46 protein-coding genes and 1 riboswitch (1 of these 47 only partly in view) are annotated in these 57,671 nt (G+C 34.6%); of the genes, 29 read left to right on the forward strand and 17 right to left on the reverse strand.

Annotated features, from left to right (window positions below):
- Positions 1–46 precede the first annotated feature (46 nt).
- The 3 genes from thrA to BUA03_RS00280 all read right to left on the reverse strand — a co-directional run bounded on the left by thrA (position 47) and on the right by BUA03_RS00280 (position 5,878).
- A complete protein-coding gene (thrA, locus tag BUA03_RS00265) occupies positions 47–2,461 on the reverse strand; it encodes a bifunctional aspartate kinase/homoserine dehydrogenase I (RefSeq protein WP_066082970.1) in 2,415 nt (804 codons plus the stop codon).
- Between the two features lie 19 nt (positions 2,462–2,480).
- Positions 2,481–3,443 carry an alpha/beta fold hydrolase gene (locus tag BUA03_RS00270; protein ID WP_245792537.1) on the reverse strand — a complete coding sequence of 321 codons (963 nt, stop codon included), beginning with the start codon at positions 3,441–3,443 and terminating at the stop codon, positions 2,481–2,483.
- 78 nt (positions 3,444–3,521) lie between these two features.
- A riboswitch (SAM riboswitch) is annotated at positions 3,522–3,629 on the reverse strand.
- Positions 3,630–4,585: 956 nt separating this feature from the next.
- Complete coding sequence (locus BUA03_RS00280) at positions 4,586–5,878, reverse strand: O-acetylhomoserine aminocarboxypropyltransferase/cysteine synthase family protein (RefSeq protein ID WP_066082974.1); 1,293 nt, start codon at positions 5,876–5,878, stop codon at positions 4,586–4,588.
- Positions 5,879–6,415: 537 nt separating this feature from the next.
- On the opposite strand from BUA03_RS00280, the gene metK reads away from it, so the two are divergent.
- A complete protein-coding gene (metK, locus tag BUA03_RS00285; protein WP_066082977.1) occupies positions 6,416–7,666 on the forward strand; it encodes a methionine adenosyltransferase in 1,251 nt (416 codons plus the stop codon).
- 62 nt (positions 7,667–7,728) lie between these two features.
- Here metK and BUA03_RS00290 read toward each other — a convergent pair whose 3' ends face one another.
- On the reverse strand, positions 7,729–10,479 hold the full coding sequence (locus BUA03_RS00290; protein WP_066082978.1) for a carboxypeptidase-like regulatory domain-containing protein: 2,751 nt from the start codon (positions 10,477–10,479) through the stop codon (positions 7,729–7,731).
- A gap of 33 nt (positions 10,480–10,512) precedes the next feature.
- The gene (locus BUA03_RS00295; RefSeq protein ID WP_066082979.1) at positions 10,513–11,424 is read right to left on the reverse strand and encodes a GLPGLI family protein; all 912 of its coding nucleotides are present in this window, start codon (positions 11,422–11,424) and stop codon (positions 10,513–10,515) included.
- Positions 11,425–11,538: 114 nt separating this feature from the next.
- Here BUA03_RS00295 and BUA03_RS00300 point away from each other — a divergent pair, with 114 nt between their 5' ends.
- Entirely contained in the window at positions 11,539–12,330 is a 792-nt protein-coding gene (locus BUA03_RS00300; RefSeq protein ID WP_066082981.1) for a hypothetical protein, read from the forward strand.
- A complete protein-coding gene (locus BUA03_RS00305) occupies positions 12,330–12,944 on the forward strand; it encodes a deoxynucleoside kinase (protein WP_066082982.1) in 615 nt (204 codons plus the stop codon). The genes BUA03_RS00300 and BUA03_RS00305 overlap by 1 nt, the downstream gene beginning before the upstream one ends.
- 140 nt (positions 12,945–13,084) lie before the next feature.
- Here the strand turns inward: BUA03_RS00305 and BUA03_RS00310 are convergent, their stop codons facing one another.
- From BUA03_RS00310 to BUA03_RS00330, 5 genes are all read right to left on the reverse strand, one after another.
- Positions 13,085–15,445 (reverse strand): sodium-translocating pyrophosphatase, encoded by a 2,361-nt coding sequence (locus BUA03_RS00310; protein WP_066082984.1) that lies wholly within the window; start codon positions 15,443–15,445, stop codon positions 13,085–13,087.
- 111 nt (positions 15,446–15,556) lie between these two features.
- Positions 15,557–16,087: an inorganic diphosphatase gene (locus tag BUA03_RS00315; RefSeq protein ID WP_066082986.1), complete on the reverse strand. Its 531-nt coding sequence runs from the start codon at positions 16,085–16,087 to the stop codon at positions 15,557–15,559.
- A 107-nt stretch (positions 16,088–16,194) separates the two neighbouring features.
- Complete coding sequence (locus tag BUA03_RS00320; RefSeq protein WP_066083186.1) at positions 16,195–16,797, reverse strand: DNA-3-methyladenine glycosylase family protein; 603 nt, start codon at positions 16,795–16,797, stop codon at positions 16,195–16,197.
- A 110-nt stretch (positions 16,798–16,907) separates the two neighbouring features.
- Positions 16,908–19,394, reverse strand: a complete 2,487-nt coding sequence (locus tag BUA03_RS00325) for a DUF5686 and carboxypeptidase-like regulatory domain-containing protein (RefSeq protein ID WP_066082988.1) — start codon at positions 19,392–19,394, stop codon at positions 16,908–16,910.
- A 132-nt stretch (positions 19,395–19,526) separates the two neighbouring features.
- Positions 19,527–20,507, reverse strand: a complete 981-nt coding sequence (locus tag BUA03_RS00330) for a pyruvate dehydrogenase complex E1 component subunit beta (protein WP_066082989.1) — start codon at positions 20,505–20,507, stop codon at positions 19,527–19,529.
- Positions 20,508–20,890: 383 nt separating this feature from the next.
- On the opposite strand from BUA03_RS00330, the gene BUA03_RS00335 reads away from it, so the two are divergent.
- The 8 genes from BUA03_RS00335 (at position 20,891) to BUA03_RS00370 (ending at position 29,097) form a co-directional block, all read left to right on the forward strand.
- Positions 20,891–21,163 (forward strand): hypothetical protein, encoded by a 273-nt coding sequence (locus BUA03_RS00335; RefSeq protein ID WP_066082990.1) that lies wholly within the window; start codon positions 20,891–20,893, stop codon positions 21,161–21,163.
- A 60-nt stretch (positions 21,164–21,223) separates the two neighbouring features.
- Complete coding sequence (locus BUA03_RS00340) at positions 21,224–21,913, forward strand: GLPGLI family protein (protein ID WP_066082992.1); 690 nt, start codon at positions 21,224–21,226, stop codon at positions 21,911–21,913.
- Positions 21,914–22,165: 252 nt separating this feature from the next.
- A complete protein-coding gene (locus BUA03_RS00345; RefSeq protein ID WP_066082993.1) occupies positions 22,166–22,855 on the forward strand; it encodes a GLPGLI family protein in 690 nt (229 codons plus the stop codon).
- 92 nt (positions 22,856–22,947) lie between these two features.
- A complete protein-coding gene (locus BUA03_RS00350; RefSeq protein WP_169807456.1) occupies positions 22,948–25,503 on the forward strand; it encodes a carboxypeptidase-like regulatory domain-containing protein in 2,556 nt (851 codons plus the stop codon).
- Positions 25,504–25,612: 109 nt separating this feature from the next.
- A complete protein-coding gene (locus BUA03_RS00355; RefSeq protein ID WP_066082995.1) occupies positions 25,613–26,359 on the forward strand; it encodes an electron transfer flavoprotein subunit beta/FixA family protein in 747 nt (248 codons plus the stop codon).
- Between the two features lie 101 nt (positions 26,360–26,460).
- Positions 26,461–27,426 carry an electron transfer flavoprotein subunit alpha/FixB family protein gene (locus BUA03_RS00360; protein ID WP_066082998.1) on the forward strand — a complete coding sequence of 322 codons (966 nt, stop codon included), beginning with the start codon at positions 26,461–26,463 and terminating at the stop codon, positions 27,424–27,426.
- 147 nt (positions 27,427–27,573) lie between these two features.
- Positions 27,574–28,203: a bifunctional nuclease family protein gene (locus tag BUA03_RS00365; RefSeq protein WP_066083187.1), complete on the forward strand. Its 630-nt coding sequence runs from the start codon at positions 27,574–27,576 to the stop codon at positions 28,201–28,203.
- Between the two features lie 69 nt (positions 28,204–28,272).
- A complete protein-coding gene (locus BUA03_RS00370) occupies positions 28,273–29,097 on the forward strand; it encodes a thymidylate synthase (protein WP_066082999.1) in 825 nt (274 codons plus the stop codon).
- 25 nt (positions 29,098–29,122) lie between these two features.
- Here BUA03_RS00370 and BUA03_RS00375 read toward each other — a convergent pair whose 3' ends face one another.
- Complete coding sequence (locus BUA03_RS00375) at positions 29,123–29,419, reverse strand: isoamylase early set domain-containing protein (RefSeq protein ID WP_066083000.1); 297 nt, start codon at positions 29,417–29,419, stop codon at positions 29,123–29,125.
- Positions 29,420–29,656: 237 nt separating this feature from the next.
- On the opposite strand from BUA03_RS00375, the gene BUA03_RS00380 reads away from it, so the two are divergent.
- From BUA03_RS00380 to porT, 4 genes are all read left to right on the forward strand, one after another.
- Entirely contained in the window at positions 29,657–30,004 is a 348-nt protein-coding gene (locus BUA03_RS00380) for a 2TM domain-containing protein (RefSeq protein WP_066083002.1), read from the forward strand.
- Positions 30,001–30,483: a dihydrofolate reductase gene (locus BUA03_RS00385; protein ID WP_066083003.1), complete on the forward strand. Its 483-nt coding sequence runs from the start codon at positions 30,001–30,003 to the stop codon at positions 30,481–30,483. Before BUA03_RS00380 ends, BUA03_RS00385 begins: the two co-directional genes overlap by 4 nt.
- Before the next feature lie 594 nt (positions 30,484–31,077).
- Entirely contained in the window at positions 31,078–31,809 is a 732-nt protein-coding gene (ubiE, locus tag BUA03_RS00395; protein WP_066083005.1) for a bifunctional demethylmenaquinone methyltransferase/2-methoxy-6-polyprenyl-1,4-benzoquinol methylase UbiE, read from the forward strand.
- A 22-nt stretch (positions 31,810–31,831) separates the two neighbouring features.
- A complete protein-coding gene (porT, locus tag BUA03_RS00400; protein WP_066083007.1) occupies positions 31,832–32,536 on the forward strand; it encodes a type IX secretion/gliding motility protein PorT/SprT in 705 nt (234 codons plus the stop codon).
- Positions 32,537–32,585: 49 nt separating this feature from the next.
- Here the strand turns inward: porT and BUA03_RS00405 are convergent, their stop codons facing one another.
- The gene (locus BUA03_RS00405; protein WP_066083009.1) at positions 32,586–33,311 is read right to left on the reverse strand and encodes a TrmH family RNA methyltransferase; all 726 of its coding nucleotides are present in this window, start codon (positions 33,309–33,311) and stop codon (positions 32,586–32,588) included.
- A 37-nt stretch (positions 33,312–33,348) separates the two neighbouring features.
- Between BUA03_RS00405 and tamL the strand changes: the two genes are divergently transcribed.
- The 3 genes from tamL to accD all read left to right on the forward strand — a co-directional run bounded on the left by tamL (position 33,349) and on the right by accD (position 38,001).
- A complete protein-coding gene (gene tamL, locus BUA03_RS00410) occupies positions 33,349–35,916 on the forward strand; it encodes a translocation and assembly module lipoprotein TamL (protein ID WP_066083010.1) in 2,568 nt (855 codons plus the stop codon).
- Positions 35,917–35,977: 61 nt separating this feature from the next.
- On the forward strand, positions 35,978–37,045 hold the full coding sequence (fbaA, locus tag BUA03_RS00415) for a class II fructose-bisphosphate aldolase (RefSeq protein ID WP_066083011.1): 1,068 nt from the start codon (positions 35,978–35,980) through the stop codon (positions 37,043–37,045).
- A gap of 101 nt (positions 37,046–37,146) precedes the next feature.
- Complete coding sequence (accD, locus tag BUA03_RS00420; protein ID WP_066083012.1) at positions 37,147–38,001, forward strand: acetyl-CoA carboxylase, carboxyltransferase subunit beta; 855 nt, start codon at positions 37,147–37,149, stop codon at positions 37,999–38,001.
- Positions 38,002–38,120: 119 nt separating this feature from the next.
- Here the strand turns inward: accD and BUA03_RS00425 are convergent, their stop codons facing one another.
- Positions 38,121–39,371, reverse strand: a complete 1,251-nt coding sequence (locus tag BUA03_RS00425; RefSeq protein ID WP_066083014.1) for an ABC transporter permease — start codon at positions 39,369–39,371, stop codon at positions 38,121–38,123.
- A 197-nt stretch (positions 39,372–39,568) separates the two neighbouring features.
- Between BUA03_RS00425 and purH the strand changes: the two genes are divergently transcribed.
- From purH to rodA, 6 genes are all read left to right on the forward strand, one after another.
- Positions 39,569–41,095 (forward strand): bifunctional phosphoribosylaminoimidazolecarboxamide formyltransferase/IMP cyclohydrolase, encoded by a 1,527-nt coding sequence (gene purH, locus BUA03_RS00430; RefSeq protein WP_066083015.1) that lies wholly within the window; start codon positions 39,569–39,571, stop codon positions 41,093–41,095.
- Positions 41,096–41,148: 53 nt separating this feature from the next.
- Positions 41,149–42,177: a rod shape-determining protein gene (locus BUA03_RS00435; protein ID WP_066083017.1), complete on the forward strand. Its 1,029-nt coding sequence runs from the start codon at positions 41,149–41,151 to the stop codon at positions 42,175–42,177.
- Positions 42,178–42,278: 101 nt separating this feature from the next.
- A complete protein-coding gene (mreC, locus tag BUA03_RS00440) occupies positions 42,279–43,103 on the forward strand; it encodes a rod shape-determining protein MreC (RefSeq protein ID WP_066083019.1) in 825 nt (274 codons plus the stop codon).
- A complete protein-coding gene (gene mreD / locus BUA03_RS00445) occupies positions 43,096–43,602 on the forward strand; it encodes a rod shape-determining protein MreD (RefSeq protein ID WP_066083022.1) in 507 nt (168 codons plus the stop codon). The genes mreC and mreD overlap by 8 nt, the downstream gene beginning before the upstream one ends.
- Entirely contained in the window at positions 43,599–45,551 is a 1,953-nt protein-coding gene (gene mrdA / locus BUA03_RS00450; protein ID WP_066083023.1) for a penicillin-binding protein 2, read from the forward strand. The genes mreD and mrdA overlap by 4 nt, the downstream gene beginning before the upstream one ends.
- Positions 45,552–45,556: 5 nt before the next feature.
- Complete coding sequence (gene rodA / locus BUA03_RS00455; protein WP_066083024.1) at positions 45,557–46,792, forward strand: rod shape-determining protein RodA; 1,236 nt, start codon at positions 45,557–45,559, stop codon at positions 46,790–46,792.
- Positions 46,793–47,184: 392 nt separating this feature from the next.
- On the opposite strand, the gene BUA03_RS00460 is transcribed toward rodA, so the two are convergent.
- The gene (locus tag BUA03_RS00460; RefSeq protein ID WP_066083025.1) at positions 47,185–49,362 is read right to left on the reverse strand and encodes a carboxy terminal-processing peptidase; all 2,178 of its coding nucleotides are present in this window, start codon (positions 49,360–49,362) and stop codon (positions 47,185–47,187) included.
- A 200-nt stretch (positions 49,363–49,562) separates the two neighbouring features.
- Here BUA03_RS00460 and surE point away from each other — a divergent pair, with 200 nt between their 5' ends.
- The 5 genes from surE (at position 49,563) to BUA03_RS00485 (ending at position 54,488) form a co-directional block, all read left to right on the forward strand.
- The gene (gene surE, locus BUA03_RS00465) at positions 49,563–50,342 is read left to right on the forward strand and encodes a 5'/3'-nucleotidase SurE (RefSeq protein WP_066083027.1); all 780 of its coding nucleotides are present in this window, start codon (positions 49,563–49,565) and stop codon (positions 50,340–50,342) included.
- Entirely contained in the window at positions 50,335–50,607 is a 273-nt protein-coding gene (locus BUA03_RS00470) for a hypothetical protein (protein ID WP_066083028.1), read from the forward strand. Before surE ends, BUA03_RS00470 begins: the two co-directional genes overlap by 8 nt.
- Before the next feature lie 82 nt (positions 50,608–50,689).
- Positions 50,690–51,802, forward strand: coding sequence for a lipid-A-disaccharide synthase (gene lpxB, locus BUA03_RS00475; RefSeq protein WP_066083030.1), 1,113 nt, complete (start codon positions 50,690–50,692; stop codon positions 51,800–51,802).
- A 45-nt stretch (positions 51,803–51,847) separates the two neighbouring features.
- Positions 51,848–52,366: a C40 family peptidase gene (locus BUA03_RS00480; protein ID WP_066083031.1), complete on the forward strand. Its 519-nt coding sequence runs from the start codon at positions 51,848–51,850 to the stop codon at positions 52,364–52,366.
- 76 nt (positions 52,367–52,442) lie between these two features.
- The gene (locus BUA03_RS00485) at positions 52,443–54,488 is read left to right on the forward strand and encodes a ComEC/Rec2 family competence protein (RefSeq protein ID WP_245792538.1); all 2,046 of its coding nucleotides are present in this window, start codon (positions 52,443–52,445) and stop codon (positions 54,486–54,488) included.
- Positions 54,489–54,493: 5 nt separating this feature from the next.
- Here the strand turns inward: BUA03_RS00485 and BUA03_RS00490 are convergent, their stop codons facing one another.
- The 3 genes in view from BUA03_RS00490 to BUA03_RS00500 are tightly spaced (at most 42 nt apart) and all read right to left on the reverse strand, a layout consistent with a single transcriptional unit that may run on beyond the window.
- A complete protein-coding gene (locus BUA03_RS00490; protein WP_066083035.1) occupies positions 54,494–54,952 on the reverse strand; it encodes a thioredoxin family protein in 459 nt (152 codons plus the stop codon).
- A gap of 42 nt (positions 54,953–54,994) precedes the next feature.
- Positions 54,995–56,800, reverse strand: a complete 1,806-nt coding sequence (locus BUA03_RS00495) for a peptide MFS transporter (protein WP_066083037.1) — start codon at positions 56,798–56,800, stop codon at positions 54,995–54,997.
- 4 nt (positions 56,801–56,804) lie between these two features.
- Positions 56,805–57,671: the 3' portion of a peptide MFS transporter gene (locus BUA03_RS00500; RefSeq protein WP_066083039.1), read on the reverse strand. Its footprint extends 678 nt past the window's final position; only the last 867 of its 1,545 coding nucleotides appear in the window; its start codon lies off the right edge, out of view; the stop codon is at positions 56,805–56,807.

Below are 57,671 nucleotides of genomic sequence, written 5' to 3' on the forward strand. Positions count from 1 at the left end.
CTGCAATCATAAATTATTTATTCACCCTTCGGGGGTAAGGGGGCTTTTACCCTTTATCAGACAATCTCAAAATATCTCCAAAAACGCCTCTTGCTGTTACTGCGGATCCTGCGCCTGCGCCTTGAATTACAATTGGTCGGTCTCCGTACGATTCTGTGTAAATTTCGAAGAAAGAATCAGAACCTTTCAATCCGCCTAACGCCGTATCTGATGGCACAGAAACTAATTTCACTTCTAGATTTCCTTTGTCGTTTTGTAAATCACCTGACAATTCACCAATGTATCGCAAGACGTGATTTGGTTTTTGATCTGCTTTTATTTTGGCATAAATGGAATCAAATTCCGTCAATTTATTTAGAAAATCCGAAACTTCTCCTTCACGTAAATGTTCAGGTATCAAATTTTGAATGTCAATTTCTTCAAATTCATTTTGCAAGTCTAATTCCCGGGCTAGAATCAATAATTTCCGACCCACATCATTCCCACACAAATCTTCTCTTGGGTCTGGTTCGGTGTAACCGTTGTCGATTGCTTCTTTCAATATTTCACTAAATGGGGCATCCTTAGCAGAGAAATTATTAAATAAATAACTCAAAGTTCCGGAGAAAACGCCTTTAATTTTTGTAATGTTTTCACCTGAAAGGTGCAACAATTTGATGGTGTCAATCAACGGTAAACCTGCTCCAACATTCGTTTCATAAAGATAACTTTTTTGATTGTCAGTAAGGACTTTTCGCAATTTTTTATAAAAATTATAACTCAACGTATTGGCTACTTTATTGGATGAAATCAAATCAAAACTACTTTCTATCAAAGTACTATAATTTTCAACAAATTCAGTACTTGCCGTATTGTCGATTGCAATCAAATTCTCCAGATGATGCTCATTTGCGTAAGCAATCACATCCTTTATTGTATAGGAAAAACCGTTATTTTGAATTTCATTTTTCCAATTTGGCGTAACACCATTTTTGTTTAAAAGCACGTTACTTGAATTGGCAATAGCAAAAACATTCAACTTAATGCCTTTTCGTTTTTCGATAGCTGCTGCCGATTCTAATATTTGATTGATCAACGTACCTCCTACTAACCCATGACCAAAAATAGCAATATTGATTTTCTTTGAAACTCCAAAAATTTCTCCATGAATCACGTTTAAGGCTTTGTTCAGTTGTGATTTTTTAACAACCAAACTCACGTTTTTACCCGTAACCGTATTATTGAAAAGTATAGGGACTATTTTATTTTTTATCAAGGCAGTGTAGGGTTTGTGAAACGTGCTCAAATCCTGGCCAATAATAGAAATAACCGAAACATCATCCGTCACCGTGATTTTATTCACATCCTTAGAATAGAAATCGTTTTCAAATTCTTTTTCTAATTCAATCATGGCTGTGGTTGCTTTGTCAGCGGCAACTACTAAACCAATTCCGCGCTCTGAAGAACCTTGCGAAATGATACTAACGCTAATATCATTGTCGCCCATCACTCTAAAAATACGGGCATCAACACCGGTTTTACCCAGTAAACCTCTGCCTTCCAAGTTTACTAATGCCACGTTTTCTAAAACCGAAAGTGTTTTAATTCCTTCTTTATTATTGTTGGAAGTGATTAATGTTCCCTTGTTCTCATGGTTGAACGTATTTAAAATGCGAAGCGGGATGTTTTTTTCTAGAAGTGGAATAATCGTTTTTGCATGCAGAATGGTTGCACCAAAAGTGGCAATTTCATTCGCTTCATTAAAAGACAAATGATCGATTTTCTTGGCATCAAGAACTAAATCAGGGTTGGCCGTGTAAATGCCGTCAACATGTGTATAATTTTGCAATTCATCTGCATTTAGATAATTTGCAATTAAGGAAGCGGTATAATTACTTCCATTTCTTCCAAGAGTAGTCGCATCATTATTGGTATTTGACCCAATAAACCCCGTAATGATATTGACCGTCGTACCGTTATTTTGTTTGAAATACCCAATCACATTTTTCTTTGAAAGTTGTTCTAAAGGTTGTGCATTTCCAAATTTTGAATCGGTCTTTATTAATTCTCTACTATCTGCAAAGCGAGCATTTATTCCTTTTTTAACTAAAATAGCTGTTAGCAATTTAGCCGAAAGCAATTCTCCTTTTGATACTACTTGGTCTTTTATTTTGTTACTGTAGTCGCCAGTTAGACTAACGCCTTCAAATAATTTTTCTAAAATATTGAATTCTTCAGACAAATCGACATCCTCATATTCCGCTTGTTGGTATTTTTTGAAGTCTTCAAAAAGCGACTTGTAATTTATATTTTTTGAGGCTGTACTTAAAATCTCTTCGAGTTCATCTGTGGCGTTTCCTCTTGCTGAAACCACAATTGCTATTTCTTCTCCTTGATCTACTTTACCGGTAATAATAGCAACGACTTTATTTAATCCGTCTCCATTCGACAAAGATTTACCCCCAAATTTTAATATTTTCATTTTGTTGTATTTTTTTGGCTTAGAATATATCCTTCAGCAAATTGTCTAATTGTTTGTATTCTATCAAAAAAGCATCGTGTCCATGAATAGAGACAATTTCTTGGTAAGTGACTTTATTTTTGAGTTTTTTTAATTGCTCGTAAGTGGCTTCATTTTCACTTGCTGTAAAAAACAAGTCTGAATTTATTCCTATAATATGAATATCGGCTTCGATTTTTGCCGCTAAAGCGTCAAATGAGTTACTGTTTCTAGTAATATCTATTGTCTTCAACAACTGATTCATCATTTTGTAAGACGAAAGCTGAAAGCGTTTCTGCAATTTTTTCCCATGATGTAGCAACCAGCTTTCTACATTAAAAATAGCCAATTCCTGATGCGTACTTCTCTGGAATTTAGCAGCAAATGATTCGGGAGTTCGGTAACACAGCATCGCGTGAATTCGAGCATCTTCGATAGGTCGTGAAGAGTTGTGTAAAATTTGCTCTTGTAAAAAGCAATTAGCAATCAACCAATCCGTTGCTTTCCAATCTGTTGCAATGGCAATTAAATGTTGAGTGATTTTTGGTTCCAAGGCTGTCATTTCCCAAGCAATTCCGCCACCAACTGAGCCCCCAATAATAGCGTACAGCTGTTTGATTTTAAGAAATTGAATACCTTCAATAAAAATTCTGGCAATATCTCTGGCATTAAAATTTAAGTGTTTTTCAATAACACAACCATCGAAACCATTTCCAGGAATGTTAAATGCAAGGACCGTGTAGTCAGCCGTGTTTATTGTTTTGTTTTCTCCAATTAAATCATTCCACCAACCATTCTCCCCAATTACTTGAGAATTTCCTGTTAAAGCATGATTGACCAAAACTAGCGGAGCGGTATGCAAAGCTCGTCCAAAAACTTGAAAACTTAAGTTTAGGGAAGCATAAAAAGCGCCACTTTCGGTGGTGAAATTTTGTATGGTAATTGATGTTGGTTTATTTTCCAATTTCAAATCTTTTATGATTTTTGATCTGTGTCTGGAAATATTAGAAAGAAAGCTAGGCGATATCTAGACAAATTCTTAGTGTTATCTTCCCACGATGAGCGTGGTAGAATGCAGCACCTTCTTCGATAAATCGAAGGGTTGCTAAGGCTTCATCGGGTCTAATCCCTCTGCCTTTCTTTATAACATTTCAATACGTTTATGAACTTATAAATGCAAATTAAGCACAATTTTTGTTAACAACCAAATTTTTGTTAACAATCGATTTTTTTTTATCTGTTGCAATAAAAACTTTAAAATCAAAAAAATCTGATTGCTATTTTGACGAGGCATCACCAAACAAAACCATTTCCTACCCCGCCAAAACAACAATTTTGAACGTTCTCTTGAATATCTCAAAACCGAAAATAAATTCCGATTTCTTAAATAAAAAGCGCCTCATTCTCTTGTGAATACATTAGAAAAAGCAGTGAGTTGGGCACGGACTTTTGCGCCAGAGGATCGTTCTTTGAAATTTCAAATCTAGGATGAATCAATTCGTTTTTAGAAAGGTTCTCCTTCTTTTTTTTACCCCTTATGTCAATCCTTTTTAATAATTCAAAAGTTTTCGGAAAATACTTAGTTGTACTCATAATTTTAGGTGTTAGGTTATTAAAATCATATATGATCGCTACTTATTTTTAAAATTAAATTCAGAAACAAAAAACCCTTTTAGATCCATATCCAAAAGGGTTTTAAGTTGTGTTATAAACTTATACTTTTGGAATCAACACACATAAAGAAACAGCATAGCTTGGACCATTTTCATCTTATTGACTGTCAATTTATTTGCATGCTGAAATTTCAACTTGTTCATTTATACTTTTATTTCTGTAAAATTTAGTCTCTTAGTATTCAAAAAAAAAGCTTCCCGTTATCTGGGAAGCTTTTGCTATATAATTTGATTTAAAAATTATGCAATAAGCGACCCATAGGAGTTATCCTTTGCGACTTTGAACGTATTACAAATATCAAATCTCATTTTTTTAATTTTAAAAATCAAATATGCAAATTATTTTTTAGATTTCCAAATAAAATGCATTAAAATATTCTGTTTTAGACTGTCTTTATTTCTACTCGGTTTTTTAGTAGATAAAAAGCAACACTTAAGCCAATTGTCCTTTTTTTATACTTTCAAAAACGACTCTTAAATCTGTTTTCAAATCTTCAACATCCTCTAAACCAACAGAGAGTCTGATTAAATCTTTAGAAACTCCTGTTGCAATTTGCTCTTCTGCGGATAATTGCTGATGCGTGGTGCTAGCTGGATGAATAATCAATGATTTAGTATCTCCAATGTTGGCCAAAAGCGAGAACAGCTTGGTTTCATCGGCTACTTTTTTAGCAGCTTCAAATCCTCCATGCAAACCAAAAGTCACTATGCCACTTTGTCCTTTTGGCAAATAACGCTGACCTAAAGCATAATATTTATTGGATATCAATCCTGGATAATTTACCCATGCAACCTCTTCCTGACTTTCTAACCACTGTGCTAAAGCCAAAGCATTTTCACTATGTCTTTGAATTCGGATTGGTAACGTTTCTAATCCTTGAATGATTTGGAATGCATTAAACGGACTCAAAGCAGCGCCATAATCACGCAATCCTTCAATACGAACTTTAGCAATAAATGCGGCATTTCCTAGGGCTTCATGATATACCAATCCATGATATCCGGCAGAGGGTTCTGTGAATTCCGGAAATTTCCCATTGGTCCAATCAAAATTTCCTGCATCAATGACCACTCCTCCAAGCGAAGTTCCGTTTCCAGTAATGTATTTTGTCAGAGAATGAATAACAATATCAGCTCCGTATTGGATGGGATTTAATAAGTATGGAGAAGCAACGGTATTATCTACAATAAATGGCACTTTGGCTGCTTGGGCCTCAACCGAAATAGCTTTCAAATCCAAAACATCCAATTTTGGATTTCCCAAAGATTCCACAAAAATTGCTCTGGTATTTTCTTGAACAGCATTTTTAAAATTAGCTGGATCAGATGGATCAACAAATGTGGTGGTAATGCCTAATCTAGGCAACGTAACTTTTAATAAATTATAGGTGCCGCCATACAAACTATTTGAAGCTACGATGTGATCTCCAGCTTTTAACAGTACTAATAATGTAGTGGAAATGGCTGCAGTTCCAGAGGCCGTTACCACTGCACCAATTCCACCTTCTAGGATGGCTAAGCGCTGTTCCAGAATATCATTTGTAGGATTGTTTAATCTTGTGTAAATAAATCCGGGCTCCGCAAGACCAAAAAGATTAGCGGCATGATCCGAATTATTAAAAACATAAGAGCTTGTTTGATAGATAGGAACAGCTCTGGTTCCTGCGTTTTTTGATACATCGTGACCTGCATGCAATGCGTTTGTTTCAAATTTTTGTGTGCTCATAAGGTTTAGATTTTAATATTATAATGTTGCTATTGTTTTTATAATTGATTTTTTTAAAGCGTTCTTTATACCACAAAAAAACCCCTGCTAGTAGCAGAGGTTCTCGTTATATATTTTAAAATTTTTAAAACTACACAACAGTAAACTCTGCGGACTTTTCCGGCATCATAAAACACATATTGATAGTACTTAAGGTCATTTTTTTCTTTTTAGTGAAACAAATTTGCAAACTATTTTTGAATCTACCAAATAAAAATCAATATAAATTGTATTTCCTATGGATTAACTAGGATAATTTAAAATACAATTCATTCGCTTAAAAAAAACAAAAGATTAATTTGCAATTCAAAATGGTTTCATACCTTTGCACCCGAATACAAGAGGAAAAATTTGAACTGATTGCAACCTCTTCATAATGAAATCAATTCATTGTGAATACTGAACATTTTTCAGTAGAAAAAATGCTAAAGCAGAAACGCTCCTTTAGTCCTTTTCAGCAATTATTTTTCCTCGCTTAATTTTAAAATAATAATTATTATGGCCTATTTATTTACGTCAGAATCTGTAAGCGAAGGACATCCAGACAAAATTGCAGATCAAATTTCAGACGCATTAATTGATAATTTTTTGGCATTTGATGCCGATTCAAAAGTAGCTTGCGAAACTTTAGTAACAACTGGTCAAGTAATTTTGGCGGGTGAAGTAAAATCAAACACCTATTTAGACGTACAACATATCGCTCGTGAAGTAATTAGAAAGATTGGTTACACCAAAAGTGAATACATGTTTGAAGCTAATTCCTGTGGAATCCTGTCGGCTATTCATGAACAGTCCGCTGATATCAATCAAGGTGTGGAGAGATCCAATCCTGAAGAGCAAGGCGCAGGAGATCAAGGAATGATGTTTGGTTACGCAACGAATGAAACCGAAAATTATATGCCATTGGCACTTGATTTATCTCATAAATTACTACAGGAATTAGCAGTTTTAAGACGCGAAAATAACGAAATTAAGTATTTACGTCCAGATGCTAAGTCTCAAGTAACATTAGAATACAGCGATGACAATAAACCTACACGTATTGATGCGATCGTAATTTCTACACAACATGATGATTTTGATGAAGAAGCTACCATGCTGGCTAAAATTAAAAAAGATCTCGTTGAAATATTGATTCCAAGAATCATAGCTAAAAATCCGGCACACGCGCATTTATTTAATGATGCGATTCAATACCACATTAACCCAACTGGGAAATTTGTTATTGGTGGACCACACGGAGATACTGGATTAACGGGAAGAAAAATAATTGTTGATACGTATGGCGGAAAAGGAGCTCACGGTGGTGGCGCTTTTTCTGGAAAAGATCCGAGTAAAGTAGATAGAAGTGCGGCGTATGCTACACGTCATATTGCTAAAAACCTAGTCGCTGCCGGTGTAGCTGATGAAATTTTAGTACAAGTGTCTTATGCGATTGGTGTAGCAAAACCTATGGGTATTTTTATTGATACGTATGGAACTTCAAAAGTAAACTTGACCAATGGAGAAATTGCTAAAAAAGTAGAAGCCATTTTTGACATGCGACCTTACTTTATAGAACAACGTTTAAAATTAAGAAACCCTATCTATAGCGAAACTGCTGCTTACGGGCACATGGGTCGTACTCCGGAAACGGTGACTAAAACATTTACTGCCCCAGGCGGTTTGTCAAAAACAGTGACTGTAGACTTGTTTACATGGGAGAAACTAGATTTTGTTGACCAAGTGAAAACTGCATTTGGATTGTAATTCAATGCAGACTAAAATAAAAAAGGAGATTTTGTTCAATCAAAATCTCCTTTTTGTTTTTATTAGATATTATACTTCAAAATAAAAGTTACAAATCGTGGTAAAATAATAGTTTCATTTGCATTGAAGCCATTCACGCTGAACGTATTATTCAATCTTGACTTTGTATTCAAAAGATTGTTTGCCTGAATTCTGTACTCAAACTTAGAGTCTTTTTTGATATAATTTAAACTCGCAGTCATAATTTCAAAATTATTAGCAATACCACTAGTTTCATTTTTAAAGCGATTAAACGAATAATCCCAATTGATATTCAACCCATTCAAAAAATAATAATTCAATTTTACTGTTGGCGTTTGCGTAGTAAAACTGTTTGCCGCTTGCTCAGAAAAATTAATTCTATACCCTAAATCAATATTTGGATATTTTTTAAATTGTGTGGCTAAAGCTAGATTATAGCCATGGTTCACATTTTCAATACCTTGAATAAATTCCTGCGTATTCCCACTTACTATTCTCCTATTTAAGACAAAATTTTTGTTCCAACTTGCGTTTACACCACCCGTTACTTTGTAATATTTTTGAAAACTTTTGGAGTAAAATAAATTACCATTTAAACTTTCATTTTCTGCATCTAGATTTAAGCGGTCTGAAGTAGAATAAATACTTTGGAACGCTATTCCGTTTACTACCGGATTTTTTGTGGTAGTGTACCCAACACTTCCAAAAATAGTTGTGAAATTATACAAATTGTACTTCGAGTAATTCAATCTATGGCTGGTAACTAACGAGTTTTCTAGCTGTGCATTCCCTCTGGAGATACTATTAAAATTAGTAAAAATATAGCCCTCAATAAGTGAATTCACATCGTTAAATCTGTTTGCTACATTAAAATTGTAGGTTACGTTTTCAGATTTTTTTAAATCCCAGCGGGCAAACATATCGGGTAGAAACCGACTAAAATTCAATTGAAAAGGATTGTTGAATTGTTGGTTATTTGTATTGTATTGATGAACAGAAAACCCAGGATTAAAGGTAAACTTACCTTTTATAAACTTGTAATGCACTCCTAAAAAAACATCATTAAAAGAATACTTAACCTTATTATTGTAGGCTTCTTGTTCAACAGGATTAACCGAATTGTTTTGTAAGATTTGCAAAATACTCGAATCATACGTTTGAAATGCATTTGTATTGCCTACAGTAACATTTAAAATACTTTTATTAGAAATTTGATAAAAGTAATCCACTTTCGCATCTACTTTATTGGTTTTAACAAATCGAGACTGCTCTATATTTAAACTGTTTTCATTGACAAAAACGGCACTTGGATCGTTTGGATTTTGCGAAGTGCTATTTTGATATGGATTAACAGAAAGCTGCGGATTGTAAAATGGATCTTCATCCTCATATTGATGTTGCACCTCAATCACCCAAGTACTTTTTGGGTTTTGCGTATAAAATAAATTCAGACTCTGATTGAACGAAGCTGGCGCTTGCTTTTGGAACGCAACTACGGTATTAGAACTGTTGAAAACTGTTCCATTGGAAGTAGAACTGAAATTACTTTGACTATTGTCTATGTCTTGCTGATCATTTTTTCTAAAAAAAACATCGTAATCCAACTGAAAATTATCATTTGCTTTGTACTTCGAACCCAATTTAGAAATGAAAGCATTGTTTCTAGAGTCGGTTCTATTTTTTCTGTTTTCTAGCGTTGCTATATTTGTTGTGTTAGGCTCAAAAATACCGCGATCGGAGTTCGTTATCGACTGATTAAACGTCGAAGAGTAGGCTGCAAAACCAGTTAAGGTCCATTTTTTAGAAACAGAATGATTTACATTTAGCGTTCCAAATTTATCACTGGCTTTAGCAACATTATCGCCACCAGAAAGCCCGAAGAAATTTCGATTTAAGTTCAACGTAGTGCCGCTTTTACCAATTGTATTCCTGGCACCACCGCTTATCCTAAAAAAATCAGCAGAGGTCAAAGAAACTTCCCCAATATTATTTAAATTGACGATGGAGTTGATGCTTGTTTTAGGTGAATAATAGAATAATTTAGGATTAAAAATATACCCTTTATCATTTGCTAAACCACCACTGACATCGCCAAACCAAAACTTATCTTTTCCTTTTTTAAGTTTGATGTTTAGCGCAATGTCATCATTGTTGTTCTCCAGTCCTTTCATCTGAGAAACCTCATTGAAATTACGCATCACTTGAATTTTATCAACCGCATCTGAGGGTATGTTTTTTGATCCTAATTTTGTATCTCCTTCCATAAATGGTTTTCCATTTACAAATAGTTTAGCCACTTTTTTACCCTCCACTTGAACTTGTCCGTCTGCCATAACCTCAAATCCTGGCAATTTTTTGAATACATCTTCTAATTTTCGCTCTTCACCTGTTTTAAATGAATCCGCATTATATACAATCGTATCCCCTTTTATAGAAACGGGCATCTCTCGCACAATTTCGACACCGTCTAATTCAATTCCGCCAGATTCCATAGTAATATTTTGTACCATGTTTTCAGATTGAGTGGTAATCGTTATTTCTTTATTCTGCATTCCAAGGTAACTCAACTTGATACTATAAGCAGTATTGGGCTTTAAGTTCAGTATATACTTCCCTTTATCCGTAGTAATTGCATACCCATCCATAGCTTTGGTAGCTTGATTGACCGCCATAACATTAGCCATTTCTAAAGGCGATTTACCTATATCTTGAATTACACCTTCTAAACGAATGTTTTGTGCGTAAGAAATGGATGTAACAACAAGTGCAATAAACAGTAAAATATTCTTCATTTTATAACCTTTTAATTTAAAATTGACCCTGAATTAACCTCCAAAACGTATTTGCATTCCTCCATCTTTTCCACCGCGACCTTGGTTCATTTCTCTAAACTCCTCCATCTTTTTTACTACGGCTTCATCATACTCTTTTTGAGAAATCACTTTACCCTTAGTCGAAGCTTTAATTTCTGCTTTTTCTTTAGGATTCAAAACCACTTTAGAACATAAAATAATTGTTTTACCATCATTCACTTCCAAAATCAATCCTGGCAAACCCCAATAGCCTTCAGGACCTTGACTAACAGGAATTTCTGGCGTGTACCACGCTGTAATCGTAACTTCTTTTGGTACTTCAATAGCATCCATAAAATTAGTTTTCTTTTCTGCTGCAGGCTTATCAGACTCTTTCTTGTCTGATTCTTTCTTAGCCTCTTCTTTTTTAGCTCGGAAATTTCTAAAATCAGTTGCACTTGGCGCTTTTACAGCAGTTGCTTTGTAACAGGTATAACCACCAATTACTCTGGTCTCACTCTCCATTTTCCACTTTAAATTGGGCAAGGAATCTTTAATAAGAAACTCTTTCCCCATAAACTCTTTATCAATAGTATACAATTTCTCTTTTACGTTTTTGTAGTAGGTTCCGCCGCCACCGGTCATGGAACTCATCATTCGCATACCTCCACCGGCTTGCGCAGCAGCTTCAAGCTTTTCTTCTTCTTTATATATGGAGGCCGATTTATTAAAATTAAGAATAAAAGTTTTTTCAAACATTTTCTTCATTCTTTCCTCAATCATTTTTTGCATGTCTGGAGTCATGTCCTTGTTGCCTTGCATTCGCGTTTTAAAATCGGAAGTACTCGTTTTCGATTCGTAAACGGCCATTCCCTGAAATTCCTGAGCGTGAAGCCCCATAAATGAAGCGACTGCTAATACTAATGTGAAAATTAATTTGTACATACAATTGGATTTTAGTAAATAAGACTGAAAAATACTATTTTTGTTACAAGCATTCTGTTAAAATAATAATAAGACAATCATAAATGTAGAAGGTTTAATCGTAATTTCGCTTTTATGAAGAAACTAGTACTTTTACTCTTTATCACTTCGTTTTCAGTGGTCTCAAGTCAGAACCAAAAACTGGCTTTCCTTGAAATAGACCGTATCGTTTTAGATGGAGCTGAATTTTTAGGATACGATTCTTTTGGTTTTTATTACACCATTAAGAATAATGTGTTTTCTAAAATTGATACCAAAGTTACTTTAGAATACAAAAATATTTCTTTGGGCAAAATCACCAAAGTAGATTTAAAAAATCCATTAAAAATTGTCTTGTTTTATGAAAATTTCAACACTGTCATCATAGTAGACAATCAATTGAATGAAACCCAAAAAATCAACTTTTCAGAAAACTCAATTCCAATCGTAGCAACGGCCATTGGATTAGCCTCTCAAAATCAGCTTTGGGTTTACAACAGTATGAATCAGCAGCTGGGACTTTATGATTATTTAAGTACTACTTACAAAACCATTTCGGTACCTTTTACAGAAAGCATCAAGAATTATGTTTCTGACTTCAATGTTTTTCATTGGATTGACATTAAAAACGACTGGTACATGAGTGATATTTTTGGAAAAATAATCAGTAAGGGGAAAGTACCTGATTTTGAATCAATAACAATCATTAATGAAAACCAATTTATTTACTGCAATAACTCCATTTTGATTTTACAAGATGTAGAAAAAGAGACCAAAACTCAAATTGAAATTTCAGAAAAAACGTTTAAAAAATTCTACTACAAGGACCAAATTTTATCTATTTTTACAGCAACAGGAATTACAAATTATAAAATCACAATACCATAATGCACATAGCAATAGCAGGAAATATAGGTTCTGGAAAAACAACTTTGACACGTTTATTAGCGAAACATTTTAAGTGGGAACCGCATTATGAAGATGTGGTTGACAATCCCTACTTGGATGATTTTTACCATCAAATGGAGCGCTGGTCCTTTAATTTACAAATTTACTTCTTGAATAGTCGTTTCCGTCAGGTCATGCAAATTCGGGAAAGCGGTAAAAAAATCATTCAAGACAGAACTATTTATGAAGATGCGCATATTTTTGCACCTAACTTGTATGCTATGGGATTGATGACCAATCGTGATTTTCAGAATTATTCATCGCTATTTGAATTAATGGAATCTACGGTGAAAGCACCTGATCTATTGATTTATTTAAGAAGTTCAATTCCAAATCTTGTTGGACAAATACACAAACGTGGTCGCGAATACGAAAACTCCATTTCTATTGATTACTTGAGTCGTTTGAACGAACGTTATGAAGGTTGGATTCAAACGTATGACAAAGGAAAATTAATGATTATAGATGTAGACAATATTAATTTTGTTGACAATCCAGAAGATTTAGGAACTATTTTTAATCGCATTGACGCGGAATTGAATGGGTTGTTTTAATCCGCTCCCCGACCTTCTCCGAAAGAGATGACACCAGAACTGACTATAAAAAATACCTCACTTTTACTTTTTAAAAGTGAGGCATTTTTTGATTAAAATTTTCAGCAAAGTTTACCACTTTGACAACCCCTATTTTGACTCTATTTCAAAGCATTAATTTTAGCTTTTACTTCTTCGTCCGTTCCTTGGAACGATTGAGTAGTAGTCTTACCATTGCTGATTTTTGTATACGTACCCATTACAGCACCATTTATATTTTTTATTTCAACAGTCACATTTTCGGTAGCATTTAGTTCCGTTGCTACTTCATTTTCAGCAACTGTGTCGCTTCCCTCTCCTAAAATAGGCGCAATTACCAAACCAATCAAGCACGTTAATTTGATCAAAATGTTCATTGATGGTCCAGAAGTATCTTTGAACGGATCACCAACCGTGTCGCCAGTCACTGCTGCTTTGTGCGCATCAGAACCTTTGTATGTCATTTCTCCATTGATCATCACACCTGCTTCAAAAGATTTTTTAGCGTTGTCCCAAGCACCACCAGCATTGTTTTGGAACACAGCCCAAAGTACACCTGAAACAGTCACTCCCGCCATGTAACCTCCCAGCATTTCGGCAATCAATTGGTTATTGTCCGCGTATACTAGTTTCCCAAGCAGCACAACTGCAATTGGAAAACCGATAGTCATTATTCCCGGTAACATCATTTCACGTAAAGCGGCTTTGGTAGAAATATCGACACATTTTGCATATTCCGGTTTCGCGGTTCCTTCCATAATTCCAGGAATTTCTCTGAACTGACGGCGCACTTCATACACCATATCCATCGCTGCTTTTCCAACAGAATTCATGGCCAAAGCAGAAAAAACTACGGGTATCATTCCGCCCACAAATAACATTGCTAAAACGGGTGCTTTAAAAATATTGATTCCGTCAATTCCTGTAAACGTTACATACGCCGCAAACAAAGCCAGTGAAGTCAATGCAGCCGAAGCAATTGCAAATCCTTTCCCAGTGGCTGCCGTTGTGTTGCCTACGGAGTCCAAAATATCAGTTCTGGTACGCACTTCTTTTGGCAATTCACTCATTTCCGCAATTCCACCCGCGTTGTCTGATATAGGTCCAAAAGCATCAATTGCAAGTTGCATCGCTGTTGTTGCCATCATTGCTGAAGCCGCCAAAGCCACACCATAGAATCCTGCGAAAGCATAGGAAGTCCAAATTGCAGCAGCAAATAACAAAACAGTAGGAAAAGTCGAAATCATTCCCGTTGCTAAACCTGCAATTACGTTAGTTCCGGCGCCTGTACTTGATTTTTGCACAATCGCCATAACAGGTTTTGTACCCAAACCAGTATAATATTCGGTTACTGATGAAATAACTGCACCTACTACTAATCCAACAATGGTAGCATAAAACACACGCATCGACGAAATTTCTTTAGTGCCTTCGCCAAAGAAATCCATTTTCATGGTTTCTGGTAACATGTATTGCACTAAAAAGAAACAAGCAACAGCGGTCAATAAAATAGAAACCCAGTTTCCTATATTCAACGCTTTTTGAACTTGTGCTTCTTTTGCATTTTCATCCGTAATTTTTACCAACATGGTCCCGATAATAGAAAATAAAATTCCAAAACCAGCAATGGCCATAGGCAATAAAATAGGTCCTATTCCGCCGAAGGCATCTTGAATATTTCCACCCATGTCTTTGATCACATAATTCCCTAGAACCATAGCAGCCAATACGGTCGCAACATACGAACCAAATAAATCGGCGCCCATTCCGGCCACATCGCCTACATTATCTCCTACGTTATCCGCAATTGTGGCTGGATTACGAGGATCATCCTCTGGAATTCCTGCTTCAACTTTACCTACTAAATCAGCTCCAACATCGGCAGCTTTAGTGTAAATTCCGCCTCCAACACGAGCAAACAAAGCGATCGATTCTGCTCCAAGAGAAAATCCAGCTAATGTTTCCAGAACAATAGTCATGTCTTCGGTCGAAGTCCAAACGCCGTTCATAAAAAAGTGAAAGAACAATATAAAGAAAGTGGTTAATCCTAAAACGGCTAATCCTGCAACACCTAATCCCATCACCGTTCCACCACCAAAAGAAACCTTTAAAGCTTGTGGTAGACTAGTGCGAGCGGCTTGAGTCGTTCTAACATTTGTTTTGGTTGCAATTTTCATCCCCATATTTCCAGCTAAAGCCGAGAAAAATGCTCCAAAAACGAAAGCAACAACTATCAATATATGTGTCGTAGGAACAATAAACGAGATTACTGCCAATACGGCACTGGCACCAATTACAAAGAAAGTTAATAAACGATATTCTGCTTTGAGGAAGGCCAAAGCGCCTTCATAAATATAATCTGAAATCTCTTTCATTTTACCATCCCCTGGATTTTGTTTCAAAACCCATGCTCGCTTTGTAAACATGAATGCCAGTCCAATGAATGCCATGGCGATTGGCAAATAAATCATAATTGTATTCATAATTTTGGTTTGGTTTTTAGTTAATAGTTATAGTGTAACCAAACGAATTTAAACAAAAAAGCAATACTCCTAACGGAATATTGCTTTATTTATAAAAATTATGCCAATTATTTATCTAATACTAAACAATCCTTCTGGTTTGTTTTCAATTTGATTAAAACGCTCCGTACACTCCTTAATGATAGCATATGCCTCGTTTACATCTCCCCAACCACCTACATCAACTTTTTTGTTTTCAAGGTCTTTGTACACTTGGAAAAAGTGCTCAATTTCTTTTAATAAATGGGGGTTCATGTCAGATAAATCATTTAATGAGTTCCAAATTGGATCTGAAACGGGCACACAAATTACTTTTTCATCTGGTCCTTTATCATCGGCCATGTGAAAAACTCCAATTGGTTTCACTTCCATTACACATCCAGGAAAAGTAGGTTCGTTAACCAACACCAACACATCCAATGGATCTCCATCTAAGGCTAATGTTTCAGGAATAAATCCATAATCAGCTGGATACATCATCGAGGAGAATAACATTCGGTCAAAACGCATTCTTTTTATTTCGAAATCATACTCGTATTTATTTCTACTTCCTCTTGGTATTTCGATTAGGACATCGAAAGTTATTAATTTGTCTGCAGTCATTTTAGTTTTTTCTTTTCTATATTTATGGGTGCAAATGTAGGGAAACTATCTCTTTTTACAATAAAAAATTGCTGTTATCTCTGCATTAAATTTTAACAATGAGTACTTTAGTACACTACCGTTCTATTTCTTTTATTCAAATAATGATGCCATAAAAGATAGGTAGCCACGGAACGATGCGGACTCCATTTTAAAGTATGAATTTCCATTGCCTCTTTATCATGAATATCCAGCAATTCCTTAATGGTATTTACGACCGCAACATCTCCCAATGGCAATAAATCTGGGGCTTCCAGACAAAACATTAGGTAAATATCAATCGTCCAGTTTCCTATTCCCTTGATTTTGATGAGTTCTTCCCGCACGTGTTGGGCCGTTTTATTGGGTAGACTTTCTAAATCAAGTTCTTTATTTAATAGGGCTGTCGCCAACGCTTTGATGTAAGACGTTTTTTGACGGCTTACGCCAAGATTTCTATATTCTTCCTCCGAAACAGGAAGCAAAATCTCTGGCTCTATTACTTTTAGACTGGCTTTTATCTTTAAAAAGGTAGCCTTAGCGGAATCAATGGACACTTGTTGTTCCAAGATCAATAAGACTAAAGTTTCAAAACCTTGCGGTCTTCTCGGGATAATTGGCATTCCATAGAGGTCGATAATAGATTTGAAAATAGAGTCTTTACCTGTAAGATAATTGATGGCTTCTTGCATAATTTCATGTTTTATTAGCCCGGATGGGAACGGCATCCTTTTTATAAAGCGATTTTTTCTCGCTTTATAAAAAAATATAGTATATCCCGAAGCTTCGGGAGGAATAGCTCCTAAAAATTAAACCCAAACGATCCTTTTACAGTAAACCGATTCGTATCTGGTGTATTAAGATAATTGCCTCGCCATGCAAAATCGATACGGATCACCTTGAAGATATTCCCAATTCCGGCGCTGTATTCCCAATACCCTTTTTCGGGTGCATTGTAGGCTAAACCGGAGGCATTAATCGCTCTATTTTCATCTGAAATAGTACCATAAACCCCTTTTACCGATACAATTTCCCTCCAATTGAGTTTGCGCATGAATGGAATTCGGGAAAAAAGACGTCCATTAAAGTTATGATTCCACTGCAAAGTTGCATATTGATCGGATAAGAATTCATAAAAATTAAGATTACTGAACGTGTTTTCCAGCGTAAAAAAAGTTTGATTTCCTGGAATAACACTCATTAATCCTAAAGGAACGGTTCCAAAAGTTTTTCCTACTTCCATAATTATATTCGTGCGACCTAATGGCCCAATAATGATAGGTTGCTTGTAATACACTTGCAATTTATCATATTTAAAATCGCTGTTCAACAATCCTTTAAAACCATGACTATAATTAACGAAAAACCGCGTGTATGGACTGTCGACATTCTCGCGTTCTACAGCAAATCCAATCGTTTTTCTCTTGGGAGTATATTCCACTTGAAAGTTCACCTCTGACTGTTTGACATCGCTTTTTGTTACAGCATTTGCAATATCTGTGTAATAATCCAAACTAAATGTAGGCGACGCAGACGCGAGCGTGCGGTATGAAATTCCTGTCTGTAAAGTTAAATTTTTCACAGGCTCTATTTCCACCGCTATATTGGTCAAATTAATGTTGGTCAATTTTCCGTTATTTCCAGACGAAAACACGGATGACGATGCAAAACTTCTGCCTAGAATATCATACGTAGTCGTGAGACTGGCGCCAATTTGTTCAATATCACGCCTATTGCCTCCGGACAAAATGATTCTTTTTTTCTTATCGACCATCCATTTCCCAGAAAATCCATATTTGAATTTTTCATCCTTAAACCCATACGCCGTGTAGCCTTGCAAACGCCAAGTATCATTGGTTCCAAAATAGGTTCTTCCTCCCGCTCGCAATCGAACGCCTTCTACTTCGTTGTAACCAAATGTGGAAAAAATAGGTCCATAATCAAAATTTCCAAACTGTAAAAAGCCACTTGCCAAAACTTGCACTGTGCTATAAATTTGTTTGAATTTCTTGACCGTTTGCAACGTATCGAGCATTTTATACACGCCCAATTCATCTTTAGTCAAATTCTCAAACCGATTTTCATCCCAGTACTCCTCTGACTTATTATAGACATCCGGCTCCATGTAATTGACCTCCTCTTTATAAAAAGCAACCGGTTTTTCTTTATTAAACTGATGGTTTCTGTAATAGGTGGTTCGTTTTCCGTAAACCCCTTTTGATTTTTCTTTTTTGTTTAATGCAAAATCCGACATTAAATAATCCTTTGTTAGTAGGAATACCGAATCACTAACCACTTCAAATTCTTGCTCAAGGTAAATGTCTTTCACCCAGTTAATATTGGCACTCTTAGTAACGGCCATATTAATTTTCTTGATGGCATAAGTGGTATCGTTAACCCAGAAATCGCCTTTAAAAGTCAGTTCGTTCTTGCGTCTTGGATAAAATACGATATTATAACACCACTTTTTATCAATATAGGCGCTGTCTTTCAACACGTAATTATAAACATCAATACCGGTTTTAGATAGTGGACTAGTAAAACTTTTATCAAAAAAAGTCAAGTAATTATTATAAATATCATAATTGGAATACAAGTCCTTTACAAAAGTCAGAATTTGCTGGTTTCCGTTAAAACCAGATGTTTTACTGGCTTTTATTTTCTCTTTCAGTTTCTTGAGTTTGTTATCTCCAAAAACATCATTCAAGGATTCGTTGACAAAAATGGGCAGGTACGTCTTACCCGTAATTCTTGAAGTATCCATTTGGTTGAAAATAAATTCCATCCCCTTAAAAAGAGTGCTCTTCATAAAAGCGCTATCAATAGAATTCATATCAAATTCTATTTTTTCATACTTTTCCATCTGGTATTGATCGTACAAATAAAGTCCATTTTTACGTTTTCTTTCCCAAATTTTTCTCAGAATGTCTAGCGCTGGATTATCTTTTTTAGACGTTTTCCCCGCAAAAACTACAACTTCGTTTAAGCTTTCGGCTTCACTTAATTGAATTTTAAAATTATAATTTACTGCCTTGTCTAACGCTATTTCTTTTTCAGAAAATCCTACCGACGAAATTATCAAAGTGCTATACGATTTTTGGGATTCAAGATAGAACCTACCATCCTCATTAGTCACAATTCCTTCGCTGGAACCTTTGAAAACCACATTAGCAAAAGGAATCGGCTGATTTTGCTTATCAACCACAACACCGCTAACTTTTGTTTGTGCAAATACAGCACTTGCAGAAACAAACAAAAAAACCAAGAGAAACAAGACATTCTTTTTCATAGTCATTCAAAAAAAAACTTCATCAAAGATAATTGATGAAGTTTCAAATATAGTTAATTACAGTATTTGATTATTCGTGGTTTAGCATTCCAATTGTTAAATTTTATCTAAAACCGAATGTATCAAAAACGATTATTTTTTATACATTACTTTTTTAACCGCTTTAACAACGTCACCAGCATTTGGCAACCATTCTTTCAATAAAACTGGAGAATATGGCGCTGGAGTATCCGCAGTTGTGATACGTTGAATTGGCGCATCCAAGAAATCAAAAGCACGTTCTTGAACAATATACGTAATTTCAGAAGCAACACTTGCAAAAGGCCAAGCCTCCTCAAGAACTACTAATCTATTTGTTTTTTTAACCGAAGTTAAAATCGTTTCATAATCCATTGGACGAACCGTTCTCAAATCGATAATTTCACATGAAATTCCTTCTTTGGCTAATTCATCAGCAGCAATATGTGCTTCCTTGATGATTTTTCCAAAAGAGACAATGGTTACATCTGTACCTTCTCTTTTGATGTCAGCAACCCCTAGCGGAATTACATATTCACCATCTGGAACTTCTCCTTTATCACCATACATTTGCTCTGACTCCATGAAAATCACAGGGTCATTGTCACGTATCGCCGCTTTCAACAATCCTTTTGCATCGTAAACCGTAGAGGGAACTACCACTTTAAGACCCGGAGTATTGGCAAACCAATTTTCCAAAGCTTGTGAGTGTGTTGCTCCTAATTGTCCTGCTGAAGCTGTTGGTCCACGAAAAACGATAGGCACATTAAATTGTCCACCAGTCATCTGACGCATTTTGGCAGCGTTATTTATGATTTGGTCAATCCCCACTAAACAAAAATTGAATGTCATGTATTCCACAATTGGTCTGCATCCATTCATGGCAGATCCTACTGCAATACCAGTAAAACCAAGCTCAGCAATAGGCGTATCAATTACTCTTTTCTCACCAAATTCTGCAAGCATTCCTTTAGATGCTTTGTAGGCACCATTATATTCCGCAACTTCTTCACCCATTAAGTATATGGACTCATCGTGACGCATTTCTTCACTCATCGCTTCACAAATGGCCTCTCTAAATTGTATCGTTCTCATATTTTTTTATATTTTGTCCTCCTGAGCGCAGTCGAAGGATAATTTTCGAAAAGCAAAAATAAATATTTTAAATCACTTTAAAGCATAAATGTTCCTAAATTAATCAGGATTTATATTGCTAATTTTCAGGAGCTATTTCGCGGTCCCGACGCTTCGGGACGCTGTATCTTCCTGTGGCTAAAGGAGCCACAGGAAGGATGCCGCTGCTATCCGGGCTACGAAAACGTAGTAGTTAACTCTAGTTTATTTGTAAAACTTGTTTTAAACCAAAAAGACAATAAAATATATAACCTTTACATAATTAAAAAAATATTACTGTTTTTTCTTGCAAGAGTCGTTTTTTTTTTTTTTATTTTGCCTGTATAACTTTAAAAATTTATACTATGAAAAAATTATTATTTACAGCAATTGCGGTAATTGCTTTTTCTGGATTAGCGATGGCTAATAATGAGACAAAAACTACTAGCGCAATTGTGAATTTACAATTTGAGAAAGAAGAAAAAACAAAAACCAACACTTTAGAAGAAAAAGATGTTTGGTTTTGCTATAAAATCTCTGAATCTTCAAGTTATAACTTTATGACTAAGGAAACTACAGTTACGACAACATATCAATGTACTTGGTATGATTTATCTCCAGCATTAACAGCAGAATAGAAAACTATCTCTTATTTTGACAGGGAAAATTCCCTGTCAAATTTCATTAAACCACATCTCATGAAAATCAAACTTGTAATTCTATTTTTTTTAGCAGTACTTATAAATCAATCGTATAGCCAAACTCTAAAAGGTATTCTTACTGAAACGCCATTAAAAGGAATTGGAGACGAAACTAATCTGTCTAAAAAAGCAGCGAAACCAATGACTTTTTCTTATGTGTTCTCAGAAAAAAAATCGATTCAAAACTTAATTTCTATAGAAAAGTCGGCGATAGACACAACTTACATTGAAAAATACGGAAAAAAATATGAAACTACGTCATCCGTTAGCAGACCAACTTCACTAGCTTACTACAAAGATTTAGAAACTAAAAAATATAAGGTTGTTGCAACACAAGAAGCAAAAGATGTTAACATAATTGAGAAATTAACAAAATTTGATTGGAGATTAATAAATGAATCTAAGACTATTAATGGTTATGCGTGTAAAAAAGCTACAACAACTAATACCGCATACAATTCCAATCAATCCATAGTTGCTTGGTTTACAGAGGCGATACCTGTAAATGATGGGCCAGCCCAATACCATGGTTTACCAGGTTTCATTATTCAAATTGAGATAAATGACAACACAACACTAACTTTTGATAAATTGGTTTTCAGTAAAGAAAACACAGCAATTGCGGAGCCTAACAACAGTGCTCCTGAATTAAGTTTCAGTGACTATTCAAAACAAAGTGCTAAATAATGGTTAGTTTTTATCAAGATATTTCTTCACTTAAAAAAGTAGTTTAGACGACTGATCAGGAAGAAGATGCTTGGTTTTGCCACAAAGCAAGCAAAACAACAACTTAGTATTCTTTTAGTGATGAGACTGCTTTTACAACTACTAATGATTATAAATGGTATGATTTCAAAGTAGCAACGACAAAAGTGTAGATAACCTAATTACATTTGACAGGTAAAAATCCCTGTCAAATTTTTAAAATCAACAACAGTTATGAAGATCAAATGTTTTTTATTTTTATTAATGCTCGCCTCAATCAACCAATCCTACAGCCAAACTTTGAAAAGTATTCTTACTGAAACACCATTAAAAGGGATTGGAGACGAAACTGAATTGTCTAAAAAAGCAGCAAAACCAATGACATTTTCATATGTGTATTCAGCAAACAAATCAATTCAAAACTTAATATCTATAGAAAAATCTTCGATTGATACAATCTATATTGAAAAATATGGAAATAAATACGAAACTACATCTACGGTTAATAGATCTTCTTCGATCACATACTTTAAAAATTTTGATTTAAAAAAATATAAAGTTCTTTTCACTCGAAATGAAAAAGACACCAATGTGAAAGAAATACTACCTTCATTCAACTGGAAATTAATCGATGAAAGCAAAACTATTAACGGATATACTTGTAAAAAAGCCACCACTAGAAATACAGCATTCAATTCCAATCAATCCATCGTTGCATGGTACACTGAAGATATATTTATAAACGACGGACCAATGCATTATAACGGATTACCCGGATTCATTATTCAAATTGAGATTGATGATAATTCGATTCTGACTTTTGACAAATTGGTTTTCAACAAAGAAAACACAGCAATTGAAGAACCTAACAATAGTGCACCTGAATTAAGTTTCAGTGACTATTTGAGACAAGGCACTAAATAATGACTCATTTTTATCAAGATATTTCTACACTTAAAAAGCAGTTTCTCTGCTTTTTTTTATTGTTTGCTGTACCTATATTTTCTCAAAACAGCGTGACCGGTTCAGTCCTGGACAGTTCCAATACACCAATAAGCCAAGTCAACGTACAAATAAAAGATTCTAAAAATGATAAAATAATTGCTTTTTCCTTTTCTGACACTTCAGGAAATTTCCGCTTGGAGTTAGACAAGAAAGGTTTGTATATCCTAAAAATAAGTTATCTGGGTTTAAAGTCGTTCACAAAGGAGATTGAAATAACAAATAATTTGTTAGACGTAGGTAAAATTATACTCGAAGAAAACAAAATTGATCTGGAAAATGTGATCATTAAAAACGAAGCTGCCGGAATGACTGAAATTGGCGATACACTAAGATACCGGATTGAAAAATTTCTAAATGGAACCGAAGAAACGCTGAAAGATGTCATAAAAAAATTACCCGGCTTAGACATAGACTCTCAAGGAAAGATAAAAGCTAATGGAAAAGAAGTAGATAAACTTTTAATTAACGGAGAAGAGTTTTTTATAAATCAACAAAAAATTGCCACTGAAAATATCACTGCTGAAATGATAAAAAATATTGAGTTAATAAAAAACTATACTGAATTTAAGAATATTAAAAAAAATGATAAATCAGGGATAACTGCATTAAACGTCAACATCAAAGAACAATTTAAAAACAAATTGACAGGAAACGTATCCGCAGCTGCTGGTGAGAATAGATACAAATTACATGCAACATTATTTAATTTTAGCAAGAAAACGTTATTCAGCTTAATTAGCGATTCTAATAATACCGGAGAGCTGTCTATGAATATTGAAGAGTACACCAAATTTACCAATCAAAACGAGGCAAGGACGATTGGTGAAACTACTTTTTCAAAAAATGATGATTTACCGAGATTTTTAACCATTGGAAACAATGTAAAAGAACGATCCTCGTACTTTACAGGTTTAAATTTAAAATATTCTCCTACTAAGAAAACGCAAGTAAATTTTTATTCCATTTTCAACAGTGTAGATCAAGTGGAACAACAATCTAATACGCAATTCTACGCTTCGAACTCAGGTGTTTTTTCAAACAAAGACAGTCGATTCATCAATGAAGAGACAATGTTTACTAATTCCGCTTTGGATGTAGCTTACAAACCCAATGAAAAATCGCTAATTAGTTATAAAGGATACTTTTCAGGTGTTAATAAAATAAACACTGTCGAAATTGCCAACAATACAAACCAATTAGACAACGAAAACAAACTTACGGATTACACAATCAATCATCAATTAAACTACACAACACTGTATAAAAATAATACTGGATTGAATATTTCTGTAAAACAGCAAATTATTAAGAAATCCAATAGGTTAAACATCGAATCCGATGCTCCTTTTTTAAATTTAAACTTCAATAATTCTACCTATAAAATTCTTCAAAATAGTCAACTAAATAAAAACAATATTGATTTGAATGCTAACTATACCTTTAGCATAAAAAAAACAACTAATGCAATCTTTATGGAGTCCTCAATACGAAAGGACGACTATAAAACTACAGAAGAACAGTTTACTCAATTTGAAAACAATGTAAACATTGAAAACAAAGTTCAAACTATTGGATTACAAACTAAATTTAAATTGTTTGAAAAGACAACATTCTCATCTGCTTTGTCTTATTCTAGGCTTCAATTTAAAATGGACAACTTAAACAAAGCAGAGTGGTTATTTATGCCCACATTAAGTTTAAAGACAGATTTTAATTCTAATCATTATATCAAATTATCATTTTCACAAAACAATAACCTCACACAAGCTGAAAATTTAGTCCCCAACAATGTTATCAGCGATTACAGAACTATTTTTTCAAATGAGAATTTAAGACTAAGTACGATTACACCAAACAATCAATTAGCTGCAGATTATTTTTATTTCAACAACAAAAGAAAGTTATCCATTATTTCTAATCTTTCCTATTATAAAGCAACCAATATCATATCCAATAACTCCAGTGCAGATGCAACGGTAAATTATATCCAATATGCTGTTGCTCCCTTTGAAAACCGTTTTCAATCTATGCTTTATTCAGAGAAAACATTTTCTTTCTTACCTTTTTCTCTTAGAGCAAGCGTTTCCTACTCATCGAGTAGTAAAATTTTATTTTACGACAGACTTAGTCAGACTTTTAAAACGGAATCAACGTCTGCATACCTCTCCTTTGTGTCCCGGCTAAAAAAAACAAGTCTGCAATTTGAAACTGGAGTAGCAGTATCAAGAGATAATTATCAAGATAATTTTTTTAGTAATTCTATTTTAATAGTAAACCCGTTTATCGAAACTAGTTATAAAATTGCCTCCAATATATCATTCAACAGTACATTTTCGTATAAAAAAATAACTGCGGCAACTTCATCTAATGAAATTTATATGCTCAGTCCACGATTACGTTTAAATTTTCCTAAGTCTAAGTTCGAAATTAGTATGATAGCCCATGATATTTTGAACATCAATAATTACGAACAAATCACACTTACGCGATTCGACAATTTTACAGAAGAAAGAATTTCTCAATCGTTAACCGGTTACTATCTTCTAAATATCAAATTTAAACTGTAATGCTACGAAAACGTAGTAGTTACCAAAAAATATTATGCATGCATAGTATATTATTCAAATTAATATTTTAAATTTGTAAAAGAAATTAAGAATACTAAAATATATACTTATGAAAATATTAGTTTGCATCAGTCACGTTCCTGATACTACTTCAAAAATTAACTTTGTCAATGGCGATTCTGAATTTGATACCACTGGCGTACAATACGTAATTAACCCAAATGATGAATTTGGATTGACACGTGCGATTTGGTTTCAAGAGCAACAAGGCGCAACGGTAACTGTTGTGAATGTTGGAGGACCAGAAACGGAACCTACCTTAAGAAAAGCACTAGCAATAGGAGCTAACGAAGCCATACGAGTGAACGCAACTCCTACTGACGGATTTTTCGTTGCCAAACAACTTGCTGAAGTCATTAAAAACGGAGGTTACGATGTAATTATCGCTGGAAAAGAATCATTAGACTATAATGGCGGAATGGTACCTGGAATGATCGCTGGAATCTTAGGATATAACTTCCTGAACTCTTGCACCAGCCTTACTGTTGAAGGAACAAACGTAAAAGCAGTTCGCGAGATCGATGGTGGAAAAGAAACTGTAGCTACCACTTTGCCACTAATTATCGGTGGTCAAAAAGGATTAGTAGAGGAAAAAGACTTGCGCATACCAAACATGAGAGGCATCATGACCGCAAGAACAAAAGCCATGACTATTCTAGAACCAGTAGATGCAATGATAAATACAAAAGCGGTGAAATTTGAAAAACCGGCTCCTAAATCAGCGGTGACATTAATTTCAGCCGACAATTTAGACGAATTGATTAATTTATTACACAACGAAGCAAAAGTAATCTAATCCTCATAAAGTCAAATGTCGAAAGTCAAAAAGATAGTAGTGTACACGAACTTCCCTTTATGACTTTAGACCTTAAAACTTGAAGACTAAAATAAAATAGTATGTCAATATTAATATACGCGGAGTACGCAGAAGGAAAATTTAAAAAAGTAGCATTCGAACTGGCTTCTTATGCGAAAAAAGTAGCTGAAACATTAGGCACAACGGTTACTGCTGTAACGGTTAACGCAGGTGACGTTTCGGAATTAGCAAAATACGGAGTAGATAAAGTTTTAAAAGTAAACAACGATAAATTATCTGGTTTTACTGCAAAAGCATACGCTGATGTTATTAAACAAGCCGCAGAAAAAGAAAACGTAAAACTAGTTTTGCTTTCTTCTACAACGGATAGCATTTATCTTTCTTCACTTGTTGCCGTGGCTTTAGAAGCTGGCTATGCATCAAATGTGGTTGGATTACCACTTTCAACATCTCCTTTTCAAGTAAAAAGAACGGCGTTCTCTAACAAAGCATTCAACACCACTGAAATTGAAACTGAGGTTAAAGTGTTGGGCCTAGCCAAAAACTCTTATGGGATTTTTGAAACACCTTCAACATTAACGGAGGAAGATTTTAACCCATCTATTGGTGACAATGATTTTGGTGTAAAAGTAGAATCAGTTGAAAAAGTTTCGGGTAAAGTTTCCATTGCTGATGCTGACATCGTGGTCTCAGCAGGTCGCGGACTGAAAGGACCTGAAAATTGGGGAATGATTGAGGAATTAGCCACTGTTTTAGGTGCTGCAACCGCTTGTTCAAAACCAGTTTCTGATTTAGGTTGGAGACCTCACGGAGAGCACGTAGGACAAACTGGAAAACCAGTAGCTACAAACTTATATATCGCCATTGGAATCTCCGGAGCGATTCAACACATTGCAGGGATCAACTCCTCTAAAGTAAAAGTAGTTATCAACAGCGATCCAGAAGCTCCATTCTTCAAAGTAGCAGATTATGGAATTGTTGGGGATGCTTTTGAAATTGTACCGCAATTAATTGAAAAATTCAAAGCTTTCAAAGCACAGAATTAATAAGGAAATACAAATCATTACATTATTTAAAATGCTACTTAAATCAAGATATTTGTATCTTTGCTTTTAAGTAGCATTTTTTTTACTCAAAATGCTACTTACTTTTTATTAAAAAAAAGTACTTCGTACTTTCCCATTACAACAAATATGAGCTTAGTTAAATTATCTATAAAAGGAATTTCATACAGTCAAACTCAAAATGGAGCCTACGCTTTGATTTTGAATGAAGTTGACGGCGAAAGAAAATTACCTATCGTCATTGGTGCTTTTGAGGCTCAATCCATCGCCATTGCCTTGGAAAAAGAAATAAAACCACCACGCCCTTTGACTCATGACTTATTCAAAAATTTTGCGGAGCGTTTCGATATTGTGGTAAAACAAGTCATCATTCACAAGCTCGTGGATGGTGTTTTTTATTCCAGTATAATTTGCGAAAGAGATAAAATTGAGGAAATTATTGATGCAAGAACCTCCGATGCGATTGCGCTAGCGTTGCGTTTCAATGCTCCTATTTTTACGTACAAAAACATACTGGATAAAGCCGGAATTTATTTAAAAGCAAATCCTTTAGACCCTAATAAAGACTCTCAAGAAATTGACGATGTACTTTCTAACCCGGACACTTTTGGTCATGAGGAAGAGAGCAATCAGTCAGGCGAAACTTATGCTAAACACAGTCTACAGGAATTAAATGAACTACTCGACCAAGCAGTAGCCCATGAAGATTATGAGAAGGCAGCAAAAATAAGAGATGAAATTTCGAAGAGAGAATCATAAATTGACATTTCAGTTATTTGATAATTAGATTCCGAATAACCAATTAAAAAATTACCGAACCCACCAAAAATGAAGCAATATTTAGATTTAGTGCAACACGTTATGGAAAACGGTTGTCAAAAAGGAGACCGCACTGGAACGGGAACAAAAAGTGTTTTTGGCTACCAAATGCGTTTTGATTTGAACGATGGTTTCCCAATGGTTACCACTAAAAAACTACATCTAAAATCAATCATCTACGAATTGCTGTGGTTTTTAAAAGGCGACACCAACATTAAATACCTTCAAGAAAATGGCGTTAAAATTTGGGATGCGTGGGCTGATGCTAATGGAGATTTGGGACCGGTTTATGGACACCAATGGCGCAACTGGAACAGTGAGGAGATTGATCAAATTTCAGATTTGATACAAGAGCTAAAGACCAACCCAAATAGCCGTAGAATGCTAGTTTCGGCATGGAATCCTTCGGTACTTCCAGACACGGCAAAATCATTTGACGAAAACGTCGCCAACAATAAAGCGGCTTTACCTCCTTGTCACGCGTTCTTTCAGTTTTATGTTTCTGATGGCAAATTATCCTGTCAATTGTACCAGCGAAGTGCTGATATTTTCTTAGGCGTTCCTTTTAATATCGCCTCTTATGCCTTACTCACAATGATGATCGCTCAGGTGTGCGACTTACAACCGGGAGAATTCATTCACACTTTTGGCGACGCACACATTTACAACAATCATTTTGAACAACTCGAATTGCAATTGTCTCGTGAGCCTAAACCATTACCAAAAATGATTTTGAATCCCAATATAAAAGACATCTTCGCCTTTGATTATGACGATTTCACACTGGAAGGTTATGATCCGCATCCTCCCATAAAAGGCAGTGTTGCAGTATAATATAATAAAGAAAACGGTGTTTTAGTTAAACTACTAAAACACTGTTTTCATTTCCTGCAAACGCATTCCATTTAAAAGAATCGGCTTCAGGCTCATTAACAAAGACACCATCAATCAGGTATTTAAATTCGTAAGCAGCATCTTTATCTAAATCAAAAACACCTTTAAAGGTTCCGTTTTTTAATTTACTAAGGACACCTTCAGATTCATTCCAATTGTTGAAATCACCAATAACGGAAGCTTGATTTGCCCCTGCTGCTTTTACTGAAAAAGTAACTTTACAAACGGGCTTTGTTTTTACAAATTGTTTTTTAATCGACATAACTGTTTCATTTATAGGTTTCTGAAACAAAGTAAATAAAACATGTTGAAGTTACAATAGCCCGTACGAAGATTTAATGGAATACCTTAAACTATGTTAATTTATAAATAATTTAAGAATTATAAGGGATTAAAATTGCAATTCAAAAATGAGAAAACGTTTTCTTCCAAAATAATACAGAGCCAAAATAGCGACTTTCCAAAATAAATTTTATCTTTATAAACTAAAATAAGATCGATGGAAAAAGAAGTACACGAACAATACGAATATGCGAGGAGAAGAATAAAACAAAAAAAACGATTGTATTTTCATTTTGTCGTTTTCGTTTTAGGAAGTTTATTGCTATTCCTTGGACACAACTTTCTGAACAGCACCGTAGTTTCTGATTGGTATCTTTGGATAATTACATTCTGGTTGTTTTTATTCATACTGCATTTTATCAAAATTTTCATCACCGATCGATTTATGAATAAAGATTGGGAAAGAGAACAAATAGACCGACTTGTCGCTTTGCAGAAAAAGAAAGTGGAACAATTACAGATTCAGATAGAAAACGACGAACCTAATAATAGTACAAAACTATGATGATAATGATTGCGGCAGCTGCCGAGAATAACGCATTAGGAAAAGACAATAAAATAGTCTGGCATCTGCCAAACGATTACAAAAGATTTAAGCGACTAACATCTGGCCATCATATTATAATGGGGCGGAAGACTTTTGAAAGCCTCCAGAAACCATTACCAGACAGAATACATATTATTGTTACAAGACAAAAAGACTATCAAGTCCCAGGTTGTATAATTGTTGATAGTATTGAAAAAGCACTGCAAGCCTGTCCTCAAGGCCAAGATTCATTTATTATAGGAGGCGGCGAAATTTACACGATAGGACTTCCTCATGCTGATAAAATAGAACTTACCAGAGTACATGGAAGTTTTGAAGCTGATGCTTTTTTTCCTGAAATTAATGATACGGAATGGAAACTTGAAGCCTCCGAATTTAATGAAAAAGACGAAAAGCATAACTACGATTATACCTACCTCACTTTCATTAGAAAATAAAACAAAAAAACATCCTTTTTACGGGATGTTTTTTTTTAACCATTGATTTAAAGAAATGACCTAGTCTTGGAAGAGTATTTGATAACATAAAATAAAAATTACAAACACTAATAATGCTCCAGAAATGGAGATTATAATATTTGATGTTTTTTGAGAATACATCTCAAAAAAGCCTTTAATACCAAATACCACGAAGGTACTAAAGACGAAAAAAATTAAAATTTCCAAAAACAAATTTAATCCTAAGAACGTATGTTGCGCTTTAAATACAATACTGCTTTGTAAAACAGTACTTTCAAAACAGCTTACAAGAACAAATGAGATAAGTAGCGCTAAAAATATCCATTTGATTTGGCTCATCGACTCTTTTTTAATCATATAATATGGTTACTTTCTTAAACACCAAAATTGATTAATAAAAACTAGAGTTACAATACCCACTTTTAGTGATATTTCGATAAAAACCATTTTTTTTAATTTGCCAACTAAAGCTCCATAAAACCTGAAAAAAGAGTAAAAAAAAACTTGATTCTAATTTTTGAAACTCATTTTAAGTTCATCAAGTTTATCCTATATTTGTACAAACTAAAAAAGATGTCCGAAAAGATAACTCCCTATAAAGATTCTGCCTTAGGCAAAAAAGAACAAGTTGCTCAAATGTTTGACACTATTTCTGGAAATTATGACAATTTAAATCGTGTCATCTCTTTTGGAATAGACCTAAAATGGAGAAAAAAAGTATTGCAAATGGTCTCTAAATCCAATCCAAAAATAATTTTGGATATTGCAACCGGAACGGGAGATTTAGCCATTTTAATGGCGCAAACTAAAGCCGAAAGAATAATTGGTTTAGATATTTCTGCTGGAATGCTGGACGTAGGCAGGAAAAAAATTGCTCAAAAAAAGCTATCGTCTACTATTGAAATGGTTCTTGGCGACTCCGAAAACATGTCTTTTGAAGACAACTACTTTGATGCCATCACAGTTGCTTTTGGTGTTCGTAATTTTGAGACATTAGAGAAAGGATTAGCCGAGATCTTAAGGGTGTTAAAACCAAATGGTGTTTTTGTGATTCTAGAAACTTCAGTACCCGATAAAACTCCTTACAAACAGGGCTACAAATTTTATAGCAAAAACATTTTACCTATAATTGGAAAATTATTTTCTAAGGATGACGTTGCTTACGGATATTTATCAGAATCTGCGGCGGCTTTTCCTTATGGCGAGGCTTTAAACAATATTTTAAGAAAAATTGGGTTTATAGATGTTGTGGCGTTACCTCAAACTTTTGGCGTAGCTACTATTTATTCCGCTACAAAAAAATAATACTGAAGATTTTAGCATAAACATGAGAAAAATATTTGCCTTACTCTTTTTTGCCTGTATTCTAAATGGATATGCTCAAAGGTCTAAAAACATCTTTAGTAGATATCCAATTATTAATTTGGAGAATTTTCAAAAAAAAAGAGTGTATTATGGTTTTTACTTGGGATTCAATTCTTATGATTTTAAGATTGATTATAAAACAGAATCGCCTGATATTTTGGTCACAAAAACAACCGGTTTCAATGTAGGAATTATAGGTGATTTAAAATTACAGGAATACATTAACTTGCGATTTGAACCTGGACTGTACTATACCAAAAGGGATTTAAATTATCCGAATTTTTCCAACAGTGGAGATGCGTTAAGAGAAATAAATAGCACGTACATCCATTTTCCATTATTACTGAAACTCTCCTCGCTTAGAACTGGAAATATCCGTCCTTATGCATTGGGAGGCTTGTCTGCTACTCTAAATTTATCTAGCAATGCTAAAATAATGGATGATAATTTGCAGCAACGTTTTCGTGTAAAATCATGGACAACTAACTACGAGTTGGGTTTTGGAATTGATCTTTTCTCAGAGTACTTTATATTTTCACCTTCAATAAGAGGTGTTTTTGGTATCAGTGATGAATTAATTCGAGATAACGATCCGAACAGCCCATGGACAGGAAACATCGAGTCACTAAAAACCAGAGCAGTCTTTATCAATTTTTCTTTCCACTAGAAAGTCAATTCTAGTAGATTGGCTAAAGCATTCGTTTCATCACAATCAACTAAGCTCGGCGAAATTCACTTAGGACAATAGCCGTTGCGGTTGCTACATTCAAACTTTCTGTTTTTTGAAGATCCCCAAAGCGAGGAATGGTAAGGCGGTTTTGAACCAATTTTTCAAGTGAAGCAGAAATTCCATTGGCTTCATTACCCATAATTATAACTCCTTGCTCTGGCAAGACCGATTGATAAATGCTGGCTCCATCCATAAAAGTTCCAAAAATTGGCATTGTAGTCTGCGCCAAAAAAACATCCAAATTAATAAAATTCACATTGACTCTGGCGATAGAGCCCATAGTAGCCTGAACCACTTTTGGATTAAATAAGTCTACCGTTTCAGTTGAACATAAAACTTGCTGAATACCAAACCAGTCACACAAGCGCAATATAGTTCCTAAATTCCCAGGATCCCTAATCGAGTCAAGCGCTACGATCAAACCAGTTTGCACTATTGGTTTTTCCAAAGGCATTTTAAAAAGAGCCAAACATGAATTAGGCGTTGCCAACGCACTTATTTTCCTCAAATCATTTTCTGTAATGATGGTTTTTTTTTCGTTAAAAACTTGGTCGAAATCATTTTGAGTAGTGTACAAATGTTCCAAATCAAAATTAGAATCCAAAAGCTCCTGAATTCCTTTTACACCTTCGGCAAAAAATAATTTATTGGCAATTCTATATTTTTTTTGCTGCAAACTCGTTATAAGCTTTATTTGGTTTTTACTAACCATAAAATAATGTACTTTTGAATTAAATATTTTAGAACACTTGAAAAAAATTTATACAAAAATAACTGCATTTATCGTAATTGCAATACTAATTTGTGCATGTAACGCTGTAAAAAGAGTTCCAGAAGGAAAACTACTGCTTACGAAAAACGAAATTACAGTAAATGACAAAGTAATTAAAGATGAAAATGTTTTTAATCAACTGTACCAGAAACCTAATAGCACTTTACTGGGATATCGCTTGCGTTTAAATCTTTATAATCTTGCCAATCTCAATCCTGATTCAACGTACCGAGCTAAGTTTATAAATAATCCTGAAAAATTTAAAAGGAAATCAAAATGGTTGTCAGAGAAGCAAGTCAATCGCTTAGGCAAATCATTCTGGTACCACGGAATTCACGATTTTTTGAGAAGAACTGGCGAACCCCCTATAATTATAGACAAGGAAAGAGCAGACAAATCAGTACTCCGTTTGAAATACTACTATTTCAACAATGGTTTTTTTAATGTACGAGCTGCTTACACAATTGATACTTTGAAACTTAAAAAGGCGAAGATCAAATATACCATTACGTCCGGAAATGCCTTTTTTTTAGATTCGTTAAGAGCCACTATTGCAACCCCGGTTTTAGATTCTTTGTATCAAATAAACAAATTTAACACCTTTATAAAATCAGGCAACCAATATAAAACAGAAGATTTCGACAATGAAAAAAACCGCATCACCACAAATTTCAGAAATAATGGCGTTTACAACTTTCAGCCAAATTATGTAACTTTTGATATTGATACTATAAAAAAAGTGAATCAGGCAAACATCACCTTAATGATCGCTAATTACTCCTATCAAGACGGTGATTCTACTAAAACAGCCCCTTTTAAAATATACAAAATAAGTGATGTAAATATATACACTGATTATTCTCCAAGTTTAAACACCTTGAATATTAAAGATAGCACCACTTATAAAAATTTTAATTTGTACAGTCAGGAAAAGTTAAAATACAAACCGAAAGCTATTACTAATGCTATTTTTATCACTAAAGGTGGATTGTATGCAGACAATAAAACCGTTTTAACAACGCGCTATTTGAATAATCTTAAAATTTTCAATTATCCGTCAATACAATATGAAGTTGATAAAAGAGACACCACCACGCAGTCATTAATTGCCAAAGTATATTTGACTCCAAGGAAAAAATACAGTTTTGGTACTACGCTGGACGTAACGCATTCTAACATTCAGGATTTTGGTATTGGACTAAGTGTATCGGAGACGATTCGCAATGTATTTAATGGCGCGGAAACTTTAGAAATTGCAGCGCGTGGCAACATTGGCTCTTCGAAAGATTTGGCAAATCCAAAAAATAATTTCTTCAATGTTTCAGAATATGGTTTGGATTTAAAACTAAATATTCCAAGAATTTTTATGCCGTTTAATACCGACAAAATCATTGCCAAGAGTATGATTCCCTCGACTTTAATAACTGTTGGTTTTGCAAAACAAAGAAATATAGGATTAGACAAAGAGAATTTTACAGGAGCACTTTCCTATAATTGGACTCCAAAAATAAATCATACTGCACGATTTGATCTTTTTAATACTCAATTTGTACGAAATTTAAATCCGACGAATTATTTTAATGTTTACGGCTCCTCGTATAATGCTTTGAACGAAATAAGCAAAGCATACAATACAAATACTTCTTATTACAACAATGCCATCGATAAAGATTTACTAATTGAGCAAGGCACACGTGGTTTTACAAATGATGTTCTTTCAGGTAATGCTGCTTTTTTAAAACCATTAGAAGCTGCTGATTTCGAATCCGTAAAAAGCATCGAAGAACGAAGACTACGACTAACAGAAAATGACTTCATTCTAGCCACTAGTTTTACTTTTTCAAAGACAACCAAAAAAGATTTAACAGACAATAATTTTTATCTTTTCAAAACCAAAATAGAATCTGCAGGAACCATTTTATCTGCTTTTGCAAAAACCACAAATCAAAAGAAAAACGTTAATGGCAACTATGAAATATTCAATTTAGAGTATTCAGAATATGTAAAAACGGAATTTGACTACATTAAGCATTGGGATCTATCAAAAGAAAAAATTCTAGCCTTCAGATCCTTTTTTGGAATTGCCATTCCGTTTGGGAATTCTAATTATATTCCGTTCTCCAGAAGTTACTTCTCCGGGGGATCTAATGACAACCGGGCATGGCAACCCTATGGTTTAGGTCCAGGTAGCAGTGGTGCTTTGGATGATTTTAATGAAGCAAACATGAAGATAGCAATTAGTGGCGAATTCCGCTTTAAACTTTTAGGAAATTTAAAAGGGGCTATTTTTGCTGATGCTGGAAACATCTGGAACGTGTTGGATAATGTAGTGGATGAAAAGTCCACATTTACGAGCATCAGTGACTTGAAAGATATGGCATTGGGAACTGGATTTGGAATTAGGTATGATTTAAGCTTTTTTGTAATTCGTTTTGATTTAGGATTTAAAACCTACAATCCAGCTAATGAAACCAACAAAAGATGGTTTAGAGAATACAACTTTTCGAACTCCGTTTTAAATTTTGGAATAAATTATCCATTCTAATGCTAATTAATTCTTATTTTTGCAAAACTAAAAACTAAAAAAAATAACTAAAAAAAGTACAATGGCACACAACATAAAACCAGGCGTAGCTACAGGAGATCAGGTTCAGGAAATTTTTAATTATGCAAAAGAGAAAGGATTTGCACTTCCGGCGGTAAACGTTACGGGATCAAATACTATCAATGGAGTTCTTGAAACTGCAGCAAAACTAAACGCGCCAGTGATCATTCAATTTTCTAATGGAGGAGCACAATTTAACGCTGGAAAAGGACTCTCGAATGTTGGTGAAAAAGCAGCAATCGCTGGTGGAATTGCTGGAGCATTGCACATTCATACTTTGGCGGAAGCTTACGGAGCAACCGTAATCTTGCATACTGACCATTGTGCAAAAAAATTATTACCGTGGATTGACGGATTATTAGATGCATCAGAAGCACACTTTGCTAAAACCGGAAAGCCGCTTTATTCTTCTCACATGATTGATTTATCTGAGGAGCCTATTGAAGAAAACATCGAAATCTGTAAAGGATATTTAGCTCGAATGAGCAAGATGGGAATGACATTGGAAATTGAGCTTGGAATTACAGGTGGTGAGGAAGATGGCGTTGACAATTCTGATGTTGATAGTTCAAAATTATACACACAACCAGAAGAAGTTGCTTACGCATACGAAGAGCTTTCTAAAATAAGCCCACGATTTACAATAGCTGCCGCTTTTGGAAACGTACACGGCGTTTACAAACCTGGAAATGTGAAATTGACTCCAAAAATATTAAAGAATTCTCAAGATTTTGTACAAAACAAATTCAATACAGGACCAAATCCAGTAGATTTTGTTTTCCATGGCGGTTCTGGCTCTACTTTAGAAGAAATCAGAGAAGGAATTAGTTATGGTGTAATAAAAATGAATATCGATACTGATTTGCAATTTGCATTTACGGAAGGTATTCGTGACTATATGTTAAAAAATATTGACTATTTGAAAACTCAAATTGGCAATCCAGAAGGTGCTGATGCTCCGAACAAAAAACATTATGATCCAAGAAAATGGTTACGTGAGAGCGAAATCACTTTCAACACAAGACTGGAGCAAGCTTTTGCTGACTTGAACAACGTGAATACACTATAAAAATAGTATTCAGTGTACCGTATCCAGTTAGCAAAACTGACTATTGAATAGTAAAAACGGAACACTGAATATTGGATTACTGAACACTGAATACGACAAAAATGGCTTGGTTTAAAAGAAAAGAAAAAGGGATTACCACTGCTACCGAAGACAAAATGGACATTCCAAAAGGACTTTGGTACAAATCACCTACTGGAAAAATTATTGATGCCGACGAACTCGCGCGTAACTTATTTGTAAGTCCCGAAGATGGTTTTCACGTTAGAATAGGAAGTGCTGAATATTTCCAAATTTTATTTGACAATAATGAATTTGTTGAATTGGATAAAAACATGACTTCTAAAGATCCGTTGCATTTTGTGGATACAAAGAAATATGCCGATCGCCTAAAAGATGTTATGGAGAAAACCAAACTGAAGGATGCCGTGCGTACCGGAGTTGGAAAATCAAAAGGAAAAGAAATAGTGATTTGCTGTATGGATTTTGCCTTCATTGGCGGATCTATGGGTGCTGTTGTAGGAGAAAAAATTGCACGTGGAATCGATCACGCTATCAAAAATAACTTACCCTTTATAATGATTTCTAAATCAGGTGGAGCTCGAATGATGGAAGCAGCATACTCGTTGATGCAATTAGCCAAAACATCTGTAAAACTGGCTCAACTTGCTGATGCTAAACTTCCTTATATATCGCTTTGTACGGACCCTACTACGGGAGGAACTACTGCTTCCTATGCAATGTTAGGAGACATTAACATCTCTGAACCAGGCGCATTAATAGGATTTGCAGGACCAAGAGTAGTACGAGACACTACTGGTAAGGATTTACCAGAAGGTTTCCAGACTGCGGAGTTCTTACTTGAACATGGTTTCTTAGACTTTATAACACCACGAAAAGAATTGAAAGATAAGATTAACTTATACATCGACTTGATTCAAAACAACGTTATTCGATAAATAAAAATCCCGAGCAATCGGGATTTTTTGGTTAAACTAAATAGGCTACAAATTAAAACGGCTTTCAATTAAATTTGAAAGCCGTTTCTATATGCCTTTTAGAATGTGCAATGCCTGATTTACATCCCCGTTCTAATTGCTTCCACAGGATCTAATTTAGATGCCGCAATAGCAGGAAGAATTCCTGAGATCAATCCAATTGTTGCGGCCAATCCAGTTCCTAATATAATATTACCCATCCCTAAGACGAATTCGAAATCTAAAGCTTTTGTTAAAATAACAGAAATAATCCAAACCAATAAAAGTCCAATTACGCCCCCGATCACTGACAGGATTACTGCTTCAAATAAAAATTGAAACATAATAAATCGATTTTTGGCTCCTAATGATTTTTGGATCCCAATTAAATTAGTTCGTTCTTTTACCGAAACAAACATAATATTAGCAATGCCAAAACCGCCTACTAGTAATGAAAAACCGCTGATAATCCATCCCACAAGGTTCATTTGTCCCAAAATACCATCAATAAGATCGGTAAAACCGGAGAACACATTAATAAAAAAATTCTCAATCTCCCCTGCTTTCAAACCTCTAAAGCCTCTTAATTTTTGAGATATCTCACCTTTATAAGCTTCCATATCCACTCCTTTTTCCGGCTTGAAAATAATTACATTGGTTAAGGACGTATTATTATCCCCGTACAATTGTCGGACAAAATTAACCGGAATATAAGCAGACGTATCATTACTATCCCCAAATAAACCAGAGCCTTCTTTTTTAAGAACACCGATTACCGTAAAACGTTTGCCGTATAAACGCACATTTTTGCCAATGGGCTCGGCATCTTCAAACAAGGATTTTGCAATTTCATTCCCCAAGACAATAACAGTAGATCCAGAATTGGCTTCAGATTCATTGTAGAAACGTCCTTTTTCGAATTCAAGACCTTGAATGTCTATAAATTCATGAGAAACCGGAACAATATTAATGGCACTTACCGTTTTTGAATCATATTTAATTGACTCTCTTCTGGTAAATATCTGATATGCCATTTGGTCTGTATTAGTCATACTTCCTTTCATATAAGTATATTCATCATACTTAACATTGGGAAATTGCTCTCTTTTCCATTGTGGAATTTCAGAAGGACCAAAAGAAAACTTGATTAAATAAATGGTGTTTTTATCCAAACCGCTCAAATCTTTAGAAATTTTTCTATCCAATGAATCTACCGCAGCAAGTACTGCTATAATCGAAAAAATTCCTATCGTAACTCCTAACAAAGAAAGCAAGGTTCTTAACTTGTTATTTGTTAATGCATTCATTGCAAAACCAAAACTCTCTTTTAATAATCGAAGGTAAACTAGCATACAATCTGTTTTGTGTTAAAGTAAAATTCCATAAATATTAATCAAAAACCTAAAGAAAAAGTGTTTCGTGGTACTGCTAAGATATGATTTTGATCGAGCCAATGAAATAGCTACAAAAATTATAATTATCTCAATTTCAAATGGCTTAATTTTGACATTAAAAAACTATTTTTGCATTTTATAACAATAACTACATAATGAGCACAACTAAAACAATTCAATCGGCCTTAATCTCCGTTTTTTCGAAAGAGGGATTAGAACCTATAGTAAGACAACTAAACAGTCAAAATGTTACACTTTATTCTACCGGTGGAACAGAAGATTTCATAAAAAACCTTGGAATTCCAGTAATCCCTGTAGAAGATGTGACCTCCTACCCTTCGATTCTGGGTGGTAGAGTCAAGACCTTGCATCCTAAAGTTTTTGGAGGCATATTAAATCGCCAAGATAATGAAAGTGATGTTCAACAAATGCAAGAGTTTAACATTCCCCAAATTGACTTGGTTATTGTTGACTTATATCCTTTTGAAAAAACGGTTGCTTCGGGAGCAGCTGAAGCCGATATTATTGAAAAAATTGATATTGGTGGTATTTCGTTAATTCGCGCTGCTGCAAAAAACTTCAAAGATACTGTCATCGTAGCGTCAGTACATCAATATAGTTTATTGCTGGATATGATTACGGAGCAAAATGGCGCAACGACATTGGAAGACAGAAAATTATTGGCGACAAAGGCATTTCATGTTTCTTCTCATTATGATACTGCTATCTTTAATTACTTCAACACGGACGAGACCATTTATAAAGAAAGCATCGAAAATGGCCAAATTTTAAGATATGGAGAAAATCCACATCAAAAAGGATTTTTCTTTGGTGATTTTGAAGCTATGTTCAACAAAGTACACGGCAAAGAGCTGTCCTACAACAATTTATTAGATGTAGATGCTGCAGTAAATTTGATCAATGAATTTAAAAATGACGGCCCTACATTTGCCATATTAAAACACAATAATGCTTGTGGATTAGCAACAAGAACTACCATTAATGAAGCATATTTAGCCGCATTGGCTTGTGATCCGACTTCGGCTTTTGGTGGTGTTTTAATTTCCAATGTTAAAATTGATACAGCAACGGCTGTTGAAATAAACAAACTATTTTGTGAGGTTGTCATTGCTCCAGAATACGATCCAGAAGCAACGGTTATTTTACAGGAGAAGAAAAACAGAATTATATTAGTTCAAAATGAAGTAGCATTACCAGAAAAATTAGTGCGAACTTGCTTAAATGGAATTTTAGTTCAGGAAAGAAATAACGTTACTGACAATAAAGAAGCACTAAGAACCGTTACAACAACTGCGCCTACTGAACAAGAAATTCAAGATCTAATATTTGCTTCTAAAATTTGCAAAAATACAAAATCTAATACGATTGTTTTTGCAAAAGACGGCACACTTATTGCTTCGGGCACTGGACAAACCTCTAGAGTTGACGCCTTGCTTCAGGCCATTGAAAAAGCTAAAACTTTTGGATTTGACTTGCATGGAGCGTCGATGGCCAGCGATGCCTTTTTCCCTTTTCCAGACTGTGTGGAAATAGCGCATAAAGCTGGAATAACGGCTGTAATTCAGCCCGGAGGCTCGATAAAAGACGAATTCAGCATTAATTATTGCAACGAAAATAAAGTTGCAATGGTATTTACAGGAACTCGTCATTTTAAACATTAATTTGTTTAACTTTGTCCGTCACAAATTTATAACTTTTAACCCTTAAAAAACTTATGGGATTTTTTGATTTCATGACCGAGGATATTGCGATAGACCTTGGTACCGCTAATACTTTAATCATACATAATGATAAAGTTGTAATTGACAGCCCATCCATAGTAGCTAGAGATAGAGTATCAGGCAAAATCATTGCTGTAGGTAAAGAAGCAAGTATGATGCAGGGTAAAACACATGAAAATATTAAGACGATTAGACCCTTAAAAGATGGTGTAATTGCTGATTTTGATGCTTCTGAAAAAATGATAAGCTTGTTTATAAAAAGCATACCCGCTTTAAAGAAAAGAATGTTTACACCCGCATTACGAATGGTTGTTTGTATCCCTTCAGGCATTACTGAGGTGGAAATGAGAGCTGTAAAAGAGTCTTGTGAAAGGGTTAATGGTAAAGAAGTATATTTAATTCACGAACCTATGGCAGCAGCTATTGGTATTGGTATTGATATTATGCAACCTAAGGGAAACATGATTGTAGATATCGGTGGTGGAACAACTGAAATTGCAGTAATCGCCTTAGGTGGAATTGTATGCGACAAATCAGTTAAAATTGCTGGTGATGTTTTTACAAATGACATTGTATATTATATGCGTACCCAACATAACCTTTTTGTAGGAGAAACAACGGCTGAAAAAATAAAAATTCAAATTGGCGCTGCCATAGAAGATCTAGAAACTCCTCCCGAAGACATGTCAGTTCAAGGTAGAGATTTATTGACCGGTAAACCAAAACAAGTTGAAGTTTCATATCGAGAAATTGCTAAAGCATTAGACAAATCGATACAACGCATTGAGGATGCCGTAATGGAAACCTTATCTCAAACACCTCCAGAATTAGCTGCAGATATTTACAACACAGGTATTTACCTTGCCGGTGGAGGATCAATGCTAAGAGGTCTGGACAAAAGAATTTCTCAAAAAACAGACTTACCTGTTTACATAGCAGAAGATCCATTAAGAGCCGTTGTTAGAGGAACTGGCATGGCCCTTAAAAATATCGTGAAATTTAAAAGTATCCTGATAAAATAAGAAAAACTAAATTCTAAATTCCGATATATATTTGATAAAAATAGGCCTATTGGGATTTAGAATTTAACTTTTGATTTATTTAAAATATTTAATTTTAAACAATGCAGCAAATATTTAATTTTATTTTTAAAAACAGTAACAGAATACTGTTTTTGCTGCTTTTAGGGATATCGTTATCACTTACGATTCAGTCTCATTCCTTTCATAGAAGCAAAATAATAAGTTCTGCAAACTTTTTAAGTGGTGGCGTCTATGAAAAAGTAAACAATCTAAATGAGTATTTAAATTTAAAAACTCAAAATGATGCGCTTGCTCTTGAAAATGCCAAGCTCAAAAGCCTTCTTTTTAATTCTGAAGATACAACTTCCGCAAGAAAATTAGACAGCCTGAAAGGTGTCAAAGTAGAAGATCTAATTGTATCCAAAGTAATCCACAATTCTTATAATGTTTATGAAAATTACCTAACGTTAAATTCAGGTGAATTACAAGGCGTAAAAACTGATATGGGCGTTGTAAATAGCTTGGGTATTATAGGTATAATAGAAAACACATCTCCCAAATATGCCACTGTAATCAGCATTTTGAACAAAAGAACTCAGATCAATGCCAAAATTAAAAAATCCAATCATTTTGGTTCATTGAACTGGAATGGAAAAAGTACTGGTTTTGTACAACTGACCGATCTTCCAAGATTAGCATTGATAAAGATAGGAGACACCATTGTTACTGGAGGACAATCTGTTATTTTTCCTGAAAATATCAACATAGGGACAATAGCGAAGATTTATAGAGATACACAAACTAACTTTTACACCTTGGATGTTAAACTTTTTAATGACATGACCAATCTGGGCCATGTTTATATTATAAAAAGTAAAGATCGCGACGAAATTACTAATTTAGAAAAAAGAGAAAAAGATGAATAGCACCTTGTTAGTCAACATTTTCCGATTTATACTGTTATTAGCCATTCAGATTATCATATTTAACAACATGAATTTTTTGGGCTATATCAGTCCTTTTCCTTATATTTTATTCATCATATTGTACCCTGTAAATGGCAATAAATCTGGTTTAGTGGCGGCCAGTTTTTTACTTGGAATCATTATGGATCTTTTTAGTAATTCAGGAGGAACACATGCAACGGCGTGTTTAGTTTTGGCTTATTTTAGACCCTCAATTTTTAAGTTTGCCTTCGGATTGAGTTACGAATATCAAACTATAAAATTGAATGATGTTTTAACACCACAACGATTCTCTTTTATATTATTATCAGTAGTTATTCATCACTTTACCTTGTTTTTACTAGAAGCATTCCAGTTGTCTTATATCCTAGACACCTTAATAACAACATTATTAAGTACTGTATTCACCATTATAATATGCATTATCATCATATACCTTATTAAGCCCAATAAAAGATGAGAAAAGTCTTGTTGCCTTCTTTAATTATTCTTGCTACTTCTCTACTTGTGATGCGAATCTTTTATTTGCAGGTGGTTGACGATACCTTGAAATTAAAATCGGAAAATAATGCTATTAAAAAAAAATACGAGTATCCTGAACGAGGTTACATCTATGATAGAAAAGGGAAGTTATTGGTAGCTAATCAAGCGTCCTATGACATCATGGTAATACCTCGAGAAGTAAAAAAAATAGATACTGTAGAATTTTGCCAATTATTAAATATCACCAAAGAAGCTTTTATAAAAAATATTAAAAAGGCCAAAATATATAGTCCTCGCCTTCCCTCTGTTTTTTTATCTCAGTTAAACAAAAGTGAATTTGCTGCGTTTCAAGAAAAAATACGAAAATACGAAGGATTTTATGTTCAAAAACGTTCTCTTAGGGATTACGAAGTGGCTTTTGGCGCTAATGTTTTTGGATTTATAACTCAGGTGAATGAAAAATTAGTGGCTAAAAATCCATACTACAACAGTGGGGATTTAATAGGCCGGCAGGGTGTAGAGGAAAGCTATGAAGATCTTTTACGAGGCATTAAAGGGGTGAAATATATCCAAAAAGATAAATACAACCGCGAAATTGGCTCTTACAAGGATGGGAAATACGATACTATCGCTGTGCAGGGTGAAGATATTAATCTTACGATAGATGCGGAACTGCAAAAATATGGGGAAGAATTAATGATTAATAAAAGGGGGGGAATTGTTGCCATTGAACCTAGCACAGGAGAAATACTGGCCTTAGTTACCGCACCATCTTACGACCCTTCCATATTAGTGGGAAGACAACGATCTAAAAACTACACTGAATTATACCGCGATTCTATCGCAAAACCTTTATACGACAGAGGATTGTTGGCTGAATACCCTCCTGGTTCCCCTTTCAAAATTTTGACTGGTCTCGTTGCTCTTCAAGAAGGAGTAATTGACGAGAACACAACTGTCAGTTGTAATCATGGTTTTAGTTATGCTAGAGGTCGATTCATGCGCTGCCATTGCAGAGGTGGTGCCCTTCAATTGCACCGAGGAATTTATGAGTCCTGCAATTCCTATTTTGCGACAGCTTATATGAAAACCATAAATAAATATGCTAAACCGGCTCAAGCGGTTGACGTGTGGAGCAATCACATTCGAAGCTTTGGACTTGGACAATTTATGGGATACGATTTACCAACAGGTAAAAGAGGCAAAATACCAGATTCTAAAACCTACAAAAGAATTTATCCTAATGGTGGCTGGAGAAGTACTACAATTATTTCAAATTCAATAGGTCAAGGAGAGGTTGTGATGACGCCAATTCAACTTGCTAACATGATGGCAACAATAGCTAATCAAGGATATTACTATACTCCTCATATCATAAAAAGAATCGAAGGACATACAATTGATAAAAAATTCACAACCAAACATGTAACTACGATTGACAAAAAATATTTCAAACCAATTATAAGCGGCCTTTTTGATGTTTATAATATGGGTACCGCAAGCGCTCTTAAAGTAGAGGGAATTGACATTTGCGGTAAAACCGGAACTGCTGAAAACTTCGCAAAAATAGGAGGTCAAAGAGTGCAATTAAAGGATCATTCCATATTTGTAGCTTTTGCACCAAAGGACAATCCAAAAATCGCCATTGCCATTATGGTTGAAAATGGAGGTTTTGGAGCTACGATCGCTGGACCAATTGCCAGCTTGATGATTGAAAAGTACCTCCGTCAAAAGATTACAAGACTTGATTTAGAAAAAAGAATTCTTGCTACAAGTTTACAAAGTCAATATGCTAAACTAGGTGGACTTTCTGAGGCAGTAAAATTACAGTTAAGAATTAGCGATTCACTTCTAAAAAAGAAAACAGTAATTCCAACTGTCAAAGTAAAAATAGATTCTACAAAAGAGAAAAAACAAGCTATTTAATCCTGATGAAAAACCAAAGTGTAACAAATAATATTGACTGGATAAGCATAATCATTTATGCGTTGTTGGTTATTTTGGGTTGGCTAAACATCTATTCGTCTTCCTTATCATCTATGGAAGATACTTATGAAAAACAATTGATTTTCATCGTACTAACCATTCCTTTAATTTTTGTTGTACTATCGGTTGACGGGAAATTCTATGAGAAATACGCCAGTATAATTTTTGGGATTTCATTATTAACATTAGCGGGCTTATTCTTATTTGGTAAAACTATCGCAGGACAACGCTGTTGGTATGCCATAGGAAGTTTTACAATACAGCCCTCTGAATTTGCAAAAGCAGCAACAGCATTAGCTTTGGCAAAATATTTAAGCGATACCCAGATCAATCTAAAAGATGTGGCTCGACAATGGCAGGCTCTCGCAATCATCATATTACCTGTTCTGCTGATTTTACCACAACCCGATCCAGGAAGTGCATTAATCTATAGTATATTTATCATTGTTTTATACCGTGAAGGGCTTCCATCATGGTATGTTTGGACCGGCTTTGTAACTATTTTTTTGTTTGTATTAACGCTGGTTTTAGAGCCCCAATATGTCATTCTCATTGGATTGGCGGTTATTATTATTGTGCACTTGAAATCTCGATTAGCAGACAGAAATATCGTTCTAAGCAGTATTCTCTTCGTGCTAATTTCAGGATTCGTTCTCTCTGTGGATTATGTTTTCGACAATGTATTTAAACAACATCATAGGGATCGTTTCAACATCCTTTTAGGGAAGACTGTAGACATGAAAGGCATTGGATACAATACCAATCAATCTGAAATTGCTATAGGATCTGGCGGTTGGTTTGGAAAAGGATTTCTGGAAGGAACGCAAACTAAAGGAGGTTTTGTCCCTGAACAACATACCGATTATATTTTCACAACAGTAGGCGAGGAATGGGGCTTTGTTGGCTCTTTGGCTGTTATAGCTCTTTTCGCAGGTTTGTTACTTAGAATAATCTATTTGGCCGAAAGGCAAAAAACAAAATTCAGTAGGGTTTACGGGTATTGTGTGGCAGGTATTTTATTTATGCACTTTTTTGTGAATATCGCAATGGTTATTGGTATTTTTCCAACCATTGGAGTTCCGCTTCCCTTCTTTTCATACGGAGGTTCCGGTTTATGGGGATTTACAATATTACTATTTATATTCATAAAAATGGATGCAAATAAAGTGAACGAATGGTAGCTTGACAACTTTTAGTCCTACACGATTTATTGTAAAAAACATAAAATAACAGCCGTAAACCATCACCATTTAGACTTTGATAAGCACCTTTCAAAATCAGGTGACGTTACCTAGATCACTGCTACTATAATAAGCAATCCAAGAATTCTGATGGTGAGTTGAAAGAAATTACTATCTTAATGTAAACCAAATTGAGCGCGCTATATTTCTAAAAAAAAGAGGATTAGAGCTCAATTACAATCTGTAAATTCAGGACTGAAAAGACAGTAGTCAACTACCATCACAATCCAAATAAGCAATGAAATCCCAGTAATAAAATAAAAATGCCCTAGAAACTCAATCGAATTTCAAGGGCATTTATAAATTAAATCGTTACTAAAAAAAGGAAAATACTACGACTTTGCCAATTTGTCCTTTTTTATTTTTAAAGGCAAGCTATTTTTAGACACGGTTTTTGATTGCAGATCATCTAAAACGTTAAGTGCTTCTTCCACATAAATATCTTTTGATAATGCTTCATGCCATCTTTCTCTTTTCTCTTTCAAGGAAACATCTTTATTCATCGCATCCGTTTCATAAGGCAATGAAGTAAATGTCAATGCATTTTTATAATCTGAAATTGGTTTGTATTTTTTTGCTTTTTCTTCAATTTCAGATTGAGCAATTTTGAATTTATCAATGTTCAAACTGTAGACATTCTCTTCGCTTCTACTGTCAATCCACTTCGCATTTTCTTCAATTAATTGAAATTGCGAATTGGCACTAATTCTGTTTTTACTATTGGTAATCGCCTTATTAAAGTTCGCATTCTTATCCCAAACAGAATATTCTGCCTGATCTATTTTATCCCAAGGCATAGCATTGTCTACATCACGTTCGCCCATTTTCAAATAAGCATATCGATCCGGCATAACAACATCACTGCGTACCCCTTCTAATTGAGTTGAACCTCCGTTTATTCTGTAGAATTTTTGAGTTGTTGTTTTTATAGCGCCTAAATCTCCAACAGAGCTACTGCGAACAAATTGGTTCAGGTCAATCACATTTTGAACCGTACCTTTACCATACGTTTGCTTGCTACCAATGATTATCCCTCTTTTGTAATCTTGTATAGCAGCAGCTAAAATCTCAGATGCAGAAGCAGAGAAACTATTCACCATGATTACTAATGGACCGTCCCATTCGATCTTTTTGTCTCTATCATACAAAACCTCTTTTTTTCTGCCAGCAGATTTAATCTGAACAATTGGGCCTTGTTCGATAAACAATCCTGCAATATCAACTACAGTGGATAAAGACCCACCTCCATCATCACGTACATCCAATACAATTCCGTTTACACCTGCTTTTTTTAAACGATCTACTTCAATGGCAATATCTTTTCCAGCATCTCTTCCATCTGTATTTTCAAAATCAATATAAAATTTTGGTAAATAAATTACTCCATATTTCAATCCGTTTTTATTTACGATACTTGATTTTGCATAAGTTTCTTCTATTTCGACAATATCTCTAATTATGGAAATGACTTTGATGGTTCCATCTACTTTTTTAACGGTAAGCCGAACTTCAGAACCTTTTGGCCCTTTAATTTTCTTGACAACATCATCAAGACGCATCCCAACAACATCTACCGCCTCTGTATTTCCTTGAGCCACTTTCATGATCAAATCACCCGCTTCTAATTGCTTTCCTCTCCATGCAGGACCGCCAGAAATAAGCTCTGAAATCTCAGTCAAATCATTTTTTTTCTGAAGGCGAGCCCCAATTCCCTCTAATTTTCCGCTTATACTTACATCAAAACGTTCTTTCTCTTCTGCTGCAAAGTAGTTTGTATGTGGATCAAAACGCGCTGTTATAGAATTTATGTACACTGAAAACCAGTCGTTTCTATCTAAATCTTTTATAAATCCAAAATACTCATCAAGCGATTTACCGGAACTTTCTCTTGTTTCCTTTTCTAGAACATCAAAAGATTTTATAGTATACTTTTCATCATTCTTCTTTTTATCTTCTTCTAATTTCTGTTTATCAATGAGAGATGAAAGTGTAGACAATTTAATTTGCTTTCTCCATTTATCATTCAGTTCCGCAGCATTTTTAGGATAAGGTGCTTTCTCATAATCAATATTGAAACTTTCATCAATATTATAATCAAAAGGTTTATTTAAAACGTCTTTGTAAATGGCGGTACTTTCCTTCATTCTTTTCATCAAACGATCATAGGTCAAGTTGAAAAAGCTCAAATCTTTGTTTAATAGCTGATCGTCTAATTGCAATTCAAATTTTGAAAATTCATCAATATCAGATTGCAGAAAAAATCGTTTGGAAGGATCCAAAGCTTCAATATAATCTTTGTAAATCCCTTTTGAAAAAGCATCATCAATTGTTGCAGGACTGTAGTGTCCTTTTTCAATTACGAATGTCAACAGCTCTAAAAGCAATTTGTCTTTTTCAGGATCGGTTGCTTTTGGCGCATTCATTTTAAAAGCAAACAATGTCACCGAAATACATGCGATGACAAGAATAATTTTATAATTTCTTTTCATAAAGTTAAGAATAGTATTCATGAATTTTTTATTCTAAATTACGGTAAAAACTATACCAACTTTAGTAAGGCTCCCATAAATATTTGTTAAAGATATAAAAATGTTTTTTTTTATTATGGTAAATAATTCAAGATAACATATTTTTATCTTTTGTTCCTATATTAGCATTCAACGTATTTACATTTGCCATCGAAATCAACTTACTTTTTAACTTATTGATAATGAAAAAAACTAGACCTTTAATTTTAATAACGAATGACGATGGTGTATCTGCGCCAGGACTTAGAGCTTTAATATCGGTAATGGCCGAATTGGGAGAAATCGTGGTGGTTGCCCCAGACACTCCACAAAGTGCAATGGGTCACGCCATCACCATCAATAACACTTTGTATTTAAATAAAATCTCTAAGGATACAGATCCCTTTACTGAATACAGCTGCTCCGGAACACCGGTTGATTGTGTTAAGCTGGCGGTTAATGAAATTTTAAAACGAAAGCCAGACTTATGCGTTTCAGGTGTGAATCACGGCTCTAATTCTTCGATCAATGTCATCTACTCCGGAACAATGAGTGCTGCCGTTGAAGCTGGAATAGAAGGAATTCCCGCTATTGGGTTCTCGCTACTAGATTTTGATTGGAACGCCAATTTTGATGCTGTAAAATCTTTTATTCGAAAAATAGCGTTAGAAGTCTTAGAAAATGGATTGCCTGAAGGCGTAGTTCTGAATGTAAATTTTCCAAAATTAGAAGAAAAGGACATTAAAGGGATCCGAATATGCCGTCAAGCCAAAGCACTTTGGGTAGAAAAATTTGATAAGAGACAAACTCCTCAAGGAAGAGATTATTATTGGCTAGCGGGAGAATTTGTAAATCAAGACAATGGAGAAGATACAGATGAATGGGCATTAGAAAACGGCTTTATATCTATAGTGCCAGTGCACTTTGATCTGACCGCCCATCATGCCGTTCAGCAACTTAATACCTGGAAATGGAATGAATAAGAAAGATTTAGTGTTTGGATTTTTAATCGGATTAGCTACAACGCTAGTGGGATCTTATGTATTTATAACTTTTTTTACCGACTTTAAATTTATCGCGGGAATCCAAATCATGAAATCCCAAGGAAATTTAGGGAAAATTATCACATTAGGATCAGTGCTGACATTGATTGCATTTGGCATTTTACTAAAAATTAACAGAGAAATAATGGCACGTGGTGTGGTTTTAGCGATCATCGCATTGACGATACTTACTTTATTTATTTAAGTTTATCTTTGTAAACAAACAAACTGATACCGTTCAATATGGTTTCAACAGTTTACAGTTAGAAATTCGAAACCAAAAAAACATGAAATATTATATTATTGCGGGCGAAGCTTCAGGTGATTTACATGGTTCTAATTTGATGAAAGAACTGTATAAAAAAGACCCTACTGCTGAAATCCGGTTTTGGGGTGGTGATTTGATGATGAGCACCGGCGGAGTTTTAGTAAAACATTATAAAGAACTGGCCTTTATGGGTTTTATTGAAGTGCTATTTAATCTTAAAACTATTCTAGGAAACATCAAAACCTGTAAAAAAGACATTCTTGCATTCCACCCTGATGTTGTACTATTTATAGATTATCCCGGCTTTAATTTGCGAATTGCGAAGTGGGCAAAAGCGCTTGGAATGAAAACACATTACTATATTTCTCCCCAAATCTGGGCTTGGAAAGAAAGTAGAATTGCTGACATCAAAAGAGATATTGATAAAATGTATGTGATATTGCCTTTCGAGAAAAAGTTTTACGAGGACAAACATCATTTTCCTGTTGCTTTCGTAGGTCACCCATTGATTGATGCAATTCACAATCAAAAAAAAGTAGATCCCGCTCTTTTCAGGGAAGAAAATCAATTGAACGAAAAACCAATTATCGCTATTTTACCTGGTAGTAGGAAACAGGAAATTACAAAAATGCTTTCTGTGATGCTGAGCGTCGTTGCTGATTTTCCAGACTATCAATTTGTAATTGCTGGCGCTCCTAGCCAGGAATTCTCTTTTTACAAAGATTTTATTTCTAATGAAAACATAAAATTCATTGCTAACAAAACTTATGATTTATTGCAAAATGCGACTGCAGCATTAGTCACTTCTGGAACGGCAACACTAGAAACGGCACTTTTTAAAGTTCCTGAAGTAGTTTGTTACAAAGGCAGCTGGGGATCCTACCAAATTGCAAAACGAATCATTACACTCAAGTACATATCCTTAGTAAACTTAATCCTGGATGAAGAGGTGGTCACTGAACTAATCCAAGACGACTGCAACACCTCACGCATACGCGAAGAACTTCAAAAAATACTACAACCTGACCATCGCAATACGCTTTTAGAAAAATATGCGTTATTAGAAGAACAATTAGGCGGAATTGGCGCAAGCGAAAATACGGCCACACTCATTGTGAATGATTTAAAATAAGTTAACACTGATTTCAAAATCTAAAAATCCATTAAAAAAACTCTTTTGAAATATTTCCTATTGCTTTTATTATTGGCCTGTTTTTTTACATCTTGTAAATCAACATCGCCCATCATCACTTCAAAAAAAGGGGATCCAACAGCGAAATCGACTCGTTCAGAAAAAAGAAAAACGAATCAATTAGCCGAACAGTTAATCAATACAGCTACTGAAAATATCGGTGTAAAATACAAATACGGCGGTATTACCAAAAGTGGTTTTGATTGTTCCGGTTTAACATATACAGTATTTAATTCGGAAAAAATCTTGCTACCCCGCAATTCCTTTGAACAATCAAAAATAGGAGTCGTATTAAATCAAAAACGAGAACAAGCCCAAAAAGGGGATCTTGTATTTTTTAAAACAAATAAGAACAAACAAATAAACCATGTTGGGATTGTAATCGAAGTAAACGGAGACGAAATAAAATTCATCCATTCCTCCACTTCAAAAGGAGTGATTATATCTTCAACAAAAGAACCCTATTATAAAAATACGCTAGTTCAAATCAACCGAATCCTTTAATTAACCGCCAATCTTGAAAGGCTATTGTACCTTAACAAAAAAATACTTATAAAATAAATCGTTTGTTACTGAAAATATGTACTTTAGAGTTATGAAAGTACTGCAATTTCCGTTAGCAAGAATAACAATTGGATTTGTTTTAGGACTGCTCTTTGCTTACTATTTTCATCCATCCGCGCTGATCGTATTCACGCTGCTGATCCTATCGATAAGCATTTTTGGCCTACTGTTTTACAGTACTAAAAGCAAACTTTCCCTTTATTTTGGAATGGCAACCTATTTCTTATCTTTTATTATAGGTGTTTCTAACCAAATAGTGCATCTAGATTATTTCCAAAAAAGCAATTACGTTCACCATAAAACTGTATTTGAACAACCCCATTTTTTATACATAACCATTAGAGAAAAGTTAAAAAGCGCAACCTTTAGCAGCCGTTACATTGCTATTGTTAACCGTATTGATACAAAAGAACAAACGGGAAAAATAATTCTAAACATTCAAAAAGAGGGTGAAAATAAAGATCTAACAATTGGATCCTCTTTACTTATTAAAGGAACTTTGACTAAAAACAAACCTCCAAATAATCCAAACCAATTCAATTACAGTAAATATCTTGAAAACAAGCAAATCTACGCACAGCTTTATGTTGCTGATGACCAAATAAAAGTAGGCACCCAAATCCAAAAGAATATTTGGTATTATTCGTCTGCATTAAGGACAAGAATTATTCGGAATTTAGAAAAAAATCACTTCAATAAAACAGAATTGAATGTTGCAATTGCCTTAATCATGGGACAACAGCAGGACATCTCGCCAGAAATCATTCGAGATTATCAATATGCGGGCGCTGTTCATATTTTATCCGTATCGGGTTTACACATTGGATTCATCTTACTTTTCGCAAACTTTGTACTGAAACCAATACCAAATACTAAGCGAGGCTCTTTTATTAAGTTAATCATCATTCTTTTATCTTTATCGATGTTTGGAATCATTGCTGGCTTAGCGCCTTCGGTGGTTCGTTCCGTTACTATGTTCTCATTTGTTGCTATTGGAAATCACCTGCGACGAAGCGTTAATATTTACCATACTCTATTGGTTTCCGTCCTGCTTATATTACTTTTTGAACCTTCTTTTCTGTTTGATGTAGGTTTTCAACTAAGCTATATAGCCCTGTTTTTTATTATCTGGTTGCAACCTTTGTTAGCCTCCACTTGGCATCCTAAACACAAATTGCTAAAATATATTTGGGACATTCTTACCGTTTCGTTTGCGGCCCAAATAGGTACTTTACCATTAAGCATTTATTACTTTCATCAATTTCCCGGTTTGTTTTTTGTAACTAATCTTATTATCATCCCATTACTCAGTATCATTATGATTCTAGGGGTTTTGGTTATGTTTTTAGCTGCATTCAATAGTATCCCTATTTTTCTGTCGCAGCTGCTGGAATGGAGTATTTATTATTTGAATAAAATAATAAACGCAATAGCTTCTTTGGAGCAGTTCATCATACGAGACATTCCACTGCATTACTATTTATTGATAAGTAGTTATTTACTGCTATTCGCCGTCATTGTTTGGTTCAAAAAACCAAGTTTTGGTAAGCTCTCTTTCGTCTTGCTATCCATAATCACGATACAAATTTCCTATTTTAAAATACACACTACTACTATAAATGAAAAGGAATTGATTGTTTTCAATAGCAAGAGAAGCTCCCTAATTACAGAAAGAGAAGGTATCAATATTCGAGCTTACACCAATGATAATCTTTTAAAATCCCCTCAGCAAAACAGCCTCTTACAATCCTATCTGCTAGGAAATGGCAGTACTATAAAACAGCAAAAACCACTTCAAAATTTCATGTATTTCAACGGAAAAAAGATTTTTGTCTTGGATAGTTCTGGCTTTTATCCCAAAAATATCCAACCTGACATTATCGTATTGACGCAATCTACCAAAGTAAATGCAGAACGTTTATTCACCGTAATGAAACCATCGTTAGTTATTGCAGATGCATCCAACTTTAAAAATATTCAAAAACAGTGGAAAGCGAGTTGCAAAAAACGAAAAATCCCTTTTCACGCAACTGGTGAAAAGGGATTTTATAAATTGAATTAACCTTTTTATTTTTTCAGAAAACCATTGGCAACTGCTAACCATGCGTCTGGTCCACCAGCCACGTAGCCTGTACTTCCAATCCCTTCAAAATTGACTTTACCCTCTTTTGTAGAACCATTTGCTAATATAATAGTGGGGAAACCTTGAATTCCAAAAGCCATCTGCAATTCACTATTCTGATTTTTTATGGCATCAGTCTGTGGTGCTTTCCTTGGATAATCTAATTCAACTAAAACTACATTTTCCTTAGCCCAAGCCGCAAATTGAGGAGTTTTTAAAACTTCCTTTTGTAAACGAATACACCATCCACACCAATCACTTCCTGTAAAAAACAACAACAAGGGCTTCTTCGTTTTATTTGAAATCTCCATTGCCTTAGTGACATTCGTTTCCCAAACTAATTCTTGTGCTTCAGCGGCAAAAGATCCCGCAAACAATAACAAAGCAACTATAATTTTTTTCATATTTATAATTTTAATCATTCGAAATCAAAAATGATGCCTAAATTAACGAACCCCGTGCATCAGTTTTTTAATAACCGGAGTCATCGCAACAGAGAATAAAGCAACCACAATAGAAATAATTGTTAGCATCCAAAAGAAGTAACTTAATCCATGTTCATTAGCTATTTTATCAATATTCTCACCAAACATTCCCGCACCTTTCATTCCAATTGCAACTGCTAAGTACCACACACCAAACATAAAAGCAATCATTCTGGCTGGAACTAATTTACTCACGTAAGACAATCCCACTGGTGAGATACACAATTCAGCCATAGTATGGAAAAGGTACACTAAAATTAACCAAATCATACTTACAGATGCTGTTTTTGCACCGGCTTCGATTCCGCTTGCGCCAAAAGCTACACAAGCCATTCCAAGAGCTAATAATCCCATTCCGATTCCATATTTCAAATTAGCAGAAGGATTGTATTTACTTTCCCACCATTTTGAAAATAAGGGTGCTAATGAAATAATAAACAAGGAGTTTAATGTTGAAAACCAAGTAGCAGGAACTTCCGTTAATGCAGTAGTTACTTTATCTATTTTTAAAGCCTGTAAGGTCGAATCTGATAAGGACAAATATCCGGCTGTATAATAATCTTTAGTCAGCATCCAGATGGCGATTCCCCAGATGATAATAAAACTGATACTCAGAATAACATTTGCAACAGCATAGAATTTGAATGTTTGTTTGAATAATAAAATTAAAACCCACGTAATAATAACCAAAGGTAAAATTGTAATTAGCGAATTGATTACTAAAAACACCACGCTCCAATTACCTGTAAGCACACGATCTGTATAATCACTGGCAAAAATGGTCAAACTGTTTGGCGACTGTTCAAAAATGGCCCAAAAGAAAATAGTCAAGAATGCAAAGAAGGTAACTGCTATTAATTTTTCTTTGGTGATTTTTGAGTATTGAGTAAATCTATAAATCAATAATATAATAAATACAACCAAGGCCGATACAATGGCTATAGCATTTCCATTAGCACCTAAGAAAGAAAAGATATTCACTTTACCACCAGATATTTTTGACGCCGGATCATTTATCAGCCACAATAATGCTAAAATAGACGAAAATGCGATTGCTGCTAATTGTATTGGAGAAAAAGGATTTCTTTTATCTGTATCCAAAGCTTCTGCTTTAGCTTTGCTTTCTTTATTTGGTTTTAGTCCAATGTCTCCAAAGATATCTTGAGACAACCAAAACTGCAACATTCCAAAGAACATAAAAATTCCAGCTAAACCAAAACCGTAAGTCCAACCTACTTTTTCACCTAAATAACCACAAAGTAAAATACCAAAGAACGCTCCAGCATTTACACCCATATAAAATAAAGTATACGCACCATCTTTCTTTTCCGGACGGTCTTTATACATTTCAGATACAATTGAAGTCATGTTTGGTTTAAAAAAACCATTTCCAAAAACCAACAATACCAATCCTAAATAAATTGAAAATTCCGTTTCAACAGCCATAGCAGCATGTCCTAAAGTCATTAAACTTGCTCCTACTACAACTGCCCATCTAAAACCGATAACTTTATCAGCAAAATAGCCACCCAACATCGTAGACAAATAAACCAACCCTACGTAGGACCCAAATAATGCAGACGCATTTTCACGAGTCCATTCCCATCCACCATCTGTAAAAGAGGCGGTTAAAAATAATATTAATAAAGAACGCATTCCGTAGAATGAAAATCGCTCCCACATCTCTGTAAAGAATAAAACGAATAATCCCGCTGGATGTCCTAGAACGGTACTTTTAAAAAATTGATCTGTAGTATTTTCACTCATATTATTAATTGTTTAATTCTTTATCTACTCCGTGCATTAATTTTTTGATCACTGGCGAAAGTGCTAAGAGCACCACTCCAAAACCAAGTCCTGTATAAAATAAGTATTGAAAAAGGACTAAGTAACTCTGTTTTGCTAAGTTTAAATCCGGTGCTGTGCCATTTGAAGTATCCACTGACGCGATGTTCGCTAAAATGGATGCAATAAATTCGGAACTGGCTGTAGCCAAAAACCAAACCCCCATCATAAATCCCACGATTTTCACTGGAGATAATTTAGTAACAGCGGACAGTCCTACAGGTGATAAACATAATTCTCCGCAGGTATGTAAGAAATAGGTAAGAATCAACCAGATCATGGCCACTTTACCTAAACCAGAGAAGCTAATCCCTAAAACCAAAGACCCGAACCCCAAACCTACCAACAACAATGCCATAGAAAATTTTACCGCTGTATTGGGATTGTATTTCCCCAACTTCACCCACAACCAGGCAAAAACCGGCGCTAATAAAATAATAAACAATGCGTTGAAACTTAGAAATTGCCCAGCAGAGATCGTGTATCCAAAGATTGTTCTATCTAAAATACGATCCGCAAATAAATTTAAAGAAGTATAAGCTTGTTCGAATAAAGCCCAGAAGATTATGGTAAAAACTATCAAAATTGTCAAAGCGATTAATTGTTCTCTCGCTTTCTTGTCCAGTTGTGTAACGGCATAATACACGATGTAAATAAAAGAAACGGCACCAGCAACCATCAAGGAGATTGAAACGACTTCATGTCGTTGCACCATCTGCCAAAAAATAAGCGCAGAAGAAACGCTTACCAAGTATATTAACCATTCATTTTTGATACCAAATGATTTTTTCTC

The organism is Flavobacterium fryxellicola, assembly GCF_900143245.1.
Classification (GTDB): domain Bacteria; phylum Bacteroidota; class Bacteroidia; order Flavobacteriales; family Flavobacteriaceae; genus Flavobacterium; species Flavobacterium fryxellicola.

Coding starts and splice junctions, on each gene's coding strand:
- thrA (WP_066082970.1), bottom strand. CDS start 2,461: ATGAAAATATTAAAATTTGGGGGTAAATCTTTGTCGAATGGAGACGGA.
- BUA03_RS00280 (WP_066082974.1), bottom strand. CDS start 5,878: ATGAGCACACAAAAATTTGAAACAAACGCATTGCATGCAGGTCACGAT.
- metK (WP_066082977.1), top strand. CDS start 6,416: ATGGCCTATTTATTTACGTCAGAATCTGTAAGCGAAGGACATCCAGAC.
- BUA03_RS00290 (WP_066082978.1), bottom strand. CDS start 10,479: ATGAAGAATATTTTACTGTTTATTGCACTTGTTGTTACATCCATTTCT.
- BUA03_RS00295 (WP_066082979.1), bottom strand. CDS start 11,424: ATGTACAAATTAATTTTCACATTAGTATTAGCAGTCGCTTCATTTATG.
- BUA03_RS00300 (WP_066082981.1), top strand. CDS start 11,539: ATGAAGAAACTAGTACTTTTACTCTTTATCACTTCGTTTTCAGTGGTC.
- BUA03_RS00305 (WP_066082982.1), top strand. CDS start 12,330: ATGCACATAGCAATAGCAGGAAATATAGGTTCTGGAAAAACAACTTTG.
- BUA03_RS00310 (WP_066082984.1), bottom strand. CDS start 15,445: ATGAATACAATTATGATTTATTTGCCAATCGCCATGGCATTCATTGGA.
- BUA03_RS00315 (WP_066082986.1), bottom strand. CDS start 16,087: ATGACTGCAGACAAATTAATAACTTTCGATGTCCTAATCGAAATACCA.
- BUA03_RS00320 (WP_066083186.1), bottom strand. CDS start 16,797: ATGCAAGAAGCCATCAATTATCTTACAGGTAAAGACTCTATTTTCAAA.
- BUA03_RS00325 (WP_066082988.1), bottom strand. CDS start 19,394: ATGAAAAAGAATGTCTTGTTTCTCTTGGTTTTTTTGTTTGTTTCTGCA.
- BUA03_RS00330 (WP_066082989.1), bottom strand. CDS start 20,507: ATGAGAACGATACAATTTAGAGAGGCCATTTGTGAAGCGATGAGTGAA.
- BUA03_RS00335 (WP_066082990.1), top strand. CDS start 20,891: ATGAAAAAATTATTATTTACAGCAATTGCGGTAATTGCTTTTTCTGGA.
- BUA03_RS00340 (WP_066082992.1), top strand. CDS start 21,224: ATGAAAATCAAACTTGTAATTCTATTTTTTTTAGCAGTACTTATAAAT.
- BUA03_RS00345 (WP_066082993.1), top strand. CDS start 22,166: ATGAAGATCAAATGTTTTTTATTTTTATTAATGCTCGCCTCAATCAAC.
- BUA03_RS00355 (WP_066082995.1), top strand. CDS start 25,613: ATGAAAATATTAGTTTGCATCAGTCACGTTCCTGATACTACTTCAAAA.
- BUA03_RS00360 (WP_066082998.1), top strand. CDS start 26,461: ATGTCAATATTAATATACGCGGAGTACGCAGAAGGAAAATTTAAAAAA.
- BUA03_RS00365 (WP_066083187.1), top strand. CDS start 27,574: ATGAGCTTAGTTAAATTATCTATAAAAGGAATTTCATACAGTCAAACT.
- BUA03_RS00370 (WP_066082999.1), top strand. CDS start 28,273: ATGAAGCAATATTTAGATTTAGTGCAACACGTTATGGAAAACGGTTGT.
- BUA03_RS00375 (WP_066083000.1), bottom strand. CDS start 29,419: ATGTCGATTAAAAAACAATTTGTAAAAACAAAGCCCGTTTGTAAAGTT.
- BUA03_RS00380 (WP_066083002.1), top strand. CDS start 29,657: ATGGAAAAAGAAGTACACGAACAATACGAATATGCGAGGAGAAGAATA.
- BUA03_RS00385 (WP_066083003.1), top strand. CDS start 30,001: ATGATGATAATGATTGCGGCAGCTGCCGAGAATAACGCATTAGGAAAA.
- ubiE (WP_066083005.1), top strand. CDS start 31,078: ATGTCCGAAAAGATAACTCCCTATAAAGATTCTGCCTTAGGCAAAAAA.
- porT (WP_066083007.1), top strand. CDS start 31,832: ATGAGAAAAATATTTGCCTTACTCTTTTTTGCCTGTATTCTAAATGGA.
- BUA03_RS00405 (WP_066083009.1), bottom strand. CDS start 33,311: ATGGTTAGTAAAAACCAAATAAAGCTTATAACGAGTTTGCAGCAAAAA.
- fbaA (WP_066083011.1), top strand. CDS start 35,978: ATGGCACACAACATAAAACCAGGCGTAGCTACAGGAGATCAGGTTCAG.
- accD (WP_066083012.1), top strand. CDS start 37,147: ATGGCTTGGTTTAAAAGAAAAGAAAAAGGGATTACCACTGCTACCGAA.
- BUA03_RS00425 (WP_066083014.1), bottom strand. CDS start 39,371: ATGCTAGTTTACCTTCGATTATTAAAAGAGAGTTTTGGTTTTGCAATG.
- purH (WP_066083015.1), top strand. CDS start 39,569: ATGAGCACAACTAAAACAATTCAATCGGCCTTAATCTCCGTTTTTTCG.
- BUA03_RS00435 (WP_066083017.1), top strand. CDS start 41,149: ATGGGATTTTTTGATTTCATGACCGAGGATATTGCGATAGACCTTGGT.
- mreC (WP_066083019.1), top strand. CDS start 42,279: ATGCAGCAAATATTTAATTTTATTTTTAAAAACAGTAACAGAATACTG.
- mreD (WP_066083022.1), top strand. CDS start 43,096: ATGAATAGCACCTTGTTAGTCAACATTTTCCGATTTATACTGTTATTA.
- mrdA (WP_066083023.1), top strand. CDS start 43,599: ATGAGAAAAGTCTTGTTGCCTTCTTTAATTATTCTTGCTACTTCTCTA.
- rodA (WP_066083024.1), top strand. CDS start 45,557: ATGAAAAACCAAAGTGTAACAAATAATATTGACTGGATAAGCATAATC.
- BUA03_RS00460 (WP_066083025.1), bottom strand. CDS start 49,362: ATGAATACTATTCTTAACTTTATGAAAAGAAATTATAAAATTATTCTT.
- surE (WP_066083027.1), top strand. CDS start 49,563: ATGAAAAAAACTAGACCTTTAATTTTAATAACGAATGACGATGGTGTA.
- BUA03_RS00470 (WP_066083028.1), top strand. CDS start 50,335: ATGAATAAGAAAGATTTAGTGTTTGGATTTTTAATCGGATTAGCTACA.
- lpxB (WP_066083030.1), top strand. CDS start 50,690: ATGAAATATTATATTATTGCGGGCGAAGCTTCAGGTGATTTACATGGT.
- BUA03_RS00485 (WP_245792538.1), top strand. CDS start 52,443: ATGTACTTTAGAGTTATGAAAGTACTGCAATTTCCGTTAGCAAGAATA.
- BUA03_RS00490 (WP_066083035.1), bottom strand. CDS start 54,952: ATGAAAAAAATTATAGTTGCTTTGTTATTGTTTGCGGGATCTTTTGCC.
- BUA03_RS00495 (WP_066083037.1), bottom strand. CDS start 56,800: ATGAGTGAAAATACTACAGATCAATTTTTTAAAAGTACCGTTCTAGGA.